Source organism: Pseudoblastomonas marina (genome assembly GCF_014641655.1).
GTDB classification, from domain to species: Bacteria; Pseudomonadota; Alphaproteobacteria; order Sphingomonadales; family Sphingomonadaceae; genus Alteriqipengyuania_A; species Alteriqipengyuania_A marina.
Window position 1 is genome coordinate 1,102,098 of the sequence record NZ_BMID01000001.1, and the last position, 55,280, is coordinate 1,157,377.

At 64.6% G+C, this 55,280-nt stretch carries 57 protein-coding genes and 1 tRNA gene (2 of these 58 cut by a window edge); 28 read left to right on the plus strand and 30 right to left on the minus strand.

Features of this window, described 5'->3' with window-relative positions; genetic code table 11:
• Positions 1-135, plus strand: the end of a protein-coding gene (locus IEW49_RS05340; RefSeq protein ID WP_188641709.1) for a DedA family protein. The gene continues 486 nt to the left of window position 1, outside the view; the window shows 135 of its 621 coding nt (coding positions 487-621); its start codon lies beyond the left edge, outside the window; the stop codon is at positions 133-135.
• Here the strand turns inward: IEW49_RS05340 and IEW49_RS05345 are convergent.
• Both IEW49_RS05345 and hemW read right to left on the minus strand, forming a co-directional pair.
• Complete coding sequence (locus tag IEW49_RS05345) at positions 132-1,028, minus strand: tyrosine recombinase XerC (protein WP_188641710.1); 897 nt, start codon at positions 1,026-1,028, stop codon at positions 132-134. The two genes, IEW49_RS05340 and IEW49_RS05345, sit on opposite strands and share 4 nt — an antisense overlap.
• Positions 1,025-2,176 (minus strand): radical SAM family heme chaperone HemW, encoded by a 1,152-nt coding sequence (hemW, locus tag IEW49_RS05350; RefSeq protein ID WP_188641711.1) that lies wholly within the window; start codon positions 2,174-2,176, stop codon positions 1,025-1,027. The genes IEW49_RS05345 and hemW overlap by 4 nt, the downstream gene beginning before the upstream one ends.
• A gap of 46 nt (positions 2,177-2,222) precedes the next feature.
• Here hemW and IEW49_RS05355 point away from each other — a divergent pair, with 46 nt between their 5' ends.
• Positions 2,223-2,771, plus strand: a complete 549-nt coding sequence (locus tag IEW49_RS05355) for a CAP domain-containing protein (protein ID WP_188641712.1) — start codon at positions 2,223-2,225, stop codon at positions 2,769-2,771.
• Here the strand turns inward: IEW49_RS05355 and rdgB are convergent.
• Together rdgB and rph are read right to left on the minus strand one after the other, a co-directional pair.
• The gene (gene rdgB / locus IEW49_RS05360) at positions 2,752-3,381 is read right to left on the minus strand and encodes an RdgB/HAM1 family non-canonical purine NTP pyrophosphatase (RefSeq protein ID WP_188641713.1); all 630 of its coding nucleotides are present in this window, start codon (positions 3,379-3,381) and stop codon (positions 2,752-2,754) included. The genes IEW49_RS05355 and rdgB overlap by 20 nt on opposite strands.
• Positions 3,378-4,097 (minus strand): ribonuclease PH, encoded by a 720-nt coding sequence (gene rph, locus IEW49_RS05365; protein WP_188641714.1) that lies wholly within the window; start codon positions 4,095-4,097, stop codon positions 3,378-3,380. The genes rdgB and rph overlap by 4 nt, the downstream gene beginning before the upstream one ends.
• A 100-nt stretch (positions 4,098-4,197) precedes the next feature.
• Here rph and hrcA point away from each other — a divergent pair, with 100 nt between their 5' ends.
• Together hrcA and grpE are read left to right on the plus strand one after the other, a co-directional pair.
• Positions 4,198-5,238: a heat-inducible transcriptional repressor HrcA gene (gene hrcA / locus IEW49_RS05370; RefSeq protein ID WP_188641715.1), complete on the plus strand. Its 1,041-nt coding sequence runs from the start codon at positions 4,198-4,200 to the stop codon at positions 5,236-5,238.
• Positions 5,239-5,247: 9 nt separating this feature from the next.
• Positions 5,248-5,862: a nucleotide exchange factor GrpE gene (gene grpE, locus IEW49_RS05375; protein WP_188641716.1), complete on the plus strand. Its 615-nt coding sequence runs from the start codon at positions 5,248-5,250 to the stop codon at positions 5,860-5,862.
• 75 nt (positions 5,863-5,937) lie between these two features.
• On the opposite strand, the gene lexA is transcribed toward grpE, so the two are convergent.
• The 8 genes from lexA to IEW49_RS05415 form a co-directional block, all read right to left on the minus strand.
• A complete protein-coding gene (lexA, locus tag IEW49_RS05380) occupies positions 5,938-6,615 on the minus strand; it encodes a transcriptional repressor LexA (protein ID WP_188641717.1) in 678 nt (225 codons plus the stop codon).
• Positions 6,616-6,716: 101 nt separating this feature from the next.
• On the minus strand, positions 6,717-7,505 hold the full coding sequence (gene trpC, locus IEW49_RS05385) for an indole-3-glycerol phosphate synthase TrpC (protein WP_373282475.1): 789 nt from the start codon (positions 7,503-7,505) through the stop codon (positions 6,717-6,719).
• Positions 7,502-8,494, minus strand: coding sequence for an anthranilate phosphoribosyltransferase (trpD, locus tag IEW49_RS05390; protein ID WP_188641719.1), 993 nt, complete (start codon positions 8,492-8,494; stop codon positions 7,502-7,504). Before trpD ends, trpC begins: the two co-directional genes overlap by 4 nt.
• Positions 8,491-9,090, minus strand: coding sequence for an anthranilate synthase component II (locus tag IEW49_RS05395; RefSeq protein ID WP_188641720.1), 600 nt, complete (start codon positions 9,088-9,090; stop codon positions 8,491-8,493). The genes trpD and IEW49_RS05395 overlap by 4 nt, the downstream gene beginning before the upstream one ends.
• Positions 9,087-10,055: a prolyl aminopeptidase gene (gene pip / locus IEW49_RS05400; protein WP_188643101.1), complete on the minus strand. Its 969-nt coding sequence runs from the start codon at positions 10,053-10,055 to the stop codon at positions 9,087-9,089. Before pip ends, IEW49_RS05395 begins: the two co-directional genes overlap by 4 nt.
• 8 nt (positions 10,056-10,063) lie before the next feature.
• Positions 10,064-10,900 carry a phosphodiester glycosidase family protein gene (locus IEW49_RS05405; protein WP_188641721.1) on the minus strand — a complete coding sequence of 279 codons (837 nt, stop codon included), beginning with the start codon at positions 10,898-10,900 and terminating at the stop codon, positions 10,064-10,066.
• On the minus strand, positions 10,897-12,393 hold the full coding sequence (locus IEW49_RS05410; RefSeq protein WP_188641722.1) for an anthranilate synthase component I family protein: 1,497 nt from the start codon (positions 12,391-12,393) through the stop codon (positions 10,897-10,899). The genes IEW49_RS05405 and IEW49_RS05410 overlap by 4 nt, the downstream gene beginning before the upstream one ends.
• A gap of 25 nt (positions 12,394-12,418) precedes the next feature.
• Positions 12,419-14,353 (minus strand): peptidylprolyl isomerase, encoded by a 1,935-nt coding sequence (locus IEW49_RS05415; protein WP_188641723.1) that lies wholly within the window; start codon positions 14,351-14,353, stop codon positions 12,419-12,421.
• A 219-nt stretch (positions 14,354-14,572) separates the two neighbouring features.
• Here IEW49_RS05415 and tpiA point away from each other — a divergent pair, with 219 nt between their 5' ends.
• The 3 genes from tpiA (at position 14,573) to pyrG (ending at position 17,520) form a co-directional block, all read left to right on the plus strand.
• Positions 14,573-15,349 (plus strand): triose-phosphate isomerase, encoded by a 777-nt coding sequence (tpiA, locus tag IEW49_RS05420; protein WP_188641724.1) that lies wholly within the window; start codon positions 14,573-14,575, stop codon positions 15,347-15,349.
• Between the two features lie 79 nt (positions 15,350-15,428).
• The gene (gene secG / locus IEW49_RS05425) at positions 15,429-15,785 is read left to right on the plus strand and encodes a preprotein translocase subunit SecG (protein ID WP_188641725.1); all 357 of its coding nucleotides are present in this window, start codon (positions 15,429-15,431) and stop codon (positions 15,783-15,785) included.
• Positions 15,786-15,882: 97 nt separating this feature from the next.
• A complete protein-coding gene (gene pyrG / locus IEW49_RS05430) occupies positions 15,883-17,520 on the plus strand; it encodes a CTP synthase (RefSeq protein WP_188641726.1) in 1,638 nt (545 codons plus the stop codon).
• 260 nt (positions 17,521-17,780) lie between these two features.
• Here the strand turns inward: pyrG and IEW49_RS05435 are convergent, their stop codons facing one another.
• Complete coding sequence (locus tag IEW49_RS05435; RefSeq protein WP_188641727.1) at positions 17,781-18,275, minus strand: Hsp20 family protein; 495 nt, start codon at positions 18,273-18,275, stop codon at positions 17,781-17,783.
• Positions 18,276-18,444: 169 nt separating this feature from the next.
• On the opposite strand from IEW49_RS05435, the gene grxC reads away from it, so the two are divergent.
• The 4 genes from grxC (at position 18,445) to IEW49_RS05455 (ending at position 20,108) form a co-directional block, all read left to right on the plus strand.
• A complete protein-coding gene (gene grxC / locus IEW49_RS05440; protein WP_188641728.1) occupies positions 18,445-18,717 on the plus strand; it encodes a glutaredoxin 3 in 273 nt (90 codons plus the stop codon).
• Positions 18,714-19,550 carry a carbon-nitrogen hydrolase family protein gene (locus IEW49_RS05445; protein ID WP_268235615.1) on the plus strand — a complete coding sequence of 279 codons (837 nt, stop codon included), beginning with the start codon at positions 18,714-18,716 and terminating at the stop codon, positions 19,548-19,550. The genes grxC and IEW49_RS05445 overlap by 4 nt, the downstream gene beginning before the upstream one ends.
• On the plus strand, positions 19,547-19,993 hold the full coding sequence (locus IEW49_RS05450) for a DUF1178 family protein (RefSeq protein WP_188641729.1): 447 nt from the start codon (positions 19,547-19,549) through the stop codon (positions 19,991-19,993). The genes IEW49_RS05445 and IEW49_RS05450 overlap by 4 nt, the downstream gene beginning before the upstream one ends.
• Positions 19,994-20,031: 38 nt before the next feature.
• A tRNA-Arg gene (locus IEW49_RS05455) sits at positions 20,032-20,108 on the plus strand.
• Positions 20,109-20,230: 122 nt separating this feature from the next.
• On the opposite strand, the gene IEW49_RS05460 is transcribed toward IEW49_RS05455, so the two are convergent.
• The 3 genes from IEW49_RS05460 to hppD form a co-directional block, all read right to left on the minus strand.
• Entirely contained in the window at positions 20,231-21,034 is an 804-nt protein-coding gene (locus IEW49_RS05460; RefSeq protein WP_188641730.1) for a MipA/OmpV family protein, read from the minus strand.
• 24 nt (positions 21,035-21,058) lie between these two features.
• On the minus strand, positions 21,059-21,931 hold the full coding sequence (locus IEW49_RS05465; RefSeq protein ID WP_188641731.1) for a mechanosensitive ion channel family protein: 873 nt from the start codon (positions 21,929-21,931) through the stop codon (positions 21,059-21,061).
• Between the two features lie 95 nt (positions 21,932-22,026).
• Positions 22,027-23,145, minus strand: coding sequence for a 4-hydroxyphenylpyruvate dioxygenase (gene hppD / locus IEW49_RS05470; RefSeq protein ID WP_188641732.1), 1,119 nt, complete (start codon positions 23,143-23,145; stop codon positions 22,027-22,029).
• Between the two features lie 173 nt (positions 23,146-23,318).
• Here hppD and IEW49_RS05475 point away from each other — a divergent pair, with 173 nt between their 5' ends.
• From IEW49_RS05475 to IEW49_RS05510, 8 genes are all read left to right on the plus strand, one after another.
• Entirely contained in the window at positions 23,319-23,651 is a 333-nt protein-coding gene (locus tag IEW49_RS05475) for an FtsB family cell division protein (RefSeq protein ID WP_188641733.1), read from the plus strand.
• Between the two features lie 201 nt (positions 23,652-23,852).
• Positions 23,853-24,863: a pyruvate dehydrogenase (acetyl-transferring) E1 component subunit alpha gene (gene pdhA, locus IEW49_RS05480; RefSeq protein ID WP_229658212.1), complete on the plus strand. Its 1,011-nt coding sequence runs from the start codon at positions 23,853-23,855 to the stop codon at positions 24,861-24,863.
• Position 24,864: 1 nt separating this feature from the next.
• Positions 24,865-26,247, plus strand: a complete 1,383-nt coding sequence (locus tag IEW49_RS05485) for a pyruvate dehydrogenase complex E1 component subunit beta (RefSeq protein ID WP_188641735.1) — start codon at positions 24,865-24,867, stop codon at positions 26,245-26,247.
• A 99-nt stretch (positions 26,248-26,346) separates the two neighbouring features.
• Positions 26,347-28,302 (plus strand): TadE/TadG family type IV pilus assembly protein, encoded by a 1,956-nt coding sequence (locus IEW49_RS05490; RefSeq protein WP_229658093.1) that lies wholly within the window; start codon positions 26,347-26,349, stop codon positions 28,300-28,302.
• Positions 28,299-28,907, plus strand: a complete 609-nt coding sequence (locus IEW49_RS05495) for a TadE/TadG family type IV pilus assembly protein (protein ID WP_229658094.1) — start codon at positions 28,299-28,301, stop codon at positions 28,905-28,907. Before IEW49_RS05490 ends, IEW49_RS05495 begins: the two co-directional genes overlap by 4 nt.
• Positions 28,891-29,592 carry a TadE/TadG family type IV pilus assembly protein gene (locus IEW49_RS05500; protein WP_188641737.1) on the plus strand — a complete coding sequence of 234 codons (702 nt, stop codon included), beginning with the start codon at positions 28,891-28,893 and terminating at the stop codon, positions 29,590-29,592. The genes IEW49_RS05495 and IEW49_RS05500 overlap by 17 nt, the downstream gene beginning before the upstream one ends.
• Positions 29,593-29,669: 77 nt before the next feature.
• Entirely contained in the window at positions 29,670-30,335 is a 666-nt protein-coding gene (locus IEW49_RS05505) for a squalene/phytoene synthase family protein (RefSeq protein WP_188641738.1), read from the plus strand.
• Positions 30,336-30,365: 30 nt separating this feature from the next.
• Positions 30,366-30,821, plus strand: a complete 456-nt coding sequence (locus tag IEW49_RS05510) for an EF-hand domain-containing protein (protein WP_188641739.1) — start codon at positions 30,366-30,368, stop codon at positions 30,819-30,821.
• Between the two features lie 12 nt (positions 30,822-30,833).
• Here IEW49_RS05510 and trmFO read toward each other — a convergent pair whose 3' ends face one another.
• A complete protein-coding gene (gene trmFO, locus IEW49_RS05515) occupies positions 30,834-32,204 on the minus strand; it encodes a methylenetetrahydrofolate--tRNA-(uracil(54)-C(5))-methyltransferase (FADH(2)-oxidizing) TrmFO (protein ID WP_188641740.1) in 1,371 nt (456 codons plus the stop codon).
• Positions 32,205-32,273: 69 nt separating this feature from the next.
• Here trmFO and IEW49_RS05520 point away from each other — a divergent pair, with 69 nt between their 5' ends.
• A complete protein-coding gene (locus tag IEW49_RS05520; RefSeq protein ID WP_188641741.1) occupies positions 32,274-32,945 on the plus strand; it encodes a lysoplasmalogenase family protein in 672 nt (223 codons plus the stop codon).
• Positions 32,946-32,954: 9 nt separating this feature from the next.
• Here IEW49_RS05520 and gyrA read toward each other — a convergent pair whose 3' ends face one another.
• Positions 32,955-35,807, minus strand: coding sequence for a DNA gyrase subunit A (gene gyrA, locus IEW49_RS05525; protein ID WP_188641742.1), 2,853 nt, complete (start codon positions 35,805-35,807; stop codon positions 32,955-32,957).
• 315 nt (positions 35,808-36,122) lie between these two features.
• On the opposite strand from gyrA, the gene IEW49_RS05530 reads away from it, so the two are divergent.
• Positions 36,123-37,475, plus strand: coding sequence for a tetratricopeptide repeat protein (locus tag IEW49_RS05530; RefSeq protein WP_188641743.1), 1,353 nt, complete (start codon positions 36,123-36,125; stop codon positions 37,473-37,475).
• Positions 37,476-37,536: 61 nt separating this feature from the next.
• Here IEW49_RS05530 and IEW49_RS05535 read toward each other — a convergent pair whose 3' ends face one another.
• Entirely contained in the window at positions 37,537-38,265 is a 729-nt protein-coding gene (locus IEW49_RS05535; protein ID WP_188641744.1) for an NYN domain-containing protein, read from the minus strand.
• Positions 38,266-38,301: 36 nt separating this feature from the next.
• On the minus strand, positions 38,302-38,940 hold the full coding sequence (locus tag IEW49_RS05540) for a carbonic anhydrase (RefSeq protein WP_188641745.1): 639 nt from the start codon (positions 38,938-38,940) through the stop codon (positions 38,302-38,304).
• A gap of 67 nt (positions 38,941-39,007) precedes the next feature.
• Here IEW49_RS05540 and lipA point away from each other — a divergent pair, with 67 nt between their 5' ends.
• Both lipA and IEW49_RS05550 read left to right on the plus strand, forming a co-directional pair.
• On the plus strand, positions 39,008-39,946 hold the full coding sequence (gene lipA, locus IEW49_RS05545) for a lipoyl synthase (RefSeq protein WP_188641746.1): 939 nt from the start codon (positions 39,008-39,010) through the stop codon (positions 39,944-39,946).
• Complete coding sequence (locus tag IEW49_RS05550; protein ID WP_188641747.1) at positions 39,946-40,407, plus strand: type II toxin-antitoxin system RatA family toxin; 462 nt, start codon at positions 39,946-39,948, stop codon at positions 40,405-40,407. The genes lipA and IEW49_RS05550 overlap by 1 nt, the downstream gene beginning before the upstream one ends.
• Here IEW49_RS05550 and IEW49_RS05555 read toward each other — a convergent pair.
• Together IEW49_RS05555 and IEW49_RS05560 are read right to left on the minus strand one after the other, a co-directional pair.
• The gene (locus IEW49_RS05555) at positions 40,368-40,868 is read right to left on the minus strand and encodes a CinA family protein (RefSeq protein ID WP_188641748.1); all 501 of its coding nucleotides are present in this window, start codon (positions 40,866-40,868) and stop codon (positions 40,368-40,370) included. The two genes, IEW49_RS05550 and IEW49_RS05555, sit on opposite strands and share 40 nt — an antisense overlap.
• 30 nt (positions 40,869-40,898) lie before the next feature.
• Positions 40,899-42,059: a bifunctional 2-C-methyl-D-erythritol 4-phosphate cytidylyltransferase/2-C-methyl-D-erythritol 2,4-cyclodiphosphate synthase gene (locus tag IEW49_RS05560; RefSeq protein WP_188641749.1), complete on the minus strand. Its 1,161-nt coding sequence runs from the start codon at positions 42,057-42,059 to the stop codon at positions 40,899-40,901.
• Between the two features lie 74 nt (positions 42,060-42,133).
• On the opposite strand from IEW49_RS05560, the gene dusB reads away from it, so the two are divergent.
• The 5 genes from dusB (at position 42,134) to hflX (ending at position 48,801) form a co-directional block, all read left to right on the plus strand.
• A complete protein-coding gene (gene dusB / locus IEW49_RS05565) occupies positions 42,134-43,165 on the plus strand; it encodes a tRNA dihydrouridine synthase DusB (RefSeq protein WP_188641750.1) in 1,032 nt (343 codons plus the stop codon).
• A gap of 75 nt (positions 43,166-43,240) precedes the next feature.
• Complete coding sequence (locus IEW49_RS05570) at positions 43,241-45,460, plus strand: sensor histidine kinase (protein ID WP_188641751.1); 2,220 nt, start codon at positions 43,241-43,243, stop codon at positions 45,458-45,460.
• On the plus strand, positions 45,457-46,851 hold the full coding sequence (ntrX, locus tag IEW49_RS05575) for a nitrogen assimilation response regulator NtrX (protein ID WP_188641752.1): 1,395 nt from the start codon (positions 45,457-45,459) through the stop codon (positions 46,849-46,851). Before IEW49_RS05570 ends, ntrX begins: the two co-directional genes overlap by 4 nt.
• Before the next feature lie 109 nt (positions 46,852-46,960).
• Positions 46,961-47,488, plus strand: a complete 528-nt coding sequence (gene hfq / locus IEW49_RS05580; RefSeq protein ID WP_188641753.1) for an RNA chaperone Hfq — start codon at positions 46,961-46,963, stop codon at positions 47,486-47,488.
• Between the two features lie 26 nt (positions 47,489-47,514).
• Positions 47,515-48,801: a GTPase HflX gene (gene hflX / locus IEW49_RS05585; protein WP_188641754.1), complete on the plus strand. Its 1,287-nt coding sequence runs from the start codon at positions 47,515-47,517 to the stop codon at positions 48,799-48,801.
• Here hflX and mazG read toward each other — a convergent pair.
• The 8 genes in view from mazG to IEW49_RS05625 are tightly spaced (at most 51 nt apart) and all read right to left on the minus strand, a layout consistent with a single transcriptional unit that may run on beyond the window.
• Positions 48,790-49,560: a nucleoside triphosphate pyrophosphohydrolase gene (gene mazG / locus IEW49_RS05590; RefSeq protein ID WP_188641755.1), complete on the minus strand. Its 771-nt coding sequence runs from the start codon at positions 49,558-49,560 to the stop codon at positions 48,790-48,792. The two genes, hflX and mazG, sit on opposite strands and share 12 nt — an antisense overlap.
• Before the next feature lie 51 nt (positions 49,561-49,611).
• A complete protein-coding gene (locus IEW49_RS05595; RefSeq protein ID WP_188641756.1) occupies positions 49,612-49,788 on the minus strand; it encodes a hypothetical protein in 177 nt (58 codons plus the stop codon).
• The gene (locus IEW49_RS05600; protein WP_188641757.1) at positions 49,785-50,552 is read right to left on the minus strand and encodes an MBL fold metallo-hydrolase; all 768 of its coding nucleotides are present in this window, start codon (positions 50,550-50,552) and stop codon (positions 49,785-49,787) included. The genes IEW49_RS05595 and IEW49_RS05600 overlap by 4 nt, the downstream gene beginning before the upstream one ends.
• Positions 50,549-51,325 carry a TatD family hydrolase gene (locus IEW49_RS05605; protein WP_188641758.1) on the minus strand — a complete coding sequence of 259 codons (777 nt, stop codon included), beginning with the start codon at positions 51,323-51,325 and terminating at the stop codon, positions 50,549-50,551. The genes IEW49_RS05600 and IEW49_RS05605 overlap by 4 nt, the downstream gene beginning before the upstream one ends.
• Complete coding sequence (gene metG / locus IEW49_RS05610; protein WP_188641759.1) at positions 51,325-52,899, minus strand: methionine--tRNA ligase; 1,575 nt, start codon at positions 52,897-52,899, stop codon at positions 51,325-51,327. The genes IEW49_RS05605 and metG overlap by 1 nt, the downstream gene beginning before the upstream one ends.
• Before the next feature lie 29 nt (positions 52,900-52,928).
• Positions 52,929-53,891 (minus strand): DNA polymerase III delta subunit-related protein, encoded by a 963-nt coding sequence (locus IEW49_RS05615; protein ID WP_229658095.1) that lies wholly within the window; start codon positions 53,889-53,891, stop codon positions 52,929-52,931.
• Positions 53,888-54,517: a dTMP kinase gene (tmk, locus tag IEW49_RS05620; protein ID WP_188641760.1), complete on the minus strand. Its 630-nt coding sequence runs from the start codon at positions 54,515-54,517 to the stop codon at positions 53,888-53,890. Before tmk ends, IEW49_RS05615 begins: the two co-directional genes overlap by 4 nt.
• On the minus strand, positions 54,514-55,280 hold the 3' portion of the coding sequence (locus tag IEW49_RS05625) for a D-alanyl-D-alanine carboxypeptidase family protein (protein ID WP_188641761.1). It continues 421 nt past the right edge of the window; only the last 767 of its 1,188 coding nucleotides appear in the window; the start codon falls outside the window, past its right edge — the gene reads right to left on this strand; the stop codon is at positions 54,514-54,516. Before IEW49_RS05625 ends, tmk begins: the two co-directional genes overlap by 4 nt.

Below are 55,280 nucleotides of genomic sequence, written 5' to 3' on the forward strand. Positions count from 1 at the left end.
GCGCGCACCTTCGGCGAAATCGAGGACATCGTCAGCTGGATAATCATCGCCACGATCGTGCTCGCGGTCGGCGGGTATGTCTGGCGCTACGTGACCTGGAAGCCGCGCGCGCGGCGTGGGGCCGGCGAGGGTTAGTCCTTTTCGCGCGGGTGCGCGTTGCGATAAGTATCGAGCAGCACCTTGGCGTCGACCTTGGTGTAGATCTGGGTCGAGGCGAGGCTCGCATGGCCGAGCAGTTCCTGCAGGCTGCGCAGGTCGGCGCCCTCGCCGAGCAGGTGGGTCGCGAAGCTGTGACGCAATGCATGCGGCGTGGCGGTCGACGGCAGCCCGAGCGCGGTGCGTGCGCGGGCAACCGCCTTCTGTACCGCGCCCTGGCCGAGCGGGCCTCCACGCGCGCCGCGGAACAGGGCTCGATCCTTCGCCTGCTCGTGCGGGCAGACGGCGACATAGGCATCGACCGCCTCTCGCAAGAGCGGCATCACCGGTACGACGCGCTGCTTGCCGCCCTTGCCGGAGATCGTGAGCACTGTTCCGAGCGGGACATCGCCGCCGGTCAGCGAGAGTGCTTCGGATATCCGCAATCCGGCCCCGTAAAGCAGCAGGAGCACCGCCTGGTCACGCAACCCCTGCCAGTCGCTGCGGGCGAGCGCGGCGACTTGCTCTGCGAGCCCTTCCGCCTCGTCGGGCGTGACGGGACGCGGGAGACCGCGTTTTACCTTCGGGCCGCGCAGCCGCGGCGCGTCCGGATCTTCTTCACCTGCGCGTTCCCTCGCGAACTTGCTGAAGGCCTTGAGCGCGGAAAGTTCGCGCGCGGCGCTGGTATTGGCCAGTCCCTCGGCCCGCCGCCGGGCGATCTGTCTGCGCAAGTCGCGGGCATCGAGCCTCGCGAGGGCGTGCCAGTCGCGTGCATCGAGGTGCGCCAGCCACCGTCGTGCGGCCGCAAGATAGGCCCGCACCGTGTGCGGCGAACGCCGCTTGCCGAGCGCGAGATGCGCTTCCCACTGGCCGAGGATGTCGGCCGAATTCATACCGTCTCGGGCGCGCCGACCAGCAATTCGGCAACCACGCGGTCGAGCAGGAGCATGCCGCTTTCGGTCAGGGCGATCCGTTCCTCCGTGGCTTCGACCAGTTTCTGTTCCACCAATTGCTCGAGCTTGCGAGCGGATACGAGCGTATCGCGCGACAGGCCGAACCGCCCGGCCAGGGCGTCGAGGTCGATACCCTCGTCGAGCCTGAGCCCCATCAACACTGCTTCCTCGGCCTGCTCGCGCAAGGGGAGAACGCGCTCCTCGGCGATGCCATGGCCGTTGCGCGCGATCGCCGAGAGGAAGTTTTCCGGCTTGCGATGGCGCACGGTTGCGCGGCCGCCACGCCGGCCATGCGCGCCCGGGCCGATCCCGGCGAAGTCGCGATAGCGCCAATAGGTGAGATTGTGCGCGCTTTCCTGACCCGGGCGAGCGTGGTTGCTGACTTCGTAGGCGGGCAGGCCCGCCGCGCGCATCCGTTCGCGCGTCGCCGCGAACAGATCGGCGGCGCTGTCTTCGTCGAGCGGGGTGAACGCGCCACGGCGGACATCGGTTGCGAAACGCGTCCCGGGTTCGATCGTCAATTGGTAGAGCGAGAGGTGGTCGGTCCCGAGCGCCAATGCTCGGTCGAGTTCGCCGAACCATGCGTCGGCGCTCTGCCCCGGGCGGGCATAGATCAGGTCGAAACTCACCCGGTCGAAATGCTCCTGCGCGATGGCAAGCGCCGCCAAGGCCTCGTCTGCCGAATGCTCGCGCCCCAGGAAATGCAGCGCTTCCTGTTCGAGCGACTGGATTCCGAGCGACACACGGTTGATCCCCGCCAGCGCAAGCGCGGCGAAATTGTCCGCCTCGATCGAGGTCGGGTTGGCTTCGAGCGTGATCTCGATTCCGGGCGCGAAGCCCCACAGGCTCTCGGCTTCGGTCAGCAGTGAATCGACCAATTCGGGCGGCATCAGCGAGGGTGTGCCACCCCCGAAAAAGATCGATGTCAGCGGTTCATCGCATGTAACGCTCGACTCATGGCGCATGTCGGAACGCAATCCGACACCCCACTGTTTGGAGTCGAAATTTTCCCGGACATGGCTGTTGAAGTCGCAGTAGGGGCACTTCGAGCGACAGAACGGCCAATGGATATACAGAGCTAGCGCCATAGAAGGATTCAGGTCTCTTTAACCTGCGGAAGTCAAGTTCGTTGCCATGAGCAAAGCTCGCATTTTTCTAATCATTTCCGTCGTGCTGGGGCTCGCTGCGCCGGCGATGGCGACCCGCGGCCACGCCGATTTCGAAGCGCGGATCGTTTCTGCCCATAACGTGGAGCGCGCGCGTCACAGCCTACACGGCCTGCGCTGGAATAGCGAACTCGCGCGCGATGCGCACGACTGGGCGCAATACCTTGCGCGACACCAGCTCCTAGAACACGCCGATCGCGGGCATACCCGTGGTGCCGGGGAAAACCTCTGGATGGGAACCGCAGGCTATTACACGATCGAAGACATGATCGGCGGTTTCATCGAGGAAAAGCGGCATTTCCGCCCGGGTCGTTTTCCCGAGGTCTCACGGACCGGGAATTGGGCCGATGTCGGTCACTACACGCAGGTGATTTGGCCCACGACCACCGAGGTCGGCTGCGCCGTCGCACGCGGTCGCGGTCAGGAAGTGCTCGTTTGCCGCTATTGGCCCGCCGGCAACTGGGTCGGCGATCACGTCGGGATCCAGCCGAAGCTGTCTATGCGAACAGGGCGCTGACCAGCTTGGCGAATGCATCGGCGCGATGGCTGATGCGGTGCTTTTCGGCCGGGTCCAGCTCGGCGAATGTCTGTTCGTAGCCCTCGGGCACGAACACCGGATCGTAACCGAACCCGAGTGTGCCCCGCGGCGGCCAGATGAGCGAACCGTTTGCGCGACCCTCGAACACGGCCTGCTGCCCGTCGGGCCAGGCGATCGCGAGGACGCAGGAAAACCACGCGCTGCGATCGACCTCGGAGCCCTGTTCCGCGAGTTTGCCTTCGACCTTGCCCATCGCCATGTACCAGTCGCGCCCGGCCGGCCCCTCGAACCATTGCCGTTCGGCCCAGTCGGCGGTGTAGACCCCCGGCTTGCCGTCGAGCGCCGCAACCGACAACCCGCTATCGTCGGCCAGTGCGGGTAGCTGCGCCGCCTGCGCCGCCGCGCGTGCCTTGATCAGCGCATTGTCGGTAAAGGTCTTGCCGGTCTCGGCAGGCTCGGGAAGGGCGAGCGCGCCCGCCGAGACGCAGTCGACGCCATACGGCGCGAGCAGCGCGGAGATCTCCTTCAGCTTGCCTGCATTGTGGGTGGCAATGACGAGCTTGGAGCCGAGGGGAGGGTGCTCGCTCACGCGACGGCCTTTTCCTGCGCCTCGAAAATCCGGTCGCAGCCCATCCGCGCGAGGCGCAGCAGCCGAAGCAGGCCTTCCTCGTCATAAGTCGCGCCTTCGGCGGTCGCCTGGACCTCACCGATCTGGCCGCCTTCGAGCAGCACGAAATTGGCATCGGCGTCGGCCGCGCTGTCCTCGATATAGTCTAGATCGAGCACCGGGGTACCCTGATGGATACCGCAGCTGATCGCCGCGACTTTCGAGGAGATCGGATCTTCCTTGATCGCGCCCGATTCGAGCAGCGTGTTCACCGCGAGCCGCAGCGCGACCCACGCGCCGGAGATCGAGGCGGTACGGGTGCCGCCATCGGCCTGAATGACGTCGCAATCGAGCGTGATCTGGTGCTCGCCGAGCTTCTTCAAGTCGACCACGGCGCGCAAGCTGCGACCGATCAGGCGCTGGATTTCCTGCGTCCGGCCCGACTGCTTGCCGCGCGCCGCCTCACGGCTGCCGCGGGTGTGCGTCGCGCGCGGAAGCATCGAATATTCGCCGGTGACCCAACCCTGGCCCTTGCCGCGCAGCCATGGCGGAAGGCGGTCCTCGACGCTGGCGGTGCACAGCACGCGAGTGTCGCCGAAACTGATCAGGCAGGAGCCTTCGGCGTGCTTGGTGAAGGCGGTTTCGATGGTGATTGCGCGCATTTCGTCGGGGGCGCGGCCGGAGGGGCGGGTGGTCATGATCGAGGAATCTCCGTGGGTGTTCGGCGCCCGCGATAGGCGCGGGGGGCTTGTGCGCACAAGTCTTGTCTCGCCCGGGCCGTTGCGTAGATTGGCGGGCATGAATTCGCCGCCGCTCATCGAATTGACCACACGCGCCCGCGATATCTTCCGGCTCGTGGTAGAAGGCTACCTGGCAAGCGGGCAACCGGTCGGCTCGAAGACGCTGGCGGGGCAGGGGGTCGAGCTGTCGCCGGCTTCGATCCGCTCGGTGCTCGCCGAACTCGAAGGACTCGGGCTGCTCGCATCGCCGCATACCTCGGCCGGGCGGATGCCGACCGATCTGGGCCTGCGCCTGTTCGTCGACGGGATGATGCAGGTGGCCGAGCCGAGTCCCGAAGAACGCGCGGCGATCCGCGAGCAGCTGGGCGCGCCGGGACCGGTCGAGGCGGCGCTCGAGCGAACCAGTGCGCTATTGTCGGACCTCTCCGGCGCGGCAGGGATGGTGATGGTGCCGCGCCGCGAGCCGAGGCTGGCGCAATTGTCGCTGATCCCGGTCGCGCAGGGCCGCGCGCTCGCTGTACTCGTGGGCGAGGACGGCCAGGTCGAGAACCGGATGCTCGAGCTCGGGCGGGCGGTCGATCCCGCCGCGCTCGAAGCGGCGGGGAACTACGCCACCGCGCGCCTATGCGGTCGGACGCTTCCCGAAGCGGTCAAGGCTATCCGCCGCGAAATCGACAGCGGCCGCTCGCAGCTCGATGCCGCCAGTCGCGACCTCGTCGAACGCGGAATCGCGGTCTGGAGCGAGGATGCCGCAGAAAGACCCGTGCTGATCGTACGCGGTCAGGCCAAGCTGCTCGACGACGACGCGCTCGACGATATCGAGCGCGTGCGATCACTGCTCGACGACCTCGAAAGCAAGCAATCGGTCGCCGCGTTGCTCGACGATGCGCGCGAGGCCGAAGCGACGCGGATATTTATCGGCTCCGAGAACCGCCTGTTCTCGCTTTCCGGCTCCTCGGTCATTGCCGCGCCCTATCGCGATCGCGAGGGCAAGGTGGTCGGCGTGCTGGGTGTGATCGGGCCGACTCGGTTGAATTATGCGCGCGTGGTCCCCATGGTTGATTTCACGGCGAATTCGCTGAGCAAACTGATCGGCTAAAAAGAACCCATGACCAACGACAACGACAAGCAGGGTGCCGACGCGCCCGACCCGGAAGTGACGGAAGAACTCCGCGGAGTTCCCGAAGACATGATCGACGAGGGCGACGAGCCCTCCGACGGCGGCACGAATGGCGAAGGCGAGGGCGACCTTGCCGATGCGATCGCACAGTTGCGCAACGATCTCGACGCGACGAAGCAGGAAGTCCTCTATGCGCGCGCAGAAACGCAGAACGTGCGTCGGCGGCTCGAAAAGGACGTGGCCGATGCTCGGAATTACGGCGCGTCGGGCTTCGCCCGCGACATTCTTTCGGTGGCCGACAATATTGCGCGCGCGCTCGAACACGTGCCCGAAGCACTGCGCGAGGACGACAAGGCGCGCCGTTTCATCGAGGGTATCGAGGCGACCCAGCGTGAGATCGACAAGGTCTTCGCACAGAACGGCATCAGTCGCATCGCGGCGGTCGGCCTTCCCCTCGACCCCAACCAGCACCAGGCGATGATGGAAATTCCTACTGCGGACGCCGAACCCGGCACGGTGGTGCAGGAAATGCAGGCGGGCTACATGCTGCGCGAGCGGCTGCTCCGCCCGGCGATGGTCGGGGTGGCCAAGAAGCCGGACTGACCTCACGCAACCCAATTACGAGAAAGGCCGCCGCTCCCTTCCGGAGCGGCGGCCTTTTTTCTCGCTTCGAACCGATCAGTTGTAACGGCGCAGGAGACCGGCCAGCTTGCCCTGCACGCGGACCTCATCGGCGTTGTAGACCTGCGGTTCGTAGGCGGCATTGGCGGGATCGAGCGTGATCCGGCCCTTGTCGCGGCGCAGGTATTTGAGCGTCGCTTCCTCGTCGCGGACCAGCGCGACGACGATTTCGCCGTCACGCGCGACGTCGGTGCGCTTCACCAGCGCGTAGTCGCCGTCGAAAATTCCCGCTTCGATCATCGAATCGCCGGAGACTTCGAGCGCGAAATGATCGCCGGCCCCCAGCAATGCCGCGGGCACGGGCAGGGTCTGTGTATCTTCGAGCGCTTCGATCGGGACACCAGCGGCGATCCGGCCATGGAGTGGGATCTCGATCACGTCATTGGCCGGTCGCGGCGTGCTCTCGGGCATCTTGAGCGACGCAGGCGCAGCGGCCTTCGACGTTGCGGAAGCCACCGCATCTTCCGGCTGCCGGATCACCTCGAGTGCACGCGCCCGGTTGGGCAAGCGGCGGATGAAGCCGCGCTCCTCGAGCGCCGAGATCAGCCGGTGGACGCCCGATTTCGACTTGAGGTCGAGCGCGTCCTTCATTTCCTCGAAACTCGGCGACACGCCGGTTTCCTCGAGCCGTTCCTGGATGAAACGGATGAGCTCGTGTTGTTTGCGAGTGAGCAATTGCTCCTCCCTTGATCGGTTCGCCTTCAGTGAACGAACAAGGAACAATTAGGCAACTTCCGCGAACCCGTCAAGTGCAACGCCGCGGAAAGCTGCGGGTTCTATCCGGTTCCGAGCAGATCGCGCGTGGCGCATTCGACATCATTCCGGCGCATCAGTGTCTCGCCGACGAGGAAGGCCCGCAGCCCATGGCCGGCAAGGCGCTCGATATCGGGATGCTCGGTGATACCGCTTTCGGCGATTCCGAGGACTGCGCGGGGCAGCATAGGCGCGAGGCGCTCGCTGGTCGCGAGGTCGGTCTCGAATGTTGCGAGGTTGCGGTTGTTGATCCCGATCATGTCGGGCGAACATCGCAGGACGCGCTCCATTTCCTGCTCGTCATGCACCTCGAACAGGACGTCGAGCCCGAACTCGCGCGCGACATCGGCAAGCTCGGCCATTTGCGCGTCGCCCAGCGCCGCCGCGATGAGGAGGATCGCGTCGGCCCCCAATGCCCGCGCCTCGACGACCTGCCAAGGATCGATCGTGAAGTCCTTGCGCAAGACGGGGAGCGAACAGGCTGCTCGCGCTTCGATGAGATAGGCATCGTTGCCCTGGAAATGGGGTTCCTCGGTCAGGACCGAAAGGCAGGCGGCGCCCCCCTTGGCGTAGGCGCGTGCGTGATCTTCCGGGTCGAAATCAGCACGGATCAGGCCCTTCGAGGGTGACGCTCGCTTGATTTCGGCGATCAGACCGAAGCCGTTCGCTGCCTTTGCGGCCAGCGCGTCCCGGAAGCCCCGCACCGGTGAAGCTGCTCGCGCTTCCTCTTCGAGCGAGGCGAGCGCGCGCGCGGCCTTGCGGCGTTCGACATCCTCGCGCTTGATCGCACAGATTTCGGCCAGCTTGCTCACGCGACGAGCTCGATCCATGCGCCGAGCAGTTTCGCCGCGGCCCCGCTGTCTAGCGCCTCTTGGGCTTCGGCCACCCGTGCGGGCCAGTCTTCCTCGCGCCCGGCAACCACCAGCGCGGCGGCGGCGTTGAACACCACCGCATCGCGATAGGCGCCGGGCATCCCGTCGAGCAGTGCGCGCAGCGCCTTGGCGTTGTGCGCGGCATCTCCGCCGCGGATGGCCTCGACCGGGGCATGCTCCAGCCCGGCCCTTGCGGCGTCGAACCGGCGCATGGCGAAATCGCTGCCGCGCACATCGGCCATCTCGTTGCCGCCCGCGAGGCTGAGTTCGTCGAGGCCCTCGTCGCCCGAGACGATCAGCGAGCGCCCCGTTCCGAGCGAGGCCATCGCGCGCGCATAGATCGGGACGTAGGCAGGCCGCGCGATACCGATCAGCTGGCTGTGCACGCGCGCCGGGTTCGACAGCGGACCCATCAGGTTGAAGATCGTGCGCTTGCCGAGCCGCTGGCGGATGGGCTGGATCCGCGCCATCGCCGGATGGTGGTTCTTGGCAAACAGGAAGCAGATGCCGATCTGGGCGAGCGTCTTCTCGGCGGTGCGACCCGCAGCGTCCATGTCGAGACCCAAGGCCTCGAGCGTGTCGGCGGCGCCGGCTTTTGAGGACGCCGCGCGGTTGCCGTGCTTGGCCACCGGGACCCCGCAGGCTGCGACGACGAGGCTCACCGCGGTCGAAACATTGAGGGTGTGGTGGCCGTCGCCCCCGGTGCCGCACACGTCGATCGCATTGTCGGGCGCATCGACCGGCAAGAGGCGGGCTCGCAGTGCACGCGCCGCACCGGTAATTTCCGAAGACCGTTCGCCGCGATCGGAAAGATCCGACAGGAAGCGCGCGATCTCTTCTTCCGACACACCGCCATCGAGGATGCGACCGAATACTTCCTCGGCTTGGGCGTCGGTGAAATGCTGCTGGACGTCGGGCAGGACCGTCATGCGGGGACTTTCGTTTCGAGGCCGCATTGCGCGACGAAATTGGCGAGCAACGCATGGCCGTGCTCGCTGGCGATGCTTTCGGGGTGGAACTGGACGCCGTGGATCGGCAGGTCGCGGTGGCGGAACCCCATCACGCAGGTCCCATCGACTCCCGGGGTCTTGCTGGTGGCGTTGACCAACAGGCAGTCGGGCACGTCCTCGACCACGAGCGAGTGGTAGCGCGTCGCCGCGAAGGGCGAAGGGAGGCCGGCAAACACGCCGCTGCCATCGTGCTCGACCGGCGACGTCTTGCCGTGCATCAGCCCGCCGCGCACCACGCGACCGCCGAGATGCTGGCCGATCGCCTGGTGCCCGAGGCACACGCCGAGCAGCGGGACGCCCGCTTTCTCGCAGGCCGCGACGAGGCCGAGGCTGATTCCCGCCTCGTCGGGCGTGCAGGGGCCGGGCGAAAGGAGGATTCCGTCCGCACCGAGCGCCATCGCCTCGTTGACCGACAGCGCGTCGTTGCGATGCACCTCGACCGGCACGCCCAGCTCCATCACGTAATGGACGAGGTTCCAGGTGAAGCTGTCGTAATTATCGACGACGAGGATCACGCCTTGGCTTTCCCCGCCAACTCGTCGGTCGCGCGCACGAGGCCGGCGATGATGCCCGGTTCGCCGGCGCTATGGCCCGCGTCGTGGACAATTCGCAAATCGACTTTGGGCCATGCTTTTTTGAGCGCCCAGGCGGCCGAGGGCGGGGTGCAGATATCGTGTCGACCCTGAACGATGATACCCGGGATGCCCTTCAGCTTGTGCGCGTTGTCGAGCAGCTGGTTTTCGTCGAGGAAGAAGTTCTCGAGGAAGAAGCGTGCACAGATCCGCGCGAACGGCACCGCCTTGGCCGGATCGGCGAAACTGTCGAGCAGGTCTTCGTTGGGCAGCAGGGTGGCGACGTTGCCCTCCCACAGCGACCATTGCTCGGCCGCGGCGAGGCGGGTGACCTCGTCGTCGCTGGTGAGACGGGCATGATAGGCTTTCACGAGGTCGTCGCGCTCGTCTTCGGGGATCAGCCCCGTAAACTTGTCCCATTGCTCGGCCATCACCTCGCTCGCGCCGTAGCGATAGAGCCAGTCCTTTTCCTGCTGGCGGGCGAGGAACACGCCGCGCAGGACGAGCTCGCTGGTACGGTCGGGATATTGCTGGGCATAGGCGAGCGCGAGCGTCGCGCCCCAGCTCCCGCCGAAGACCTGCCATTTCTCGTGCCCGCACATGATCCGCAGCCGCTCGACGTCCTCGACCACGCGCCAGGTGTCGTTGTATTCGATCTCTGCGAAGGGTGTCGATTTTCCGCAGCCGCGCTGGTCGAACAGGAGGACGTCGTAAAGCTTGGGATCCCATTGGCGGCGATGGTCGGGGCTCATCCCGCCGCCGGGGCCGCCGTGGAGGAAGACCGCGGGTTTCGCGCCCGGCGTGCCGACCCGCTCGTAATAGAGCGAATGGCCTTCGCCGACATCGAGCATGCCGGACTCGTAGGGTTCGATCTCGGGATAGAGCGTGCGTTCGTATTCCATCGTCATTCCCATCGTTAGTCTTTGTCTTCGACGACCAGCATCGGGCCGATCGACGATCCCTTGTCGAGGCGGTTCCTGGCCGGGTCCCACAGAGCCGAAACGCCACCGTCGAGATAGAGCGCGTTGGGAGTCTTGAGTTCGTCGCGGAAGAAGCGCGCGAACTTGCCGAAGCTCAGAGGCATCTCGCTGATCACGAAATGCGCACGGCCCCGCGCATCGACGCCGACGCCGTTACGGGTGCGGACCGAGGGACCATCAGCCTGGAATTCGGGGTGCAGCTTGCCGTCCACCACCAGCATCGGGCCCGACTGGGTGCCGAATTGTGGCCGGTCGCCGACCGTGGCGTAGAACTGGTCGGTCGGGAGCACCCGCCAGCTACCCCCACTGCCGAAGAACACGCCGTTCGGGGAAAGGTGGAAATTGCCGCTGCCCTCGGCGCGGTTGAGCTCCTTCAGTCGTTCGCCATTCTCGACGTAATAGCCGATCGGCTTGCCTGCGCCATCGAACATCCCTGCATTGGTCGCGAAGGCGACCTTGGCACGGCTTTCGCCGAGCGCGTCCGAGAGTGCGGAAAGGCTGCGCCACGGGCTGCCCCCTTCGGGCGCGAGCGCGGTGCGGATGCGATGCTTGGCCGGATCGGCAATGCAGTGTGTCAGCTGGACCTTCTCGAATTCGACCGTGCGGCAGGCGGATTCTCGGGAAGGTTCGGGCGTAACCTCAGGGGTAGGCGAGGTCGTCTCGAGGGCAACCGCCTCGCCCCCGATTTCGGAGCGGCCGACCGGATCGCCTGCCTGCGGTTGATCGCAAGCGGTGAGCGCCAGCGGGGCGGCGAGGGCAAGAAGTACCCTCATGCCTGATCTCCGACAACGCGATAGGCCTCGCGCGCGGCGGCGAACAGCGCACCGGCCTTCGCCTCGCATTCGCGCTGCTCGGCGGCGGGATCGCTGTCGGCGACGATTCCGGCGCCCGCGGTGACATGCATTGTTCCGTCTTTCACGATGGCGGTGCGTAGCGTGATGCAGGAGTCGAAGGAACCGTCGGGCGCAAAGTATCCGACCGCTCCGGCGTATGGACCCCTCGGTTCGTCCTCGAGTTCGGCAATCACCTGGCAGGCGCGGATTTTCGGGGCCCCGCTGACGGTGCCCGCAGGGAATCCGGCGAACAGCGCGTCGAGCGGGTCGGCTCGGCTCTCGTCCAGCCGGGCGGTGACATGGCTGACGAGATGCATGACATGGCTGTACCGCTCGCAGCCGAAGCTCTCGGTCACCGTTACGCTGCCGGCTTGGGCGACCCGGCCGATATCATTGCGTGCGAGGTCGAGCAGCATCAGGTGTTCTGCGCATTCCTTGGGGTCGGCGCGCAATTCGGCCTCGAGCGCGCGATCCTCGGCCTCGCTCTTGCCGCGCGGCCGGGTGCCGGCGATCGGGCGGATCGCCACTTCTCCATGGCGCAGCCGGACGAGGATTTCGGGGCTCGAACCGACCAATGCGAAGCCGGGCAGGTCGAGATGGAACAGGAAGGGCGAGGGGTTCACCCGTCGCAGCGCGCGATAGAGCGACAGGGGGGGCAGCGCAAAGTCGCTCGTGAACCGCTGGGCGAGTACGACCTGGAAAATGTCGCCTGCCGAAATCAGCTGCTTCGCCCTGACCACCCGCGCTTCGTAGTCCTCGGGCGCGACAATATGGCGGACCGAACCGGTCGAAAGCATTGCCTGATCGTCGGATCGCGAGGGACGGGAAAGCGCGGCGATCGTCGCCGAGATGCGCGCGGCTGCCTCCGCAATGACGGTCTCCGGGCCGGACTCATCGGGGTAAAGTGGTGCGATTACGAACAGCTCGTCGCCGATGTTGTCGAACACCAGCAGGCAGCGCGGACGCACGAAGAACAGGTCGGGGGTGCCGAGCCCTTCACCGGGCGCTCGTTCGACTGGCTCGATCCACCCATAGCTCTCATAGGCGAAATAACCGACCAGCGTCGCGATGGCAGGCGGCAGGTCGGCGGGAATGTCGGTGCGGATCTCGTCGAGCAGCGCGCGCAGCGCCTCGAGCGGGGGCTGCTGAATGGGTACAAAGGCGTCGCGATTCTCTGCCCAGCCCCGATTGATCTCAGCGCTGCGGGACTGGGCGCGCAGGACCAGATCGGGATCGAGCCCGAGCAGGCTGTAACGCCCGCGATGCGCGTTCCCTTCGACCGATTCGAGCAGGAAATCACCGCGCCCGGGCTCGATCAGGCGCGCGGCCGCGCCAACGGGCGTGGTCTCGTCGGCGACAAGGCGTTGCCAGATAAAGGCCGGCCGGCCTTGCGCTAGCGCGTCGCGCGCGTCCGCTTTCCCGAGCGGTGCCATTGCGGGTCCATCGTCGATCTGCCCCTTAGCGGCCCTGGCCGGTGAGTTCTTCGACGACCGCGCGGATCGCATTGTCGTTGCGGGTCACGCCGACTTCCTTCTGGATCGCCTTGTCGAGCTGTTCGGCGAATTCCTGGCCCGCGACGCGGCCGAGTTCGGTTCGCGCCTGCGCAATCGCAGGATCGTCGCGATCGACTTCGCCCGGGATGATCTCGTCGAGGAGGACCACGAACCAGCCGGCATTGGACGGTGCTTCGAGCTTCTTGATCGTGCCCTCGGCCATCGCGAACATCAGCGCGAGCGGCGGCGGGACACGCTGCTGCCGGGCGGTGAGTGCCTGGCGCGCGAGATTGATGTCATCGACCGGCGGGAGGGTCGTCTCGATGTCGGCGATCGCCTCGTCGAGATCCTTGCCGTTACGCACTGCGGCGAGCACTTTGTCGGCTGCCTCCTTTGCCGCCGCCGCGCCGCGATCGAGTTTCCACGCCGCGGTCACGCGGGCCTTGATCTGCGCGAGCGGGGGCGGGGCGGCCTCGTCGAACTGGGCGACGTCGAAAATCAGGAACTCCTCGCCCGGCACGATTTCGGCGAGGATCGGATCGCTGTCCTCTTCCATCGCGGCGACGGTCGTCAGCACCGGTTCGAGCAGTTCGGGCACGCGCTCCTGCGAACCATAGATGACGCCGCTCGCCAGTGCAGGCCGCGTCTGCTCGACCTCGACGCCGAGCTCGCCGGCCACGTCGGCCAGCGTCGAGCCCGACGCGAAGCCGTCCTCGACATCCTCGGCGAACTGGTTGAGCGCTTCGCGGCGCTTTTGCTCGGTGAGCGCCGCGACGATTTCGTCCCGGACCTGCGCGAGGCTCCGCCCTTCGGTGCGGGTGACGTCATCGATCGCGACGATGTGCCAACCGAGCGGACTACGCACCGGGCCGACGGTCTGCCCTTCGTTACCTTCGAAAACCGCGCGAGCGACCGCAGCGCTCGATGCCGAAGCATAGGCGTCGCGCTCGGTCGTCTGTTCGGACGGGCTTAGGCCGGTGCCCTGCGCGGCGGCGGCCAGCGTCTGCCCCGAGCGGACCTTGGCGAGGATCGCATTGGCGCCGGCCTCGGTCGGTGCGATCAGCTGAGTGATCGTGCGCTGTTCCTTCGCCCGGTATTGCTCGGCATCGGCCTCGTAGCGGGCGCGGATTTCCTCCGGCGTCGGAGCCGCGATCTCGCCGATGGAATCGGCGCCGAAGCGGGCATAGCGGATCACGCGGCGTTCGGGGATGGTGAAACGCGCCCGGTTCTTGGCGTAGAAATCGGTCAGCTGCTTGTCGCTCGGATCGGCTTCGGGAGCGAAGGCGCTCGACGGGATCGTGGCGATCTTGCCGCGACGGCTCTCGCGCAGCAGCGTGGTGTAACGAAACGCGAGTTCCTCGGGGAAGCTAGAGGCGATCTGGGCGGGGGCGAGCAATTGCCGGATCACCAGCGCCTGGCGCAAATCGTCGCGCACCATTTTCTCTGTCAGCCCCTGCTGGCGCAATGCCTGCTCGAAGGCTTCGCGGCTGAAATTGCCGTCGAGCCCGGCGAAGGCGGGGATCTGGGCGAGCTCGCTGTCGATCAGGCGTTCGCTGGCGATGATGCCGTGCTTCCGGCCGTATTCGGAGATCGCGGCACGCTGGATCAAATTGTCGAGGGCACCCTCGAGGCCGCCGCCGGCAATGAACTCCTGCATGGTGAGATTGGGGTTTTCGCGGCGGGCACTGTTATACGCGATCTCGGCCGCGGCGCGCAGTTCGGACGTGTCGATCGAGGTGCCGCCGACTTCCGCCACCGTTTCCCCGCCAGCAATGCCGCCGAAACTTCCGGTATTGGCGACGTCGCTGCTGGCGAAGGCAAGTGCGATGAGGCCGAGGAAGGCGAGGGTGATGCCGATCCCGAGCTTGGACTGGAAGAACTTGCGGAAGAGAGTGATCATGCTGGCGTGAGAACCCACTGAGTATGAATGCAGGGTGGCCGCCCGGATGCGCGGCTATGGCGGGCGATGTAAAGCTGCTGTGGCCTCGGAGCAACCATCGATCGCGCTTATCGGGCAATTGCCCCGCTGGGGTTTTGACAAGTTGCGAGTTCAGACCTAGCAGCCCGGTCTTTCGCGCCTACATCGGCGTAACGGGTCGTAGATTTTCGAGGGAACAAGATGGGCCATCGCCCCTATATTATCGGCAATTGGAAGATGAACGGTACGCGCAATTCGCTCGCCGAAGCGCGCGCGATCGACCGCGTGGCGGCCAAATGGCCCCAGGTTCGCGTCGGAATCGCCCCGCCGCACACGCTGATTCATGCCATGCGCGATGCGGTCGATTCGATCGATGTGGGTGGCCAGGATTGCCATTCGGAGGAAACCGGCGCCTATACCGGCGATATCTCCGCATCGATGCTCAAGGATGCAGGCGCCAGCTTCGCGATTCTCGGTCATAGCGAACGCCGCCAGTATCACGGCGAAACCAATCCGCAGGTCAAGGCGAAGTCCGAAGCGGCGCTCGCCGCTGGCCTCAACGTGATCCTGTGCGTCGGCGAAACCGAGGAACAGCGCGATGCCGGCACCGCGGAAGCGACCGTCACCCGCCAGCTGCTCGCCTGCCTTCCCGATGTCGGCAATGGCGACGAGGGGGAGCCCGTCTCGGCACGTCTCGCCGTCGCCTACGAGCCGATCTGGGCGATCGGCACCGGGCGCGTTCCCTCGCTCGACGATATCAACGCGATGCACGATGCGATCCGCGCCAAGCTGTGCGAAGCCTTCGGCGATAACGGGGCCGAAGTGCGCATCCTCTACGGCGGTTCGGTCAAGGCCGAAAACGCACTCGAGATCCTCGGTTGTCCCGAAGTCGGCGGCGCACTCGTTGGCGGGGCGAGCCTCACCAATGAAAGTTTCGGCGCGATCATCATTGCCGCGGCCGACGACGCGCGCGACTGAGCTTCATCAGCCCCTTCGCTTGAACCGATCCGTCGTCGCGCCTAAATGGCGCGAACACTGATCCGAACGGAAGTTTCCCATGTCGCTCTTCATTTTCCTCACCGTCATCCAGGCAATCGTCGCTGCTGCACTCGTCACCGTGGTCCTGATGCAGCGCTCCGAAGGGGGCGGGCTCGGCATCGGCGGGAGCCCGGGCGGATTGATGAGTGCGCGCGGCGCGGCGGACTTCCTGACTCGCGCGACCAGCATCCTCGCGACCCTGTTCGTGATTCTGTCGATCGCTCTCGCTGCGCTGGCGGTCGAGAACACCGGCGCCCGCACGGTCGACACCTCGCTCGACCGCTCGGTCCCGACGGGGCCTGCGGCGCCGGTCCAGCCGGGCCCGACCGAAGCCCCGGCGGACGATGATCCGCTGGCTGGCGCGGCGCAGGAATAGCGCCACCCCTTCGCAAATATTTTTCTCCAAGCGATGTGTGGATTGCGCCGATTGGTGCTTGCGTAACCGCGCGCGCTATCCCTAAGGCTCAACTCCCATGGCGCGGTACATTTTTATCACCGGCGGCGTGGTCTCCTCGCTCGGCAAAGGTCTCATGGCGGCATCGCTCGGCGCGTTGCTGCAGGCGCGCGGCTACAAAGTTCGCATTCGCAAGTTCGATCCATACCTGAACGTCGATCCGGGCACCATGAGCCCGTATCAGCACGGCGAGGTCTACGTCACCGACGACGGCGCCGAGACCGATCTCGACCTCGGACATTACGAGCGCTTCACCGGCGTGTCGGCGCGCCAGAGCGACAACATCACCTCGGGTCGGATCTACCAGCAGATCATCGCGCGCGAGCGGCGCGGCGACTATCTCGGCGCGACGGTGCAGGTGATCCCGCACGTAACCGATGCGATCAAGGAATTCGCGCTCGCCGACCAGGACGATCTCGATTTCATCCTGTGCGAGATCGGCGGCACGGTGGGCGATATCGAATCGCTCCCGTTCATGGAAGCGATCCGCCAGCTCCGGAACGAGCTAGAACCGATGCAGTCGCTGTCGGTGCACGTGACGCTAGTGCCCTTCATCGCGGCCGCGGGCGAGCTCAAGACCAAGCCGACCCAGCATTCGGTCCGCGAACTGGCGTCGCTCGGGATCAAGCCCGATGTCCTGCTGTGCCGCACCGAGCACCCGCTGCCCGAGACCGAGCGGCGCAAGATCGCGCAATTCTGCAACGTGCGCACCGAGTCGGTTATCCAGGCCCTCGACGCGCCTTCGATCTATTCGGTGCCGCTGCAATATCACCGAGAAGGGCTCGACAGCGAAGTGCTGCGTGGCTTCGGTATCACCGACGCGCCCGATCCCGATCTCGCGCGCTGGGAAGACGTCACCGACCGCTACTTCAATCCGGAAGGCGAAGTGACGATCGGCGTGGTCGGCAAGTATGTCGGGCTCCAGGACGCCTACAAATCGTTGAACGAGGCCTTGATCCATGGCGGGCTCGCGCACCGCGTGAAGACCAATATCCGCTGGATCGACGCCGAAGTGTTCGAGAACGAGGACGATTCCGAGATCGCCTCGGCACTCGAACCGCTGCACGGGATCCTCGTGCCCGGCGGGTTCGGCGAACGCGGTTCGGAGGGCAAGATCGCCTCGGTGCGTTTCGCCCGCGAACGCAAGGTCCCCTTCCTCGGGATCTGCCTCGGCATGCAGATGGCGTGCATCGAGGGCGCCCGAAACACGGCCGACGTGTCCGCCGCCAGTTCGACCGAATTCGGCGAAACCAACGAACCCGTCGTCGGGATCATCACCGAATGGATGGGCAAGGAAGGGCTCGAGAAGCGCGCCAAGGACGGCGATCTCGGCGGGACGATGCGACTCGGGGCCTATCCGGCGCAGCTCGCGAAAGGCAGTCGGGTCGCGGAAATCTACGGAGCTGAGGAAATTTCCGAACGCCACCGTCATCGTTATGAAGTCAACAGCGCCTATCGCGAAGGCCTCGAAGCGGGCGGGCTCAAGTTCGCAGGAATGTCGCCGGACGGATTGCTGCCCGAAGTTGTCGAACGCCCGGACCACCCGTTTTTCGTTGGCGTTCAGTACCATCCGGAGCTCAAGAGCAAGCCGTTCGATCCACATCCGCTGTTCGCGGGCTTCATCGGCGCGGCGGTCGAGCAATCGCGGCTTGTCTGAGGTCGCGAAGAACCTTCCTGAAATCGGACGGCTTCAAACTTTTTCGCCTAGGCCTTTGCCTAGTTTCATCATTTGATATAGGTCGCCGGACAAGAGACACGGTCGCTGGCGTTCGCCAACGCGCGTTTATCTGGCTTGTCTTGCAGGCGATCGTCTTCTGCGACCCGGACGGTCATCCGCGGACAGGACGGCGCTCAGGCGTCGTGAGGGGGCGAACTCACCCGGTTCGCCCCCTCTATCGTTTCAGCGATCTGGAAAGATCAGGCCGCGACCTGATCGTCGTTCGAAGCCTGGGCATCGGAGTGCTTGGGATCGGCCTCGATCGTCTTCGGCTGTTCGCCGCCGATCGCGATCTTCTTCGGCTTCATCGCCTCGGGCACTTCTCGCAACAGGTCGATCACCAGCAGGCCGTCTTCCAGCTTGGCATCGTAGACCCGGACGAAATCGGCCAGCTCGAAGCGGCGTTCGAAACCGCGCTGGGCGATACCGACATGGAGGAAATCGCCGTCCTGTTCGCCGTCGGGGCGAGCGCCCTTGACGGTCAGCAGGTTCTGCTGCGCGGTGATGTCGAGATCGGCCGGCTTGAACCCGGCCACCGCCAGCGTGATGCGATATTCGTCATCGCCGCGGCGCTCGATATTGAAGGGGGGGTAATTGTCGCCGCTGTTCTGGCGCGCTGCATTCTCGAGTACTTCGAAGAGCCGGTCGAAACCGACGGTGTTGCGGCGATAGGGGGTGAAATCGAAACGACTCATAATTCAAATCCTCCGTTAAAGAGCAATCTGCAAAACACGGGACCCGCATAGGCGGCGGCCCGTTGACGATATGCACCGCGCCCTTCAGGGCCGCGATACAGGAACAAGATAGTACGGGTCGGGAGCGCTGCAAGTGTCTCGTTCACCCGATTGCGCGAAAGGATATTGCATGGCGGACAATCCGCAGCCCAAGGTTGAAATGTACGTCAAATGGGGTTGCCCTTATTGCATCCGGGCAAAGTCGGTCTTCGATCGCAAGGGGGTCGAGGTGACCGAGTACGAGATCGCCGGCAACGAGGAGAGGCGCGCCGAAATGGTCGAGCGCGCGCCGGGTTCGCGCACCGTGCCGCAGATCTTCATCGATGACCGCGCGATCGGCGGTTCGGACGACCTCGCGCGGATCGATGCCGAGGGCAAGCTCGACGAACTCCTCGGGCTGTGAGCGACCCGCACAAGATCGCGGTGCTGCAAATGCGTTCGGGGCTCGACCCGCGCGCCAACGCGGCCTTCATGGCCGATGCCGCGGGCGAAGCGGCCCGGAACGGCGCGACGATGATGTTCACGCCCGAAATGAGCGGCTTAGTCGATCGCGATCGCAAGCGCGCGGCGGAGAGCATCCGGCGCGAGGAAGACGATCAGGTCCTGGCACGGATGCGCGAGGCGGCGCGCGAGAACGCGACCTGGATCTCGATTGGGTCGCTCGCGATCGACAAGGGGGAGGGGCGCTGGGCCAATCGTGCTTTCGTGATCGACGATCGCGGAGAAATCGTCGCCCGCTATGACAAGCTCCACATGTTCGACGTCGAGCTCGGCGATGGGGACGACTGGCGTGAATCCAACGCCTACGATGCAGGCGATGCGATCGCAGTGGTCGACACTCCGGTTGGTCGGCTCGGGCTGACGATCTGCTACGATATCCGCTTCCCCGCGCTGTACGATGCGCTCGGCCGGGCCCGGTGCGACATCATCGCAATCCCCGCCGCTTTCACCGTACCAACGGGCAAGGAGCACTGGCACGTGATGCAGCGCGCGCGGGCGATCGAGGCGAGCGCCTACGTCGTCGCGGCAGCGCAATGCGGCCATCACGAGGACGGGCGCCGGACCTTCGGTCACAGCCTCGTGGTCGATCCTTGGGGCGAAGTGCTGCTCGATCTCGGCGAAGACGGATCCGGCCTCGGCTACGCCACGATCGATCGTAACCGGATCGAGGAGGTGCGAGGCAGGCTCCCGAGCCTTGCAAACCGGCGCGCCATCCCCGATCTTCCGCCGCGATGATCGTCTACGACCTCTCCTGCGCGACGCATGGACACCGCTTCGAAGGCTGGTTCTCCAGCTCGGACGATTTTGCGCGTCAGAGCGAGGACGGGTTGCTTGCCTGTCCGCAATGCGGGTGCAAGCAGATCCGCAAGGCGCCGATGGCCCCGGCCGTTCCGAGCAAGGGCTCGCACGGCGAAGCCCTGCACATGGCAAGCGGACAACCGGATGCGACCAAGGCTGCACTTGATGCGCTCGCCCGGATGCAGGCCAAGGCGCTCGAGAACTCGCAATGGGTCGGCAAGGACTTTGCCGAACGCGCGCGGCAGATGCATTACGGCGAGCGGGACAGTAGCCCGATCCACGGTGAGGCAACGCTCGCCGATGCCAAGGAAATGCTCGACGAGGGCATCGGGGTTGCGCCGCTCCCGCTGCCGGTCACACCGCCCGACAAACTCAACTGATTGTCAGTTCCCCATCGGTTTCCTATGGGCCGGGACGGGCGCCCGTAGCTCAGTAGGATAGAGCACCAGATTCCTAATCTGGGGGCCACAGGTTCGAATCCTGTCGGGCGCACCACTCGCGCTCACCCGCAGGGGTGGGCGAGGGTGGTTCGGTTCCTCATGGTCGAAGCTCCTTCGGAGTCTGAGTGAAGCGAAGACGGCGCCGCAGGCGCCTATCCTGTCGCGCGCCCCACCTTGTCAGAAAATTCCGCCGTCGAAGGTGTAGGTCAACGCGATCCCGCCCGAATACTGGTCGCGCGAGCCGAAGGTCGTCACCACCGGCGAATTCGCCGCATCATCGACCAGGCGGTCGTATTCCGCATAGGTGTAGATGCCCCAGCGCTCGCTCAGTTGCTGGATGTAGCCGATCACAACGCCGACCGACTGGACACCGCCCGAAGCATCGTAGGCCGGGAGGCCCGACGCGATCGATTGCGCGGGGGTGACCGAATAATATGCGTCCTGGTAGCTGCTGTCCGCGAGCGTGACGCGCGGCCCGATCGAGAGCAGGTATTCGTCGGCGTCGCGCGTTATGAAATCGGCACCGAGCACGGCGATGAAACCTTCGTGCCCGGTCACGCCTTGCCGCGCCTCTGCACGCAGGCGGAAATTTTCCGAGACCGTGTAATTCACGAAGCCCCCGACCTCGAGCGAGAAATCGACGTCGGGCAGCACGCCGCCGACATCGGCGCTGTCGCGTTTGCTCTCGAAGCTAAGCACCGGACCCACGGCGAAATCGTCCGAGGTGGCAACCGCAAAGCCGAAACTTTCGTCGGGCGCCTCAAATTCGAACGGCGTGTCGCCGTATGCGGTGGCAAAATCGACCAGCGGACCGAAGGACACGTCCTCCGCTCCCGGCCAACTCGGCTTGACCTGCGGGCCGAGCGCGACGCGGGTGCGCTTCGCGCCGTCCGAAGGATCGTCCTGCGCCGCGGCCGGACTGGCGAGCAGGGCGCAGCCGCTCGCAATGGCAGCGGTGAGGGTACGGGAATTGATAGGCATGCGACCTCTTTCTTCCAAGACGGATTATGCGGCGGTTTCGCCGGGTTCGCTGCCCATCGGCACGCGTTCCTTGAAGGTATGGGTGATATAGGGGAACGGGATCTCGATCCCGGCATCGTCGAGCCCGCGCTTGATCGCGCGGATGACCTTGTCCTGGCTTTCCCACATGCCGCGCGGGGTCGACTTGGCGAACCAGCGGACCTTGAAATCGACCGAGCTCGAATTGAATTCGACCGCAAAGACATCGAGCCCCTTGTCGAGCTGGATCCCGTCGACCGCGCGGACCGATTTCTCGATCACCTGCGCCGCGTGGTCGAGATCGGTATCGTAGGACACGCCGCAGACCAGTTCGTGGCGACGGATATCGTGATCGGTCAGGATCTCGACCGGGTTCTTGAAGAGGATCGAATTGGGCACGATCGTCAGCTCGCCCGAGAGCTTGCGGACATGCGTTTCGCGCAGGGTGATGTGTTCGACCTTGCCGGTGATGCCCTCGCATTCGATGATGTCGCCGATGCGCATCTTCTCGCGCAGCATGATCAGCACGCCGGCGAGGAAATTCTCGAAGATGTCCTGAAAGGCAAAGCCGATCGCGACCGCACCTATGCCAAGACCGGCGATCAGGCTCGCCGGAGTCATGCCCGGGAGCACGACCATCAGCGCGATCATCAGGCCGACGATCCAGATCACCAGCTTGGCGAGCGTGTCGACCAGGTTCTTCAGGCTGGGCCGCAAGGTGGTCTTGCCGGTCAGCGCATCGACGATGCGGACCGCGAACTTCGCAACGATCCAGGTGATCAGCAGGATCACCAGCGCGATCGCGAAGGAGGGCAGGGAGGCGACCAAACCGCGCATCATGCCCTGCACCTGGTCGGTCAACGTACCGACGTAATCCATGAAAAAGCCCCCGTTCCCTGGCTGCGACCGTCAGGTGCGGTCGTTTCAGCTACAATGAGAACGGGGGCGAGATGTTCCGCAATGGCGGCGGGTTGCTACTCGGCGGGTTCGGCCTCGACCGTCTTGGCATCCTCGACCGAGAGCACGCCGCGCTTGATCTGGTCGCGCTCCATGCTTTCGAACAGGGCCTTGAAATTACCCTCGCCGAAGCCGTCGTCGCCCTTGCGCTGGATGAACTCGAAGAACACCGGGCCGACCTGAGCCTCGGCGAAGATCTGGAGCAGCAGGCGGGGTTGGCCGCCTTCGGTGGTGCCGTCGAGCAGAATCCCGCGGGCCTTCAATTCGTCGACCGGCTCGCCGTGTCCGGGCAGGCGGTCGTCGAGCATCTCGTAATAGGTTTCGGGCGGTGCGGTCATGAATGGCACACCGAAGTCCTTGAGGCGGTCCCAGCAAGCCACGAGGTCGTCGCAGATCAGCGCGATGTGCTGGATGCCTTCGCCGTTGAACTCGCGCAGGAACTCTTCGATCTGACCCTTGCCGCCATCGCCTTCCTCGTTGAGCGGGATGCGGATCTTGCCGTCCGGGGCGGTCAGCGCCTTCGAGGTGAGGCCGGTATATTCACCCTTGATGTCGAAGAAGCGGATCTCGCGGAAGTTGAACAGCTTTTCGTAGTAATCGGCCCAGTAGGCCATTCGGCCGTTATAGACGTTGTGGGTCAGGTGATCGATCACGTTGAAGCCGGCACCCACGGGGTGCGGATCGACGCCTTCGATGAAATCGAAGTCGATGTCGTAGATCGTAAGCTCGCCATTGCCGCGATCATAGCGGTCAACGAGGTAGAGGTTCGCGCCGCCGATTCCCTTGATCGCGGGGATGTTGAGTTCCATCGGTCCGGTCTCGGTTTCGACCGGCTGCGCGCCGGCTTCGACTAGGTGGTCCCAGGCTTCGGCGATGTCGCGCACGCGGAACGCCATGCCGCAGGCCGAGGGGCCGTGCTCGCGGGCGAAGTACCACGCCGCGCTGTGCGGTTCGTAATTGGTCAGCAGGTTGATACCGCCCTGGCGCCACAGCTGGACGTCCTTGCTGCGGTGATTGGCGACATGGGTGAAACCCATCGCCTCGAACACGGGTTCGAGCGTGCCTTTTTCGGGCGCGCAGAACTCGACGAATTCGAAGCCATCGAGGCCGGCGGGATTTTCGAACAGATCGGTCATGATTTCACCATCGGATGTATAAACTGGTTTCAATTGAAACCGCTTTGGGGGGTGTCGCGGGGCGAGTCAAGCACGGGAGCTTCCACTTGCGATGAATCAACCCATCGTTGCGGGCTGTCGTTCCATTAACATTCCGCTTGCCACGGAATCGGTTCTCTGATTCAAGGGAATGGATGACACGGTTAACGTCTTGGTTGCAGCGCGGTGCGAAGCGGGGAGGGGCCGGACAGGGCTTTGCTCTGCTCGCGCTCTTGCTGATGGCGGGGTTCGCCGTGCTCGGCCCGACGGGGCTGCTCGCCTGGGGCGAGCTCGACCAGGCGCTGCAGGATCGCCAGGCGCAGATCGTCGCGCTTGAGCAGGAGCAGGCGCGACTCGAGAACCGCGTCGCCTTGCTCGATCCGTCGGGGGCCGATCCCGATCTCGTCGGAGAATTGCTGCGCGAGAAGCTCAACGTCGTTCACCCCGATGAAGTGGTGCTCACGATCGACCGCGCGGACGCCGACTGATCGCGCTATCCCCATTGCGGTTTCCGTAGCGGCACTTGCGGCGTTGCCGCGCGCGGCAAGGCTGCTATAGCGCGCCCACATTCCCCGGAGGTATCCTTGGCCAAATCCCCCAAGAAGGCGCCCGCGCGCAAGACTGCGACGAAGAAGGCGCCGGCAAAGAAGCAGACCGCGACGACGAATCCCGAGAGCGAGGAATTCGCGCTGCGCAATCTGCAGAAAGCGCTCGAAGCGAAACGGCATTACGACGCCAGCGACGAAGAGCTGATGGAATTCTACGAGCAGATGCTGCTCATCCGCCGCTTCGAGGAGCGCGCGGGCCAGCTCTACGGGCTCGGCCTGATCGGCGGCTTCTGCCATCTTTATATCGGCCAAGAAGCGGTTGCGGTCGGCCTCCAGTCGGCGCTCGACGGCGACAAGGACAGCGTGATTACAGGCTATCGCGATCACGGCCACATGCTCGCCTACGGGATCGATCCCAAGGTCATCATGGCCGAGCTTACGGGGCGCCAGGCGGGCATCTCGAAGGGCAAGGGCGGGTCGATGCACATGTTCTCGACCGAGCATAAATTCTACGGCGGGCACGGCATCGTCGGGGCGCAGGTCGCACTCGGCGGCGGGCTTGCGCTGGCACACCAGTACAACGAGGATGGCGGGCTGTGCCTCGCCTATTTCGGCGACGGCGCGGCGAACCAGGGCCAGGTCTACGAGACCTTCAACATGGCCGCGCTGTGGAACCTGCCGATCGTCTTCGTGGTCGAGAACAACGGCTATGCGATGGGCACCGCGGTCAAGCGCAGCTCGGCCGAGACCGAATTCTACCGCCGCGGCACCGCCTTCCGCATCCCCGGCATGGATGTTAACGGGATGGACGTGCTCGAAGTGCGCGCCGCCGCCGAAATCGCGATGGACTATGTTCGCCAGGGCGGCGGTCCGGTGCTGATGGAACTCAACACCTATCGCTATCGCGGGCACTCGATGTCCGACCCGGCGAAATATCGCAGCCGCGAGGAAGTGCAGGACGTGCGCGAGAAGAGCGACCCGATCGAGGGCGCCAAGAAAGTGCTGCTCGAGCGCGGCGTATCGGAGGACAAGCTGAAAGAGATCGACAAGGCGATCAAGGCGCGCGTCGCCGAGGCGGCCGACTTCGCCGAGAGTTCGCCCGAGCCCGCTCCGTCCGAACTCTACACCGACGTGCTGGTGGGGGAGTATTGAGATGGCGATCGAACTGAAGATGCCCGCGCTCTCGCCGACGATGGAAGAGGGCACGCTCGCCAAGTGGCTCAAGCAGGAAGGCGACGAGGTCGTCGCTGGCGACATCATCGCCGAAATCGAAACCGACAAGGCGACGATGGAATTCGAAGCCGTCGATGAAGGCATTCTCGGCAAGATCCTCGTCGAGGAAGGCACCGAGGGCGTCGCGGTCGGCACCGTGATCGCGATGATCGGCGAAGAGGGCGAGGACATGTCCGACGCCCAGCCGAGCCAGAGCGCCGAAGTCGACGACGTTCCGGGCGAGGGCAAGGATGTCGGGCGCGACCAGAGCGAGGCCGAGATCACGAAGCCTGCGGCCAAACCGAAGGCCGACGATCCCGAGATCCCGTCGGGCACCAACGTGGTCAAGCTGACCGTGCGTGAAGCCTTGCGCGACGGCATGGCCGAGGAAATGCGGCTGGACGATCGCGTCTTCGTGATGGGCGAGGAAGTCGCCGAGTACCAGGGCGCCTACAAGGTCACGCAGGGCCTGCTTGAGGAATTCGGCCCCAAGCGCGTGATCGACACCCCGATCACCGAGTACGGCTTTGCCGGGATCGGCACCGGTGCGGCGATGGGTGGCCTGCGCCCGATCGTCGAATTCATGACCTTCAACTTCGCGATGCAGGCGATCGACCACATCGTGAACTCGGCGGCGAAAACCAATTACATGTCGGGTGGCCAGATGCGCTGCCCGGTGGTGTTCCGCGGTCCCAATGCGGCGGCGAGCCGGGTCGGCGCGCAGCACAGCCAGAACTATGGTCCGTGGTATGCCAGCGTTCCCGGCCTGATCGTGATCGCGCCCTACGACGCGCAGGACGCCAAGGGCCTGATGAAAGCGGCAATCCGCTGCGAGGACCCGGTGGTCTTTCTCGAGAACGAACTCGTCTATGGTCGTAGCTTCGAAGTTGCGCAGCTCGACGACCATGTCCTGCCGATCGGCAAGGCGCGGATCATGCGCGAAGGTTCGGACGTCACCATAGTCGCCTACTCGATCGCTGTCGGCCTCGCGCTCGAGGCGGCGGAGGAACTGGCGGGCGAGGGGATTGACGCCGAGGTGATCGACCTTCGGACCCTGCGCCCGCTCGATCGCGAAGCGGTGCTCACCTCGCTCGCCAAGACCAATCGCCTCGTCATCGCCGAAGAAGGTTGGCCGACCTGCTCTATCTCCTCGGAGATCATGGCGATCTGCATGGAAGACGGCTTCGACCATCTCGACGCTCCGGTCCTGCGGGTGACCGACGAGGACGTGCCGCTGCCCTACGCCGCGAATCTCGAGGCCGCCGCGCTGATCGACAGCGACCGGATCGTGAAGGCGGTCAAGAAGGTTTGCTACCGCGATTGAGCCGCTGGATGTCTCCGTCGCGGGATGGGGCCATTAGCGAATTGTTTACGACCGCTCACTAGTTCCATCGTGGCAATTGCTGCGAGGAACGAGGAGCCGGTGGAGAACACAAAGCACCCCTTCTGGGCACGGTTCTGGAAGTCGGAAGAAGGCAACGTCCTCCCGATCATGGCCGTGGCGACCCTAGTGCTCGCCGCGCTCATCGGGGGCGGGGTGGATCTCTCGCGCGCCTACATGACGCAGAACCGTCTGCAGAACGCGTGCGACGCCGCGGTACTTGCGGGTCGGCGATCGGTCACCACCAATGGCCTCGATACCACCGCCAAGAAGGTGGCCGGCGAATATTTCAACGTCAACTTCGCGAATGTCGGCGACGTCAGCAGCACCTCGTTCGTGCCGTCGACGCCGGACAACGGCAACACCATCGTCGGCACGGCCTCCACCGACCTCAAGATGACGCTGATGAATATCTTCGGCTTCAGCTCGATGTTGATCCGGTCGAACTGCACCGCGTCGATGTCGATGGGCAATGCCGACGTGATGATGGTGCTCGACACCACCGGGTCGATGGGCTGGGACATCTCGAGCAGCGATTCGACCGACCGTATCGTCGCCTTGCGCGCGGCGATGAAGAATTTCTATTCCTCGCTCGCCGCCACGGTCAGCGCGACCAATGCGCGCGTGCGCTACGGCTTCGTGCCCTATTCGCACACGGTCAATGTCGGCTACCTGCTCACCGCCGAGAACTCGAGCTGGATCGCCGATACGACGCGGATCCAGTCGCGCGAGGCGCAGTATATCGACGTACAGCGCAACACGGATGAGATTGAATCCTACAAGGCTCCGGTCGTCACCACCTCGGATAGCGTCGGCAACTACCAGGCGGGTGGCTGGAGCGACCACTCCGGAAGCTGGCGCTATTCCTCCTCGTGCAACGACAGCAAGCCCAGCAACACCAGCTGGGTTCGTTATGGCTCGACCTCCACTTCGACCTCGACCTACATCGATGCCGATGACAATCGCATCACCGAGACCCGCACGACCTATCCTTACAGTCGCACGGCGTATGAGTGCTACTACAAGTCGTCCGACGGACGGTATTGGATCCGCAAGCGCACCGAAACGATCGACTATTACTGGATCGAGAAATCGACCGAGGAGCCGATCTACAAGACCGAGACGGTCAAGTCTTTCGACCGCTACATCTACAAGGCGGTCGATTACGACACGAGCCAGTACAAACTCGGCGCGACCGTTAGCACCAAGACGGGATCGAACGGAGCGAGCCAGAATTCGACCTGGGCCGGCTGCATCGAGGAACGCGATACCGTCGCCTCGGGATCGATCAGCTACAGTTCGATCACAGGCTTTTCGCCGTCGAACCTTTACGATCTCGATATCGACAGCGCGCCGACCAACGATGCGACCCGGTGGAAGCCGTATTGGCCCGAAGTCACCTATATCCGGACCGATTCCTCGAACCGATACGTGACCAGCGCTTCCCAGAGCGATTATGGCAGCTACGTGGGTTCGTCCTGCCCGCGCCCTGCGCAATTGCTGAAAACGATGACGAAGTCCCAGTTCGACGCCTATGCCGATGCGCTTTCTCCCAATGGCTCGACCTATCACGACATCGGGATGATCTGGGGCGCGCGGATGATTTCGACCACCGGCCTGTTCGCTTCGAACGTCAACGCGACCCCGCCGAACGGCGGCAAGGTCGGCCGTCACATCATCTTCATGACCGATGGCCAGATGGACACCACCTATTCGGGCAAGACCGCGCGCGGGGTCGAGTGGCACGATCGGCGGGTAACCCTCGACGGCTATACCGATCAGGACAAGCGCCACAATGACCGGCTGTTGGCGATGTGTGCAGCGATCAAGGCCCGCGGCACCCGGCTGTGGGTGATCGCCTTCTCGACCTCGCTCACGAGTACGCTCAGCACCTGCGCATCGCCCGACAGTTCGTTCACCGCCGATTCCGCATCGTCGCTCAACACCGCTTTCCAGGAAATCGCCCGCGACGTCGGCGAATTGAGGATCGTGCAGTGATCGCACGACAGGCCATCCATCGCCGAGCGCTCCTGCGTTCGATGCGGGACGGGGAAGAGGGAACCGCGGCAGTCGAATTCGGGCTGATCTGCACGGTGTTCTTCTCCCTCCTGCTCGGCGTCTTCGACATGGGTCAGGCCGCATGGGCCAATGCGACCCTGCAGGGCGCGGCGCAGGAAGCGGCGCGTGCCTCCTCGCTCGAATCGGGCGATACGGCGGTTTCGGATGCAGAGCTGCAGGCGATGCTCGACGAGATTGCACCTGGCGCCACGATCACCTCGTCGCGCAGGAGCTACTACGATTTCGACGATATCGATCGCCCCGAGCAGTGGAACGACGACGATGGCAACGGGACCTGCAACAACGGCGAATCCTATATCGATGAGAACGGCAGCGGTTCGTGGGATGCCGACATCGGCAAATCCGGCAATGGCGGCGCAAACGACGTGGTGATGTACACCGTGTCGGTCGAATATGATCCGATTTTCCCCAATCCGTTCGCCGACAACGGCACCGGCAAACGTCGCATTTCGACGACCGTCGTGCGCAAGAACCAGCCGTTCGACGACCAGCAGGAATACGGGGCCGATGCCGGGACCTGCTGACAAAAACACCTTCGGCGGCGGGGCTCGGGGCGCACGCTCGCTGCTGAGTCGCATGCTGCGCGACGAGGCCGGCGTTTCGGTGGTCGAGTTCGCGATGGTCTTGCCCGTGTTCATGATGCTCGGGCTCTACGGCTTCGATATCGCGTTTCTCGCCTCGCAGAAGATGCAGGTCAGCCAGCTGACCCTCTCGGTCGCCGACAATGCCTCGCGTCTCGGGCAGACCGACAACAATGCGGTCGCGCCGACGATCACCGAAGACCAGGTCGAAGTGGTGCTGAAGGGCGCACTGAAGCAGGCCGGGCAGCTCGATATCGCGAACAACGGGCGGATCATCCTCTCGAGCCTCGAATACGATCCGGTGTCCGATCGCCAGTTCATCCATTGGCAGCGCTGCATCGGCGCGAAGTCGGTCACGAGCGCCTATGGCAATGATTCGACCAACAACGGCATGACCGGCACCAAGATGACCGGCATGGGCAGCGGCAGCAATCGCGTCGCCGCGCCGACGGACACCGCCGTCATGTTCGTCGAGATCGTCTACGACCATCCCTCGGTCTTCCCGGGCTTCATGAGCGGCCCGACCGAACTGCGCGAGGAAGCGGCCTTCATCGTGCGCGACGACCGCGACCTGCAGGATCCCGACGAAAAGGGCCTGACGGGCACCAAGAAGAACGCCTGCTCCTGACGTGACGCCCGCTCCGCTCGCCAGCGGGCCAGCCTAATCCCTTGCATTTTTGCGGTGCATGCTCTGCGAGGTGCGGCATGGCGCAACAACAAGAACTCCCCGATCTCGATCGCCTGCCGCGCGCACCACGGCTCGCTCTCGCATACGCGCCTGCCGCGATCCGCGATATGATCGCCACAGTGATGCTGCTCGATGTGCAGTTCGACGGGTTCGTGCGCAATGCGAGCGAGCCGGTGCTGGCACAGATGCGGCTCGCCTGGTGGCGCGATCGTTTTGCTCAGGACCCATCCGACTGGCCGAAGGGAAATCCGCTGCTGTCGAATTTCCGCGACCTGGGAGGGCATGCGGGAAAACTGGCGCATGTCGTCGACGGTTGGGAGCGGTTGCTGGGTGAGCGCCCGCTCGGACCGGAGGACCTCCTGGCTCATGCGGAGGGCCGTGCACAGGGCTGGGTTGCGCTGGCGGCACATGTGGGGGAAGGCGCCGCGTTGCCCGCCGTCGCTCGGGCGGGCAAGCGCTGGGCCCTGCTCGATCTTGCATGGAGCCATGCCGAAGCTACCGAAAGGTCGATGGCGTTGAAGCTTGCGGGATCTATTGCCCCGACCGCGGCGCTGCCGCGCAACCTTCGTGCCCTCGGCGTGCTCGATGGCCTGGCGCAGCGTGCCTTGCGCAATGATCGTCCGCCGCTGTCGCGCGCGTCGGACATGACGACCGCATTGCGCATCGGGCTGTTCGGGCGCTAGACTTCCCCCGGTCGAATGGGGGAGATCGCGATGAAAGGCCTCGCAAGCGGTGCGTTCGTGGGTCTGGTCCTGGCCGGTGCGGGGCTGTTCTGGTGGCAGGGGAAGGCGCAGGTCGAAGAGGCGGCGCCACCGCCCGAGATCGAGGAAACAGGCGATCCCCAAGCGCTACCGAGCGCCGACCCGGGCGATATGCGCGGACCCGACTTGCCCGAAGCGACCGAGCTGACGCGCGAGCAGCGACGCTTCTTCCGCTACGATCGCAACCGCGACCTGCAGATCACCCGCCGGGAAATGCTCTCGACGCGGACCAAGGCGTTTCGCAAGCTCGACAAGGACGGCAACAATTTGCTGACCTTCGAGGAATGGGCGGTGACTACGGTCGATCGCTTCGATGGCGCCGATGCGGACCGGGACAACGTCCTGACGCCCGAGGAATTCCGGACCACCGCGCCCAGGCGCTCTGCCAAGCCTGCCTGCCGCTGCTGAGCGCGAAGTAGGCTAGGCGGGGACCCGTTCCATCCCTTCGAGCCAGCGTCCGAAGCTTTCCTTCGCGCGATTGGTATAGGCTTCCTTGCGGGCCTTCTTGTGTACCCGCTCCTCGAAAGGAGGGAAGAGCCCGAAATTGACGTTCATGGGCTGGAAGTGCGTCGCATCGGCATCGCCGGTAATATGCGAGAGGAGGGCGCCCATCGCGGTCTCACGCGGTAGCGGCGTCCAGTCGCGACCCGCCATTTCCTCGGCCGCCATCATGCCTGCCATCAACCCGACGGCTGCACTCTCGACATAACCTTCGCAGCCGGTGACCTGTCCGGCGAAACGGATATGCGGGGCCTTGTTGAGCCGTAGCTGGCGATCGAGCACGACCGGCGAATTGAGGAAGGTGTTGCGGTGCAAACCGCCGAGCCGCGCGAATTCGGCGTTCTCGAGCCCGGGAATGGTGCGAAACAGCTCGATCTGCGCGCCGTATTTGAGCTTGGTCTGGAATCCGACCATGTTCCACAACGTGCCGAGCTTGTTGTCTTGGCGCAGCTGCACCACGGCATAGGGCCAACGGCCCTGCGGATGTTCCTCGGTGGTGTCATAGGGATTGTCGAGCCCGACGCCCTTCATCGGTCCGTAACGCAAAGTTTCGACACCGCGGGCCGCCATCACCTCGATCGGCATGCAGCCTTCGAAATATGGCGTGTCCTTTTCCCACTCGCGGAATTCTGTCTTTTCGCCGTCGATCAGCCCTTGGTGGAAGGCTTCGTACTGCTCCTTGGTCATCGGGCAGTTGATGTAGTCGCCGTCCTCGTTCGAGGCTTCGGTGCGCTTGTTCCAGCGGCTCTGAATCCAGCATTTCGACATGTCGATGCTGTCGCGGTGTACGATCGGCGCGATCGCGTCGAAGAAGGCGAGCCGGTCGCTACCGGTCGCGGTGACGATGCTTTCGGCGAGCGACTGCGCGGTCAGCGGTCCGGTGGCAACGATGGTCGGCCCGGAGTCGGGCAGGGCATCAACCCGTTCGCGTACGACGGTGATATTCGGGTGCTCGGTCAGCGCCCGCTGGACTTCGGCCGAGAAGATGTCGCGGTCGACCGCCATCGCGCTGCCGGCGGGGACGCGTGCCACTTCGCCCGCCTGCATGACGATGCTGTCGAGCCGCCGCATTTCGTGGTGGAGCAGGCCGACCGCGTTCTTTTCGTCGTCGTCGGAGCGAAAGCTGTTCGAACAGACCAGTTCGGCAAGCCCGTCGGTCTGGTGCGCGGGAGTCATGTCGCCGCCGCCGCGCATTTCGGACAGGCGGACCTTGTAGCCGCGCCGCGCCAATTGCCACGCGGCTTCGCTCCCGGCGAGGCCGCCGCCGATGATGTGGATATCATGTGCCATGGTCGCGCCCACTACAGATTGCCAGGGGGCGGCGTCCAGCGCTAAGCGCGCAGGCGAGGGGAGACAGCGATGCCACGAGCCGCCTTGATCGATCGCCGACCGTACCTGTTGCTGAGTCTGGTGCTGGCGATCGCCTATTTTTTCGCCAGCGACGGGCGCGTGCCCGGCCTGTGGCTGATCGCATGGAAGGGGAGCTGCGTCGGCGTCCTCGCGCTTTATGCGTGGGATCGCGGGCGCGGCGTCGACGGTGCGCTGATCGCGCTCGTCATGGCGCTGGGGGCCGCGGGCGATATCGGGATCGAATTATCGCTCGAGCTCGGCGCGGGCCTGTTCGCGATCGGCCACATCGTGGCGATCGCGCTCTATCGCCGCAATGCGCGGACGAAGATCGTCTCGAGCCAGAAGCTGGCGGCCTACGCGCTCCTGCTCGGAACACCCCTGCTGACGGTGATGATCGCCGCCCCGCAGGAGGGTTGGATGCTGGCGACCATTTACGCGCTTGCTCTCGGAATGATGGCTGCGAGCGCCTGGACCAGCCGCTTCTCGCGCTACCAGGTCGGGATCGGCGCGGTGCTGTTCGTCGTTTCTGACCTTGTGATATTCGCCCGCGAGGCGGAGCGGCTCGATCCGGGAATTGCCGAATGGCTTGTCTGGCCGCTCTATTATCTCGGCCAGTTCCTGATCGTGACCGGGGTCGTCCAGAGGCTCCGTGGAGAACGCCACGCGCCCGACGCGGCCTAGCGCGGGGCGCTAGCTCGCGTCGGGTTCGCCTTCGATATTGTCGTCCGAATGGGCGGTCGTGTGGGGCGTGGTCTCTTCCGCGCCCCGCCCGGCCATGTCCTCGGCGATCGCTTCCTCGGCTTCGTTTTCGGGGGCCTCGTCCTCGTCGATCCTTGCGACGCTGACGATGCGTTCGTTGTTCGAGACGCTGAACAGTTTCACCCCCGCCGAACCGCGTCCGATGATCGAGAAGCCCTTATTATCCTCGAACCCGTCCTCGAGCTCGTGGCGGAAGGTGATCGGGAGGCGGATCAGCTTGGCCTGGTCGGTCACCAGCATGACCTGGTCTCCATGGGTCACGGTGAAGCTCGCGACGACCGGCCCGTTGCGATCGGGATCGCTTTCGGGCGAGCCGATATTGACCACGCCCTTGCCGCCGCGCTTGGTGACGCGATACTCGTAAGCCGAGCTGATCTTGCCGTAGCCCTTGGCGCAGATCGTAAGTACGAATTGCTCCATCTCGGCCATTTCGGCCATCCGTTCGGCAGACAGTTCGGGTGTCGCGCCGTTGTTCTTCCACGGGGCCGCGCGGAGATATGCTTCGCGTTCCTCCATAGTGGTGCCGGTCGAGTTGAGCGTCGCGAGCGATACGACCCTGACGTCGCCCTTCGGACCCATGCCCTGAACGCCGATCCCGGTGCGGCTCTTGGTCTCGCGCGCATCGGTAGCGGCGAAGCGGATCGCCTTGCCGGCATCGTTGGCGAGGAAGACTTCCTGCGTCTCACCGACGAGGCGAACGCCGATCAGGCGGTCGTCGCTGCCCTCGACGAAGCCCATCGCGTATTTGCCGTTAGACGGTACGTTGGTGAAGGCATCCATCGAGTTGCGGCGCACCATGCCCTGCTCGGTCGCGAAGACGATCCCGAGCGAGGCCCATTCGTCCTCGTTTTCGGGCAGCGGCAGAACGTTGGTGACCAGTTCGTCGTCGCCGAGCGGCAGGAGGTTGACCATCGGGCGGCCGCGGGTCTGCGGTCCGCCTTCGGGCAGCTTCCACACCTTCATGCGATAGACGCGGCCGGTATTGGTGAAGAACAACACGGGGTTGTGCGTCGAAGTTACGAACATTTCGACCACGGCGTCTTCGTCCTTGGTCGCCATGCCCGAGCGGCCCTTGCCGCCGCGCGCCTGTGCGCGGAAGGTCGAGAGCGGGGTACGCTTGATATAGCCGCCATGGGTCACCGTGATGACCATGTCGTCGCGCTCGATCAGGTCCTCGTCCTCGAGCCCGTCCCAGGCCGGCGCGATCTCGGTAATGCGCGGCGTGGCATAGGTTTCGCGGATTTCCTCGAGCTCGTCGCGCATCACGCCGTAGAGCTTCACGCGATCGGCAAGGATCGAGAGGTATTCCTCGATCGCGATCGACAGTTCCTTGAGCTCGTCGCCGATCTCGTCGCGACCGAGCGCGGTGAGACTGGAGAGCCGCAGCGCCAGGATTGCCTTCACCTGGCGTTCGGACAGCTTGTAGGTACCGCCTTCCTCGTCGGCGGAAGGGTCGATCGCTTCGACCAGCTGGATATATTGCGCGATCTCGCCGATCGGCCATTCGCGGGCGAGCAGCTTTTCGCGCGCGGCCTGCGGGTTGGGCGCGCCGCGGATGATGGCGACGACCTCGTCGAGGTTCGACACCGCCACCACGAGACCGAGCAGGATGTGTGCCCGGTCGCGGGCCTTGTTGAGCTCGAACTTGGTGCGCCGTGTGATGACCTGTTCGCGGAAGCCAATGAACGACGAAATGATGTCGCGCAGCGAGAGCACTTCGGGCCGACCGCCGCGGATCGCGAGCATGTTGGCAGGGAAGCTCGACTGTGCAGGGGTGTGGCGCCAGATCTGGTTGAGCACCACGTCGGGCGTGGCATCGCGCTTGAGATCGACCACGATGCGCACGCCCTCGCGGCTCGATTCGTCGCGGATGTCGGAAATGCCCTCGATCCGCTTTTCCTTGGCGGCATCGGCGATCTTCTCGACGAGGTTCGACTTGCCCACCTGGAACGGGATCGAGGTCAGCACGATCGATTGGCGACCTTCGCTCTTGGCGCCGCGCGTCGCCTCGATCTCGTGACGACAGCGCATCAAGATCGAACCGCGCCCGGTGGTGTAGGCCGCACGTGCGCCCGACTTGCCGAGGATAAGCGGCGCCGTGGGGAAGTCGGGCCCTGGAATCAGCTCGAAGAGTTCCTCCGAACTGATTGAAGGGTTGTCGATATAGGCGAGACAGCCGTCGATCACCTCGCCGAGATTGTGCGGCGGAATATTGGTCGCCATGCCGACCGCGATCCCGCCCGCGCCGTTAACCAGCAGGTTCGGGAAACGCGCCGGAAGGACGGTCGGTTCTCGCCGCGAACCGTCGTAATTGTCAGCGAAATCGACGGTGTCCTTGTCGAGATCGTCGAGCAGCGAATTGGCGACCCTGGCGAGGCGCGCCTCGGTGTAACGCATCGAGGCCGGCGGATCGGGGTCCATCGAGCCGAAATTGCCTTGGCCGTCGACCAGCGGGACGCGCAGCGACCAGTCCTGCGTCATACGCGCGAGCGCATCGTAGATCGCAGCATCGCCATGCGGATGATAGTTGCCCATCACGTCGCCGACGATCTTGGCGCTCTTGCGATAGGGCCGACCGGCGACGAAGCCGCCTTCCTGGCTGGCAAACAGGATCCGCCGGTGAACCGGCTTCAGGCCGTCGCGCACGTCGGGCAGCGCGCGGCTCACGATCACGCTCATCGCGTAATCGAGATAGCTGGTCTTCATCTCATCGACGATGTCGATGCGCGGATAGGCGCCTTCGGGGGAAGAGGGGGTGTCGATCAGGTCGGTATCGTCTGCCAAGGGGCGTCCGTTCGGTAGTTGTCGGAAACGACGGCACGCGGGGCCGTCTCAATAGGGAAAACCCTACCGGAAGCGGCCCGAAATCGCCAGCGAACAACCCTCCCGGCACGCTGAAACGAGCGATTTATCCACACCGGTCGCCGGAACCTGAGAAACGGGCTCGACGTTTCCCATTCAATCCCCATTCAGCGCCGTTTTGCTAGTAAGGGGAGGTTGCCAGCGGGCTTGCGAGCCGCCAGAGGCAAATTCCGATTTCAGCGGCCGGGCCTCCCTCAGCCATGCCGCCTTCTGATAATATCAAAGGGACTCTTTCACATGATTTCGTCCATTTCGCGCAAGTCGCGCGCATTTCTCGGCAAACCCATGATCGCACTTGCACTGGCCACCGGCGGCGTCGCCGGCATGGCCGCTTCTCCGGCCGTGCACGCGCAGGAAGAACAGCCCGAACTCAAGCCTTCGCGTGATTTCCAGAAGGCGATTAGGCCGGTGATCGATGCGTTCAACAAGCGGACCGAAAACACCGAACTTCAGGCGCGTGCGCAGCAGGTGCGCAGCTCCGAAGGGGCCGCCCGCGAACAGGGTCGTGCCGAGCTGCGCCAGACCGTCGCCGAAGACCTGAAGATGCTCCGCGACGCAAAGGCGGAAATCGAAAATCCCTCCGACCGCTTCTATTGGGGCCAGTTCGCGATCAATTACGGCTTGCTGACCGACGATCCCGGGCTCCAGCTCGAAGGCATCGTCGAGGAAACCGCCAGCGGCCTGCAGACCGCAACGCGCAAATCGCAGCTCAGCAATGCGCGGGCGATGATCCACTTCGATCGCGAGGAATACGCGAAGGCGCGCGAAGCCTTCCAGATGGCGATCGATTCAGGCGCGACCGATCCGAACCTGCGCAACAACATCGTCGTGACTTATATTCGCGAAGGCGACCGGGCCGGGGCGCTGGCCTATATCGACGACATGATTGAGGACCAGGCCGTTGCCGGGACCGCGCCGAGCGAGGACCTGTTGCTTCGTGCCTATTCGATCGCGCGCGAACTCGAAGCCCCGAATGCGAACGATTACGCCTTCAGGCTGGTCGAGTATTACCCGACGGAAAAGAATTGGGCCAATGCCATCATCCTCGTGCGCGACGGTTACAGCGCCGATGAAGCGGTGCTCGACCTCCAGCGGCTGATGGTGCTGACCGACAGCGTCCAGAATCGTCCGGACGTCACCGCGATCGTCCAGTATGCCGATCATCGCAGGCGGCCGCAGGAAGTCCTTGATGCGATCGAACTGGGCATCGCCAAGGGCTATCTCGAGGCCGACGAAGCGCTCGTGTCGCAGACCCAGGCCGAGGCCCGCAAGCAGGTCGCCGTCGACCAGGGTGGCGAACTTGCGTCGCTGGGCGCCGACGCCCGCAAGGCCGGTGCTACGCTGCTCACGGTGACTGCGGCGGGTGATGCGTACCTCGACTATGACCAGCCTGCCGTCGCCGAGGAATTTTTCCGCATGGCAATGGAAATGCCGGGTGCCGACAAGGGCATGTTCATGACCCGTATCGGCATCGCCCAGCTCGAACAGGGCAAGCATGCCGAGGCGCAGGAAACCTTTGCCTCGATCAACGGCGAGTGGGCTGCGATTGCCAATCTGTGGCGGATCTACGCCGCCCAGCAGGCGGGCTGATCGACCACAATAAATCGATTTAGAGAGCGGCGCGGGGCTTCGGTTCCGCGCCGTTTTCGTATCAGCGCAGTCGGCGAACGTAATACTGGTTGTCGTCGCGGCGTTCCATTTGGAACTGGTCGATCGCGTCGAACAGGTCTGACAACCGCTTAAACCCGTAATTGCGCACGTCGAAGCTCGAACGGTTGCCCGCGATCAGCCCGACCTCGCCAAGCGAGGCGAACCCGTCCTCATCGCGATTGGCGGCCTTCCATGCCGTGCCAAGCAGGGCAACCAACTCCTCGTCGATCGTCTGCTTCTCGTCCTTTTTCTTCGATTTGCCGGGGGAGGGCTCGTCCGACGCACCGGCGATCAGCGCGTCGATATCGATGAAGCGGGTGCAGGCGCTCTTGAATGCGGCCGGGGTCTTCTTGGTGCTCCCGAAACCGTAGACGATCAGACCGTCCTGGCGCAGCCGCGTGACCAGCGGGGTGAAATCGCTGTCCGAACTCATGATCCCGAAGCCGTCGACCTTGCCCTGGTAGAGCAGGTCGATCGCGTCGATCGTCATCGCCATGTCGGTCGCATTCTTGCCCGCGGTCAGGTCGAACTGCTGCTGCGGACGGATTCCGTATTTGTGCGTTATCTTGTCCCAGTTCTGCAGGTTGTTCTTCGCGAAATTCCCGTAGGCGCGCTTGATGTTCACCTGGCCGAGTTCGGCCATCACGGTGAGCACGGGGTCGATCCCGCGCGGGCTGGTATTGTCCGCGTCGATCAGGAGGGCGATGTTCTGGAGGTCAGCTTCGGGCATGCGAACCCACTTAGGGCCTTCTCCGAACGAAGCAAATCAATCAGCGGGAGAGAATTCCCCGCTATCCTCGTCGAGCAGGCGCAAGATACCGTCCGAAATCGCGAAGTGCGCGCCCCGCAGGACCAGTTCGCCTTTGTCCTCGCGGTCCTTTACAAACGGGAAGCTGCGCAGGTTCGCAAGGCTCGCCTTCACCGCGGCCAGCTCCATCGCGAGCTCCGCTTCGCGCCCGGTGGTGCCCAGCTCGCGGGCGACGGGTTCGCGCGCTTCGTCGAGCATCCCGACCCAGTCGGCGACGAAACCGCCCGCACCTGGGTCGTTGCCATGCAAATCCTGCGTCAGCGCCGCCTGGCAGCCACCGCACATGCCGTGGCCCATGATCACGACCTCGCTCACCTTGAGGAACTGGACCGCGAATTCCACCGCGGCCGATACGCCGTGGTGCCCGGGGGTGGTCTCGTAGGGCGGAACCATCGCCGCGACATTGCGCACGACGAAGATCTCGCCCGGATCGACGTCGAAGATCTGCGCCGGATCGACACGGCTGTCCGAACAGGCGATCACCATGACCTTGGGCGACTGTCCTTCGGCCAGCGTCGCCCAGCGATCGCGCTGCTGCTGCCAGTCGGTGGAGCGAAAACGGCCGTAGCCTTCGACGAGTTCGGAAAAGTTCTTCATGGTCCCGCCCCATGCCGCGCCTTCACAGGACTGGCAAGATGGAGCGAACGCCCCTAAGTGGGCGGGCATGAACGACCTGTCCTCCGCCCCGCAGCCCGAAGAGCGTCCCGAGCGTCAGCGCAAGCCCGACTGGATTCGGGTGAAAGCGCCGGTATCCAAGGGATATGGCGAGACGCGCAAGCTGATGCGCGAACTCAACCTCAATACCGTCTGCGAAGAGGCTGCCTGCCCGAATATCGGCGAGTGCTGGACCAAGAAGCACGCCACGGTGATGATCCTCGGCGACGTCTGTACCCGCGCCTGCGCGTTCTGCAACGTCAAGACGGGCATGCCGCGCATCGTCGACGAGCAGGAGCCCGAACACGTCGCAACCGCGGCAGCGAAGCTCGGACTCGAGCACATCGTGATCACCAGCGTCGATCGCGACGACCTGCCCGATGGCGGTGCGAGCCAGTTCGTCAAGGTGATCGAGGCGCTCCGGCGTAACACGCCGGATACCACGATCGAGATCCTCACGCCCGATTTTCGCGGCAAGATGCGGCCCGCGATCGAGGCGATCGTCGCGGCGGGTCCCGACGTGTTCAACCACAATCTCGAGACGGTCCCGCGGCTGTATCCGACGATCCGGCCGGGAGCGCGCTATTACGCCTCGCTGCGCCTGCTCGAAGAGGTCAAGCGCCACGACCCGATGATCTTCACCAAGTCGGGCATCATGCTCGGGCTCGGCGAACAGCGGCTCGAAGTGCATCAGGTGATGGACGACATGCGCTGCGCCGACATCGATTTCATGACCATGGGTCAGTACCTCCAACCGACGCCTAAGCATGCCAAAGTCGCGGATTTCGTAACCCCGAAGGCGTTCTCGGCCTTCGGCGCGATCGCACGGGCGAAGGGTTTCCTGCAGGTCGCTTCGAGCCCGCTGACGCGCTCGAGCTATCACGCCGGCGACGATTTCGCCGAAATGCGCGCCGCACGGGAGGCAAAGCTGGCAAAGGCGAAGGGCTGATGCCGCACATCCGCGATTCGAAGCGGCTGCCCTATAGCTGCGAGCAGATGTTCGACCTCGTCGCGGACGTCGACAAGTATCCGGAATTCCTGCCGTGGGTCGTCGCGACGCGGGTGCGCTCGGACAGCGCCACCGAGATGACGGCGGACATGCTGGTCGGCTTCAAAGCGATCCGCGAGAAATTCACCTCTCGGGTGACGAAGGATCGGCCACGCTCGATCCTCGTCCATTACGTCGACGGGCCGCTGCGCGATCTCGACAATAGCTGGACTTTCGAACCCGACGGCGATGGCCGATGCCGGATCGATTTCTGCGTCGATTTCACGTTCAAGAACAAGGTGTTCGAAGCGCTCGCCGGTCAATATGCCGATCGCGCCTTCCGCAAGATGGTCGCAGCGTTCGAAGCCCGCGCGGGTGACCTTTACGGCAGCAACAGCTCGAGCGCGACCAACGTCGCCTGATGCCGGATCGCGGCCCGCGTGCCGCCGGCAAAGACGCGTTCCTCGGCCTCGCATTCCTCCTGCCCGCTGACGGCTCGGGCAAACACCACCGTGCCGACCGGCTTGAGCTCGCTGCCGCCGCCCGGTCCCGCGATCCCGCTAACCGCGACCGCGACATCCGCTCCGCTGCGGGCGAGGGCGCCTTTCGCCATTTCCCAGGCGCAGGCGGCCGAGACCGCGCCGAAGGTGTCGATAATGTCCGACGACACGCCGAGCATGTCGATCTTGGCCGCATTCGAATAGGTCACGAAGCTGCGGTCGAGCACGCTCGAGCTGCCCGGCACCTCGGTGATCGCGCTGGCGACGAGGCCGCCGGTGCAACTTTCGGCGAGCGCCACCATCCGACCTGCATTGCGATTCTGCGCGACGACCTTCTCGGCGAGGGTGACCATGTCGGACGGGAGGAGAGTGGAAGAGCTCATAGCCAGTCGATTCCTTGCAGAGCCGCGCTGCTAGCCTATCGCCGCCAATGTCGCCACGGCCTGAGCGGCGATCCCTTCGCGGCGCCCGGTAAGGCCGAGGCCTTCGGTGGTGGTTGCCTTGACGCTGATGGCGCTCGTTTCGACTCCCAGGATTTGGGCGATCCGATCGCGCATCGCGGCGCGGTGCGGGCCGATCTTGGGCGCCTCGCAGATGATCGTGAGGTCGATATTGCAGATCGCATAGCCCGCTTCGTTCGCCCGCGTGACCGCATGGGCGAGAAACTGGTCCGACGAGGCTCCCTTCCATTGCGGATCGCTGGGCGGGAAGTGATCGCCGATATCGCCCGCGCCGATCGCGCCGAGCACGGCATCGGTGATCGCGTGCAATGCAACGTCGGCATCGCTGTGCCCGGCCAATCCATGGGTATGCTCGATCTGCAATCCCCCTAGCCATAGGCTCTCGCCTTCGGCCAGACGGTGCACGTCGAATCCCATGCCGGTGCGGATCGCGGGTCGGTCCAATTCGAAATCCTCCGCAAATGTCAGTTTCTTGAGCGCTTCGTCGCCTTCGACCAGTGCGATCTTACCGCCATGCGCGCGCAACACCTGCGCGTCGTCCCCGGCGTCGGGGGTGCCGCCCCAATCGCGGTGCGCGGCGAGGATTTCGGGAAAGCGGAACGCCTGCGGCGTCTGAACCCGGCGCAGGGTGTCCCGATCGGCCTTGTCGCCCATCAGCCCGTCGCGCGCGACGGCGAGCGAATCAACCACCGGCAGGGTCGGGATGGCGCCTGGAGAACCTGACAAGGCGTCGACCAGGCGCTCAACCACGGCATTCGGCACGATCGGGCGCGCGGCATCGTGGATCAGGATGATCGACGGTACGGCCCCGGCCAACCGTTCGAGCGCGTTCGCGACCGATTGTTGGCGGGTGTCCCCCCCGGTGCAGAACGCAACGCCCTCGAGATCGCCGACGGCCTCAGCGGCGAGTTCATCCGCCCCGGGCGCGATCGCCACCATCACCGGCGCGCACCCGGCGTCGAGCAGGCGCTCGACCGAATGGCGCAGCACCGGCTTGCCTCTCCATCGCACATATTGCTTGGGCAGGTCCTTGCCGGCCCGCGTGCCGGTGCCGGCGGCGACCACGATCGCAGCGACCGAACGGTCGGCGAGGGGGGAGGGGACTTCGCTCATCTGCCGCGCCGCCTATCGTCTTGCCGCGAAACTGGCAATCGACTAGGGGGCCTCCTACCTTACCGGACATCGTCATGAGCCATTTGCCGCAGCCTCCCAGCCCGCAGCCTCCCAAACTGGCGCCGATCGATATCGGCCCGGTGCGCATTGCGCAGCCGGTCGTGCTCGCGCCGATGACCGGCGTGACCGACCTGCCCTTCCGGCGGCTCGTGCGCCGTTTCGGCTCGGGGCTCAACGTCACCGAGATGATCGCGAGCCAGGCGGCGATCCGCGAAACGCGCCAGAGCGTCCAGAAGGCCGCGTGGGACGCGATCGAGGAACCGGTCTCGATGCAGCTGGTCGGCTGCGATCCGGAATCGATGGCCGAGGCTGCCAAGCTCCAGGAAGACAACGGCGCGGCGATCATCGACATCAATTTCGGCTGTCCGGTGCGCAAGGTAGTCAATGGCTATGCCGGCAGCGCGTTGATGCGCGAAGTTCCGTTGGCGATCAAGCTGATGGAAGCGACTGTTAAGGCAGTTTCGGTACCGGTTACGGTCAAGATGCGCATGGGCTGGGACCACCAGAGCCTCAACGCCCCCGAACTGTCGCGGATCGCCGAGGATATTGGGGTGAAAATGGTCACCGTGCACGGCCGGACCCGCAACCAGATGTACAAGGGAAGTGCCGACTGGGCCTTCGTGCGCAAGGTGAAGGACGCGGTCTCGATCCCGGTGATCGTCAATGGCGACATCAATACGATCGACGATGTCGCGCAGGCAGCCGAGCAGAGTGGGGCCGACGGCGTGATGATCGGCCGCGGCGCCTACGGCAAGCCGTGGCTGCTCGGCCAGGTTATGCGTTGGCTCGATAGCGGAGAGCGGCAACCCGATCCGTCGGTAGAAGTGCAGTTTGCCACGCTGATGGAGCACTACCGCGCGATGCTCGACCTTTACGGCGAGAGCATCGGAGTGAAGGTCGCACGCAAGCATCTCGGGTGGTACACCAAGGGGCTGCCGGGCTCGGCCGAATTCCGCAACACCGTGAATTTCGTCGACGACTCGAACGAAGTCATGGCGTCACTCGAGCGGTTTTACGAGCCGCTGCTCCGGCGCGAGGCGGCCTGACGCCCGATGGTCTCAGTCGACGGTTCGTCGCGAAAAGACTTGCAAAATTGCAACAGTGTCGCCCACAAGCCTCATATGGCGAGCGACGCTCTCAAGGCCAATCGACGATTGCCGCTCTGGCTGCGGCGGTTGATGGTATCCGCGCGCCGCGCGAACATCTTCGCCTTCATCGAGATCGCCGCGGTGATCACCTTCGTCGTCATGACGGCGGTGACCTGGACCACGCTGGCGGGCTCGCCCGAAGAGAACGAACTGCTTCCCACCCGGATGACGACCACGCTGTTGGTCGGTACGCTCGTTCCGGCGCTGGCGATCTTGGTGCTGCTCGGGCGGCGGATGGCGCTCAAACGCGCGCAGGAAAACGAGGCGGGCACCGGGCGCATGCATGTGCGGCTCGTCTTCATCTTCTCGCTGATCGCGGCGGTGCCGACGCTGTTCGTGGTCGCCTTCGCCTCGGCGCTGTTCCAGTTCGGGGTGGAATTCTGGTTTTCGGACCAGTCGCGCGGTCTGCTCGAAAACGCGAACAAGCTCGCGCGCGGTTATTACGAGCAAAACCTGCTCGACGTCGGCAACGAAACCGAAGCGATGTCGGTTCAGCTGCGCGAATTCCTCAGCGAGAACTCGACCACGAGCGAAAGCTTTTCCGAAGGGTTCATGATCCAGACCGTTAACCGGCGGCTCAACAAGGCGTCGATCATCCAGGTCCAGGGCGAGGAGCAGGCGCTGATCGCGGCGTTCCCCGCCAACGACCCGATCCGCAAGCAGATCGCGCCCGACGCTATCCGGCAACTGGCAGACAGCGAGGACCCGGTGGTCACCCGTAATGCCGCCGGTATCGAGGCGGTCGCTCCGATCGACCGCGAATTGGGAGTCTATCTCTACACCGTTCGCTCGTCGGACCTGCTCGAATTCAGCCAGAGCGAACGCGCGCAGAACATCGTGCAGGACTACGAGGTCCTGACCCGCCGCGCGCGGATTCTGCAGCTTCGCACCAATGTCGCGCTGTTCGCGCTGGCGCTGCTGTTGGTCGCGCTCTCGATCTGGTTTGCGCTGCGTTATGCCGATCGTCAGGTGAAGCCGCTTTACGAACTCGTCGGCGCCGCCCGCCGGGTGGGGGCCGGCAATTATTCGCTGCGGGTCGAGGGACGCACCGGCGCCGACGAGGTCGGGCTCCTCAATCGTGCCTTCAACCGCATGACCGACCAGATCGAGCGCCAGACGACCGCGCTGGTCGGGGCGAACGAGGAACTGCACGAACGCGGCGTGTTCATCGAGACCGTGCTCGGCTCGGTCACCGCCGGGGTCATCTCGCTCGACGAGGAGGGGCGGGTCCAGCTGATGAATTCCTCCGCGCTCGACCTGCTCGGTTTCGACGAGATGCCGGTGGGGGAGAAGATGGCCGACATCGCGCCTGCTTTCGCCAATCTCGATCACACGCGTTCGGGTCAGATCGTCCAGCACGAGAAGGGCGGGGATCTCCTCACCCTCGCGGTCAAATCGACTCGGACCGACGATTACGAGGTCATCACCTTCGAGGACATCACCCGCCAGATCCTCGACCAGCGGCAGGCGGCATGGTCCGACGTCGCGCGACGCATCGCGCACGAGATCAAGAACCCGCTTACCCCGATCCAGCTCGCCACCGAGCGCCTGAAGCGGCGCTATCGCAAGCAGATCGAGCAGGATGGCGAGCTGTTCGACGAGCTGACCCGCACGATCGTGCGGCAGGTCGGCGAGCTGCGCACGATGGTCGATGCCTTCAGCAGCTTCGCGCGCCTGCCGAAGCCCGCCTTCCGGCGCGAGGACCCGGTCGATCTCGCCAAGCAGGCGCTTTTCCTGCAGGAAGTCGGCCATCCCGAAATCGACTACCGCCTGACCGTCGAGGGCGAGATCGACGCGATCCAGTGCGATCGCCACCAGTTCGGACAGGCGATGACCAACGTGCTCAAGAACGCGGCCGAAGCGATCGATGCGCTGGCGGGGCCGGCAGAACCCGATTTCCGCGGGCGGATCGATGTGAGCATTTCAGGGGAAGGCGAACTGGTCCGCATCCTGATCGAGGACAACGGCATCGGCCTGCCCAAGGAACGCGAGAAGATCGTCGAACCCTATGTCACCACGCGCGAACGCGGGACCGGGCTGGGTCTCGCGATCGTCAACAAGATCGTCGAGGAACATGGCGGCGCCATGACCTTCGGCCCGCGCGAGCAGGGCGGAACCCGCGTCACCCTGACCTTCGCCCGCGACCCCCGCGTCGAAACGCACGATCCCAATACGAGAGAGGCCGCCGAATGAGCGAAAGCAAGCAACTCGAAGTCCTGATCGTCGACGATGAGCAGGATATCCGCGACCTCGTCGCCGGGGTATTGAGCGACGAAGGCTACGAATGTCGCACCGCGGCCGATGGCGAGGGCGCGCTGGCGGCGATCGACGAACGGCGACCGAGCCTCGTCCTGCTCGACGTGTGGTTGCACGGCAGTTCGATGGACGGGCTCGAGGTGCTCGACGCGATCAAGGCGCGCGAGCCCGAACTTCCGGTGATCATATTCTCGGGCCACGGCAATATCGACACCGCGGTCGCCGCGATCGGGCGCGGGGCGATGGACTTCATCGAGAAGCCGTTCGAGGCCGAGCGTCTGCTCCACCTCGTCGAACGCGCGACCGAGACCGAACGCTTGCGGCGCGAGAACGCACAATTGCGCCAGGGCTTTGCCACCGCGCACGAATTCACCGGCAATTCGGCCGCGATCAACCAGGTCCGCGCGACGCTCAAGCGGGTCGCCAATACCGGCAGCCGGCTGCTGATCACCGGGCCGGCCGGGGCGGGCAAGGAAGTGGCCGCGCGGCTGCTCCATTCGTGGAGCCCGCGTGCCAACAGCGCCTTCGTGATCGTCAGCTCGGCGCGCATCACGCCCGAACTGTTCGAACAGGAACTGTTCGGCGAGGAGATTGACGGCCAGCTGGTGCGCCCGGGCCTGCTCGAGACCGCCGATGGCGGCACCCTGTTCCTCGACGAGGTCGCCGACATGCCGCTTTCGACCCAGGCGCGCATCCTACGGGTTCTGACCGACCAGTCGTTCATGCGGGTCGGTGGCACGCGGCAGATCAGGGTCGATGTGCGCGTCGTGTCGTCCTCGTCGCGCAATCTCGAGGAGGAAATCGAGGAGCGGCGCTTCCGCGAAGACCTGTTCTACCGCCTGAACGTCGTGCCGGTCGAGGTCCCGTCGCTGACCGAGCGGCGCGAGGATATCCCCGCGCTGGTCGATCATTTCTTCGCCCGCTACGCCGCCGATCAGGGCATCCAGCCGCCCGAGATCAGCGTCGAGGCGATGGCGGCGCTGCAGGCCTATGACTGGCCGGGCAACGTCCGCCAGCTGCGAAACGTCATCGAACGCACGATCATCCTCGCGCCGCGCGACCGATTGACCAAGATCGACGTCGACCTGCTTCCATCCGAAGTCACCGAAGGCAAGATCAGCGGCCAGACCGGCATCGGTGCCTTGATGGGGGCGCCATTGCGCGAGGCGCGCGAAAGCTTCGAACGCGAATATCTTCGCGTCCAGATCAGCCGGTTTTCTGGCAATATTTCGCGCACCGCGACCTTCATCGGGATGGAACGCTCGGCGTTGCATCGCAAGATGAAGCTGCTCGGGATGGCCGAACGAAAGGCTTCCGAACGCAAATAGGGAACATCCCGTCGCTGTCGGCATTTCCTTTCCAAGCCGTAAGTTTCGCGGTGAAACCTGACCAGCCATCCGCAAATCAGCGAGAGGTGGCGGTAAGGGGGCAAGAGAAATGGCGGGAAAAACACTCTCCGCACGACCGACGAAAACCGAGACCCAGGGCGGCGCGGCCAGCACGCCGAGCCTTCAGGACCAGTTCCTGAACCTGATGCGCAAGGAAAAGGCGCCCGTGACGGTGTTCCTCGTCAAGGGCGTCAAGCTCCAGGGCATCGTCACCTGGTTCGACAATTTCTCGCTGCTGCTCCGCCGCGACGGGCAATCGCAGCTCGTCTACAAGCACGCGATTTCGACGATCATGCCCGCACAGCCGCAGGAATCGGAGCAGTTCGGTTCGCGCAACACCGCCAAGAAGCAGCGGCTGTTGCAGGAAGTCTTCCTCGGTCGCTGCCTCGACAGCGAAGCCCAGGTGACCATGTTCCTGATCAACGGAGTGATGCTGCAGGGCCGCATCGCGGCCTACGATCCCTATTGCACGCTGCTCGAACGCGAAGGATACGTGCAACTCGCCTACAAGCACGCTATCTCGACCATCCAGCCGGTCGAACATCTCGACCTGAGCGAAGAAGGCGATAGCGACTGAGTTTCCTCGAAGACAGTGCGGAAGAGGTGACACGCGGTGCCCGCGCGCTGATCGTGCACCCCGACCTGCCCGACAAGCGTCACCTCGATCTCGAGGCGCGGTTGGAGGAGGCGAGGGGGCTTGCGCTCGCGATCGGCCTCGTGATTGCCGAGAGTTACGCGCTTCCGATCCGCGAACCCAAGCCGGCCACGCTGTTCGGTTCGGGTCAGGTCGAACGAATAGCCACCGATTGCGAGTTGCACGAGGCCGAGCTCGTCGTCGTCGACGGCCAATTGTCGGCGATCCAGCAGCGCAATCTCGAAGACAAGATCGGGCGAAAGGTGATCGATCGCACCGGGCTCATCCTCGAAATCTTCGGTGAGCGCGCGGCCACTGCCGAAGGTCGGCTGCAGGTCGAACTTGCGCATCTCGATTACCAGCAGGGGCGGCTCGTGCGCAGCTGGACTCACCTCGAGCGGCAGCGCGGTGGTTTCGGCTTCCTCGGCGGTCCCGGCGAGACGCAGATCGAGGCCGACAGGCGGATGATCCGGCAGCGGATGGGCCGGCTGCGCAAGGAACTCGAACAGGTGCGCAAGACCCGCGGGCTCCATCGCGAGCGTCGCGAACGTGCGCCGTGGCCGGTGGTCGCGCTGGTCGGCTACACCAATGCCGGCAAGTCGACGCTGTTCAACCGGCTCACTGGTGCCGACGTCATGGCAGAGGACCTGCTGTTCGCCACGCTCGATCCGACGATGAGGGCGATCGCGCTGCCGGGGGTCGACAAGGCAATCCTGTCGGACACGGTGGGGTTCATCTCGGATCTGCCTACGCAGCTCGTCGCCGCTTTTCGAGCGACGCTCGAAGAAGTGACCGCGGCCGACGTCATCGTGCATGTCCGCGATATCGCCAATCCGGACACCGAAGAGCAGCGTGAACGCGTGATAGACGTCCTCCGAGGCATGGACCTGGTCGACGAGGAGGGCGCACCGGCCGGAGCCCCGATCGTCGAGGCCTGGAACAAGGTCGACCTTCTCGACGAAGAGGCCCAGGCGGCTCTGCGCAACCGGATCGCGGCGCGCGACGAGCCGATCGTGTTGTTATCCGCTCAGACGGGCGAGGGCATCGAGACCCTGCTCGATACGATCGACGCGCTGCTGACTGCCGATGCGCGGGTCCACGAGATCACGCTCGCCGCAGGGGAAGGGCAGAAGCTCGCCTGGCTCCATGCCCATGGCGAGGTGCTGTCTCAGGAAGAAGTCGCGGGCGACCAACCTGGCTACCGGTTGTCGGTGCGGCTGACCGAGCGTGAATTCGGGCGTTTTTCAACGCTCTGAGCGCTTGACCTCCTGCCATAACGTTTCCTGTGCTTGCAGATCGAGCGATGAAAAGTCGGCATCTTGGTCGGCGGCGAGGGATTCCATTGCCCTGAAGCGACGCTCGAACTTTTGGTTGGCGCTGCGGAGCGCGGCTTCGGCGTCGACGCCGTAGGCACGGACCAGATTGACTGCAGCGAACAGCAGGTCGCCCGCTTCCTCGGTGATGTGATCGGGGCCATCGGCATCGGCCAGCTCGCCGATTTCCTCGACCAGTTTCTCCGCCGGGCCGTCCTTGTCTGGCCAGTCGAATCCGCTGCGCGCCGCGCGTTTTTGCAGTTTCTCGGCGCGCATCAGTGCCGGCAAGGCGTGTGCAACGCCATCGAGCGCGCTGGCAGCACCTTGCGCGTCGCGTTCGGCGGCCTTGATATCTTCCCATCGCCGGGGCTGTGGCGTCTCGCTTTCGTCATCGCCGAAGATATGCGGGTGGCGTGCTTCCATCTTGTCGGAAATCGACTTCGCCACGGCATCGAAGTCGAACGCCCCCTGTTCTTCAGCCATGCGGGCATGGAAAACCACCTGGAGCAGCAAATCGCCGAGCTCGCCGCGCAGGTCGGCGAGATCCTCGCGCGCGATCGCGTCGGCGACCTCGTAGGCTTCCTCGATCGTGTACGGCGCGATCGACTGGAATGTCTGCGCGACGTCCCATTCGCACCCGGTTGCGGGGTCGCGAAGGCGGGCCATGATCGAGAGGAGGCGGTCGATTTGCTGTGATGCCATTTGGATGATAATATATATTATGTAAAACTATAAGGGAGGCTCAGCCAAGGATCAGGCCCCCAGATACGTAAACAAGAGATAGGCAGCGGCGAAAATAGCCACCCACGTCACCGCCAGTCCGATGGTCTTCGGAACGGTCAGTCCGCGTCCGGCGAGCCCTGGCACGACAAGGATCAACCAACCGAGGATCGATACGATGCTCAGGGTCGTCCACGCCGTTGTACTCATGCTGCCAGCTCCATGCCGTCAAACCCGACGAGGACATTGTCGGGCGTTTCCTCGGTCAGCGTCGCATAATCCATGCTCTTGTCCAGATGCGACAACACGACTTGGCCGGCACCGGTCTTGCGCCCGAGTTCGAGCGCCATTTCGAGATGCGCGTGCGTGGGATGTGGATCGCGGCGCAGGCAGTCGGTAACCAGCAAATCCACCCCGTCGAACAGCCGCAGCATTGCGTCGGTTATCTCAGAGAAATCAGTTGCGTAGACGATCGACTTGCCATCGCACTCGAACCGATAGCCGGTGGTCTGGGTCGGCCCGTGGGGCATTTCGACCCCGCGGAATGCGATCCCACCATGCATGCGAGCAATGTCGAGGGTCTTGAGTTCGACGATGGTCGGATAGCCGAACTGTCCGGCGAAGACGTATCCGAAACGTTGTCTCAAGCGCAATGCACAAGTGTTTGATGCAAAACCGGGAATAGCGTGGCTGCGACCAAAACGCAGTGCACGCAGATCGTCGATCCCGTGGCAGTGATCGGCATGGTCGTGGGTCCAGAACACCGCATCGATCCGGTCGATCTCGTTCGCCAGGAGTTGCGCGCGAAGATCGGTCGAGGTGTCGACGAGCAATCGCGTGCCTTCGGCGCTTTCGACCATGATCGAAACCCGAGAGCGCCGATTGCGCGGCTCTTCGGGATCGCATTGCCCCCAGTCATTGCCGATGCGCGGCACGCCGGTCGATGTGCCCGAACCGAGCATCACCATCTTCATGCCGCGGCTTTCGCGAACAATTCAAAGAAGTTGCGGGTCGTCGTTGCAGCGAGGCTTTCGACGTCTGTATCGCGCAATTCCGCCACGAATTTGGCGGTATCGGCGACATAGGCCGGTTCGCAGGTTTTCCCGCGATGCGGGACCGGCGCGAGGAACGGGGAATCGGTTTCGACGAGCAGGCGATCCTCCGGCACGCGCGCGGCGGTTTCCTGAAGGTCTTTCGCGTTCTTGAAAGTCACGATCCCCGAGATCGAGATCGACAGGCCGAGTTCGAGCACCGCGTCGCCGAATGCGCCCGAAGCCGTGAAGCAGTGGATCAGCGCGGGGAAGGCGCCCTTCTCCATCTCGTCGCGCAGGATGGCGAGCGTGTCGTCCTCGGCGTCGCGCGTGTGGATGATCAACGGCAGCCGCGTCTCGCGACATACGGTGATGTGGCGGCGGAACAGGCGCTGCTGTGCTTCGCGATCGGAATGCTCGTAATAATAGTCGAGACCGGTCTCACCGATCCCGATCACCTTGGGATGGTCGACGGCGGCGCGCAGCCGGCCCTCGTCCACATGCTGGTGTTCGTCGGCATTGTGCGGGTGGATCCCGATGCTGGCGAACACGTCGTCGTTGCGCTCAGCGGTGGCGACGATGTCGTCCCATTCGCTCTCGCGCGTCGAGATGTTGAGAAAGCGTCCGACACCGGCCTGCCGCGCGCGATCGAGGACTGCGTCCTGCTCCTCGACGAGGCCCTCGTAATTGAGGTGGCAATGTGAATCGACGAGCATCAGCCCTCCCCCACAGCGGTGGCGAGTTCGAGCCGCGGGAATACGCCTTCGGGCTTGTCGAGCGCGAACCCCGAACCGGCGAGATATTCGAACCATGTCGCATCGTCGAGAGCGGCGAAATCCCGCGCCTCGCCCATGCCCAGCTGATCGAGCAGCTTGTCGGCCGCCACGGGCGTGACCGGGCGCAGTGCCAGCGCCAGCGGGCGAAGCTGGCGGAAGCAGGTCATCAACACGGCCTGCATGCGCTCGGGATCGGTCTTCTTGAGGATCCAGGGTGCCTGTTCGTCGATATATTGGTTACAGGCGAACACCGCGCGCATCCATGCCTCGAGCCCGTCGCTGAACGCGAGGTCGTCGAAGTTCCTGCGCAGCTCGGCGACACCGTTCGCGACCGCGGCGGTCAGCGCCCGGTCGTCATCGGTCTGCTGATAGTCTACCAGAAGTTTCCCATCCATGTTCTTGAAGATCATGGAGAGAACGCGTTGCGCGAAATTCCCGAAGCTGTTCGCCAGCTCGGCATTGGCGCGGGTGACGATCGCCTCGTCGGAATAGGAGCCGTCCTGCCCGAAGGCGATCTCGCGCATCAGGAAGTAGCGGAACGGATCGACGCCGTAGGTGTCGGCCAATGCGAGCGGATCGGTGACGTTGCCTTCGGACTTCGATTCCTTGCGTCCGCGATTGAGCACGAAGCCGTGCGCGAACACCTGCCTTGGCAGCTCGATCCCGGCGCTCATCAGGAATGCGGGCCAATAGACCGCGTGGAATCGGGTGATGTCCTTGCCGATCAAATGGAGGTCGCACGGCCAGTATTTGCGCCATTCCTCGCTGTCGTCGGGAAAGCCAAGCCCCGAGATGTAGTTGGTGAGGGCGTCGACCCACACATACATCACATGTCCGTCGCTCTCGGGCACTTTTACCCCCCAGTCGAAGCTGGTGCGCGAAACCGACAAATCCTTGAGCCCGCCCTCGACGAAGCGGACGATCTCGTTGCGGCTGCGCTCGGGAGCAATGAAATCGGGGTTGTCGCGATAAAGGGCGAGCAGCTTGTCGGCATAGTTCGACAAGCGGAAGAACCAGCTTTCCTCGGCGGTCCATTCGACCGGCGTGCCCTGCGGCGAGAGCTTCTCGGTGCGTCCGTCGGCACCTTCACCCTCGATCAGCTCGCTCTCGTCGTAATAGGCTTCGTCGCGGACCGAATACCACCCTTCGTAACGATCGAGATAGAGATCGCCATTGGCTTGCATCCGGCGCCAGATTTCCTGGCTCGCGCGATGATGATCGGGGTCGACCGTCCGCTGGAACCGGTCGTGCGAGATGTTCAGCCTCTCGCCCATCGCGACGAAATGCGCGGTCATCTCGTCGGCGAGGTCGCGCGGTTCGCGTCCGAGGTCGCGTGCCTTCTGGTAGACCTTGAGCCCGTGTTCGTCGGTCCCGGTCTGGAAGCGTACGTCACGCCCCGACATGCGCTGGAAACGGGCGATGACGTCGGCGGCGATGGCTTCGTAGGCATGGCCGATATGCGGCTTGCCGTTAGGGTAGCTGATTGCGGTGGTGATGTAATAGGGTTCGGACACCCGGCAGGCCTGACTTTTTGAGTTTTCGACTATGCGGCCTCTCTAGGGAGCGCCGCCGACGCCAGCAAGCCGCCAATCTGCATCGCCAGCAGGCCGGGATCGAAATTGGCGGTCGGCGCGCGCGCCGCGAGATCGACCAGTGCGGCATGCGCCTCGATGATGCGCGGACGAGCCTCAGCGGGTGCCGATCGAACCTCACCCGCCAGCAGGCGCCGCGCCAGCGTGAACACAGCCGCGAGCCTTTCGGGAGTGGGCCTCGCCCCGATTGCCGCGGCCAGCGCGCCACGATGTTCGGCCGACCGGACGCTGTCTCGCAACAACGCGCGCATCGCCGCATCGACGCGGGCGAGATCCTCGTCGATCCAGGTCATCGCCGCGCCGGGCGAGCCATTGGCACCGGCAATCGCCGTATCGAGGTGCTCGCCGCCCACTTCCGGGCGTTCATGGGCAAGCACCTGGCGTACCTGCTCTTCCGGCAGGCGATCGAACCGCAGCACCCGGCAGCGCGAGCGGATCGTCGGGAGCAAGCGACCGGGCCGATGGGTCACGAGAAAGAAGACGTTGCCTGCCGGCGGTTCCTCGAGGCTTTTGAGCAGCGCGTTGGCGGCCCCCGATTCGAGGTCGTCGGCCGGATCGATGATGATCGCGCGGCGGGCACCGAGCGTCGGGCGCGTGTTCAAGCGGCGTTGTAGCGTGCGGACCTGTTCGACGCTGATATTGCGCTTGCGCTTGAACGGCTTGCCCTCGTCGCGATTGCGAGCCTCCTTGTCGTCGGCCGGCGCGCGGCTCAGCGCCAGAATATCGGGATGGTTGTCGGGCGAGGGGCTGCCAGCCCCCTCCCCTGCCCCGACCAGTTCGGCGGCGCAGAGCCGGGCGAAGGTGGCCTTGCCCACCCCGCTCGGCCCGGCGAGCAGCCAGGCGTGGTGAAGGCGGTCGCCCTGGCACGCCTGCATCCAGGCCCGGCGCGGCTTTTCGTGGCCGATCAAGGTCACGCCAGCGTCTCGATCAGCGGTTCGATGGCGCGCAATACCTCGGTATGCACCTCTTGCGGCGAACCACCGGCTGCGATGGTGACGAAGCGCTCGGGCTCCCGCTCGGCGAGCCTTGCAAAACTGCGCGCGACGTCGTCGTGATAGGCGTCGCCGCGCGAACCGATGGCATCGCTCACGCCACGATCGCGCGCGTCGAGCCGCGCTTTGGCTTCCGCCGGCGGAAGGGTGAACAGCAATGTGCGATCGGGCAGCAGGCCGTTGCTGCCGAGCGCGTGCAATTGCATGATGCCGTCATCCCCGATCGCCCCGGCGCCGCCTTGATAGGCGCGGCTCGAATCGAGGAACCTGTCGCATACGACCCAGGAGCCGCGCTCGAGCGCGGGGCGGATCAACCGTTCGACATGATCCGATCGCGCCGCGGCGAACAGCAAGGCCTCGGCACGCGGCGCAAACCCATCGCCATCGAGTAGCAACGATCGGATCGCCTCGGCGCCCGGTGTCCCGCCAGGTTCGCGTGTCGCGATGCAGTCGATGCCACGCGCGTTCAGGGCGTCGACCAGCAGGCGCGACTGGGTCGACTTGCCGACCCCTTCGCCGCCTTCGAGGGTGATGAAACGCCCGGTCATTGCAACCAACCGAACATCCCGTTGCCGAGGCGGTCGACGGCATCGGCCTCTCCGACATCATCGGCCGCGACCAGCGGCGCGCTCTGCACCAATTCGCCATCGATCCTGATCTGCAGCCGCGCGACGGTATCGCCCGCGGCGATCGGCGCGACGAGCGGACCGCGATAGGTCAGCCTCAAGTCGATCTCGCCATCGCTCGCGGTCGGAATGTTGAGATGGAACTGGCGCGGTGCCACGAGCCCGACCGAAGACGCGGCGCCCTGCTGGACCTTGGCCCGACCGACTTCCTGGCCTTGCGCGAACAGGCGCCGCGGTTGCCACGCCGAAAACCCCCATTCGATCATCGCGCGCGCCGCGGCGTTGCGATCGCGCCCGCGTTCGGCTCCTGCGACGACCACGGCGAGCCGCCGGCCGTTGCGTTCGGCCGAACCAAGATAGGTGTATCCGGCCTCGTTGGTAAAGCCGGTTTTCATCCCGTCCGCACCCTCGACATTGCCGATCAGCGGATCGTGGTTCTCCTGGGTGATTTCGTCCCAGGTCAGGCTCTTGTGACCGAAGAACGCCGCGTATTTGTCGGGATGGCGGGTCACGATCGCCTGCGCCAGCGTGATCAGGTCGCGCGCGGTGGTAAAAGTCCGACCTTCGTCGGGAAAACCGTTGGGAGAGCCGAAACTGCTGTCGCGCATCCCGATCGCGCGCGCTTCGCCATTCATCCGGGCGGTCCAGGCCTCGACACTGCCGGCGGCGCCCTTGGCCAGCAGCG

What these genes read in the sequence shown, in the direction of transcription:
- IEW49_RS05345 (WP_188641710.1), bottom strand. Translation starts at nt 1,028, where the DNA reads ATGAATTCGGCCGACATCCTCGGCCAGTGGGAAGCGCATCTCGCGCTC.
- hemW (WP_188641711.1), bottom strand. Translation starts at nt 2,176, where the DNA reads ATGGCGCTAGCTCTGTATATCCATTGGCCGTTCTGTCGCTCGAAGTGC.
- IEW49_RS05355 (WP_188641712.1), top strand. Translation starts at nt 2,223, where the DNA reads ATGAGCAAAGCTCGCATTTTTCTAATCATTTCCGTCGTGCTGGGGCTC.
- rph (WP_188641714.1), bottom strand. Translation starts at nt 4,097, where the DNA reads ATGACCACCCGCCCCTCCGGCCGCGCCCCCGACGAAATGCGCGCAATC.
- hrcA (WP_188641715.1), top strand. Translation starts at nt 4,198, where the DNA reads ATGAATTCGCCGCCGCTCATCGAATTGACCACACGCGCCCGCGATATC.
- grpE (WP_188641716.1), top strand. Translation starts at nt 5,248, where the DNA reads ATGACCAACGACAACGACAAGCAGGGTGCCGACGCGCCCGACCCGGAA.
- trpD (WP_188641719.1), bottom strand. Translation starts at nt 8,494, where the DNA reads ATGACGGTCCTGCCCGACGTCCAGCAGCATTTCACCGACGCCCAAGCC.
- pip (WP_188643101.1), bottom strand. Translation starts at nt 10,055, where the DNA reads ATGACGATGGAATACGAACGCACGCTCTATCCCGAGATCGAACCCTAC.
- IEW49_RS05405 (WP_188641721.1), bottom strand. Translation starts at nt 10,900, where the DNA reads ATGAGGGTACTTCTTGCCCTCGCCGCCCCGCTGGCGCTCACCGCTTGC.
- IEW49_RS05410 (WP_188641722.1), bottom strand. Translation starts at nt 12,393, where the DNA reads ATGGCACCGCTCGGGAAAGCGGACGCGCGCGACGCGCTAGCGCAAGGC.
- IEW49_RS05415 (WP_188641723.1), bottom strand. Translation starts at nt 14,353, where the DNA reads ATGATCACTCTCTTCCGCAAGTTCTTCCAGTCCAAGCTCGGGATCGGC.
- tpiA (WP_188641724.1), top strand. Translation starts at nt 14,573, where the DNA reads ATGGGCCATCGCCCCTATATTATCGGCAATTGGAAGATGAACGGTACG.
- secG (WP_188641725.1), top strand. Translation starts at nt 15,429, where the DNA reads ATGTCGCTCTTCATTTTCCTCACCGTCATCCAGGCAATCGTCGCTGCT.
- pyrG (WP_188641726.1), top strand. Translation starts at nt 15,883, where the DNA reads ATGGCGCGGTACATTTTTATCACCGGCGGCGTGGTCTCCTCGCTCGGC.
- IEW49_RS05435 (WP_188641727.1), bottom strand. Translation starts at nt 18,275, where the DNA reads ATGAGTCGTTTCGATTTCACCCCCTATCGCCGCAACACCGTCGGTTTC.
- grxC (WP_188641728.1), top strand. Translation starts at nt 18,445, where the DNA reads ATGGCGGACAATCCGCAGCCCAAGGTTGAAATGTACGTCAAATGGGGT.
- IEW49_RS05450 (WP_188641729.1), top strand. Translation starts at nt 19,547, where the DNA reads ATGATCGTCTACGACCTCTCCTGCGCGACGCATGGACACCGCTTCGAA.
- IEW49_RS05460 (WP_188641730.1), bottom strand. Translation starts at nt 21,034, where the DNA reads ATGCCTATCAATTCCCGTACCCTCACCGCTGCCATTGCGAGCGGCTGC.
- IEW49_RS05465 (WP_188641731.1), bottom strand. Translation starts at nt 21,931, where the DNA reads ATGGATTACGTCGGTACGTTGACCGACCAGGTGCAGGGCATGATGCGC.
- hppD (WP_188641732.1), bottom strand. Translation starts at nt 23,145, where the DNA reads ATGACCGATCTGTTCGAAAATCCCGCCGGCCTCGATGGCTTCGAATTC.
- IEW49_RS05475 (WP_188641733.1), top strand. Translation starts at nt 23,319, where the DNA reads ATGACACGGTTAACGTCTTGGTTGCAGCGCGGTGCGAAGCGGGGAGGG.
- IEW49_RS05485 (WP_188641735.1), top strand. Translation starts at nt 24,865, where the DNA reads ATGGCGATCGAACTGAAGATGCCCGCGCTCTCGCCGACGATGGAAGAG.
- IEW49_RS05500 (WP_188641737.1), top strand. Translation starts at nt 28,891, where the DNA reads ATGCCGGGACCTGCTGACAAAAACACCTTCGGCGGCGGGGCTCGGGGC.
- IEW49_RS05505 (WP_188641738.1), top strand. Translation starts at nt 29,670, where the DNA reads ATGGCGCAACAACAAGAACTCCCCGATCTCGATCGCCTGCCGCGCGCA.
- IEW49_RS05510 (WP_188641739.1), top strand. Translation starts at nt 30,366, where the DNA reads ATGAAAGGCCTCGCAAGCGGTGCGTTCGTGGGTCTGGTCCTGGCCGGT.
- trmFO (WP_188641740.1), bottom strand. Translation starts at nt 32,204, where the DNA reads ATGGCACATGATATCCACATCATCGGCGGCGGCCTCGCCGGGAGCGAA.
- IEW49_RS05520 (WP_188641741.1), top strand. Translation starts at nt 32,274, where the DNA reads ATGCCACGAGCCGCCTTGATCGATCGCCGACCGTACCTGTTGCTGAGT.
- IEW49_RS05530 (WP_188641743.1), top strand. Translation starts at nt 36,123, where the DNA reads ATGATTTCGTCCATTTCGCGCAAGTCGCGCGCATTTCTCGGCAAACCC.
- IEW49_RS05535 (WP_188641744.1), bottom strand. Translation starts at nt 38,265, where the DNA reads ATGCCCGAAGCTGACCTCCAGAACATCGCCCTCCTGATCGACGCGGAC.
- IEW49_RS05540 (WP_188641745.1), bottom strand. Translation starts at nt 38,940, where the DNA reads ATGAAGAACTTTTCCGAACTCGTCGAAGGCTACGGCCGTTTTCGCTCC.
- lipA (WP_188641746.1), top strand. Translation starts at nt 39,008, where the DNA reads ATGAACGACCTGTCCTCCGCCCCGCAGCCCGAAGAGCGTCCCGAGCGT.
- IEW49_RS05550 (WP_188641747.1), top strand. Translation starts at nt 39,946, where the DNA reads ATGCCGCACATCCGCGATTCGAAGCGGCTGCCCTATAGCTGCGAGCAG.
- IEW49_RS05555 (WP_188641748.1), bottom strand. Translation starts at nt 40,868, where the DNA reads ATGAGCTCTTCCACTCTCCTCCCGTCCGACATGGTCACCCTCGCCGAG.
- IEW49_RS05560 (WP_188641749.1), bottom strand. Translation starts at nt 42,059, where the DNA reads ATGAGCGAAGTCCCCTCCCCCCTCGCCGACCGTTCGGTCGCTGCGATC.
- dusB (WP_188641750.1), top strand. Translation starts at nt 42,134, where the DNA reads ATGAGCCATTTGCCGCAGCCTCCCAGCCCGCAGCCTCCCAAACTGGCG.
- IEW49_RS05570 (WP_188641751.1), top strand. Translation starts at nt 43,241, where the DNA reads ATGGCGAGCGACGCTCTCAAGGCCAATCGACGATTGCCGCTCTGGCTG.
- ntrX (WP_188641752.1), top strand. Translation starts at nt 45,457, where the DNA reads ATGAGCGAAAGCAAGCAACTCGAAGTCCTGATCGTCGACGATGAGCAG.
- hfq (WP_188641753.1), top strand. Translation starts at nt 46,961, where the DNA reads ATGGCGGGAAAAACACTCTCCGCACGACCGACGAAAACCGAGACCCAG.
- mazG (WP_188641755.1), bottom strand. Translation starts at nt 49,560, where the DNA reads ATGGCATCACAGCAAATCGACCGCCTCCTCTCGATCATGGCCCGCCTT.
- IEW49_RS05595 (WP_188641756.1), bottom strand. Translation starts at nt 49,788, where the DNA reads ATGAGTACAACGGCGTGGACGACCCTGAGCATCGTATCGATCCTCGGT.
- IEW49_RS05600 (WP_188641757.1), bottom strand. Translation starts at nt 50,552, where the DNA reads ATGAAGATGGTGATGCTCGGTTCGGGCACATCGACCGGCGTGCCGCGC.
- IEW49_RS05605 (WP_188641758.1), bottom strand. Translation starts at nt 51,325, where the DNA reads ATGCTCGTCGATTCACATTGCCACCTCAATTACGAGGGCCTCGTCGAG.
- tmk (WP_188641760.1), bottom strand. Translation starts at nt 54,517, where the DNA reads ATGACCGGGCGTTTCATCACCCTCGAAGGCGGCGAAGGGGTCGGCAAG.